We start from the raw sequence: 53,088 nt of genomic DNA, 5'->3' as shown, positions 1-53,088 counted from the left end.
ACCATTAGTATGGCAACTGGTTCTCGTCGCCCGGGTTCCACTCGTGAACGGCCGGATTATCTTGAGCGCAAGGGCAGAATGACTTTTGGGGGCGTCGCGGCTGCGCGCCGAGCAATCCTCGCCTTCGCCCCTCCGGAGGGCTGCGGGAGGCCTGATGACCGCGCGAGCCACTCTCGCGTCTCTTGCAACCGCCGGCCATTTGCCAAGTTGACGGCTTGGAAATTGCGCGACATATCACAATTTGCGTGAATGAAGCGCAAACTCGGAGGTCCTCGCGAGAGAGGGCCGGGGCCAAGTAAGGAGCACATCGGATGGCGGTCAAAGTCGCGATCAATGGATTTGGTCGAATCGGACGCAACGTACTGCGGGCGATCGCCGAGTCCGGACGCACGGACATAAAGGTCGTCGCAATCAACGATCTGGGTCCGGTCGAGACGAACGCCCATCTCCTTCGCTTCGACTCGGTTCATGGCAGGTTCCCAGGCGAGGTCAAGGTCAGCGGCGACACGATCGATCTCGGCGGCGGCCCGATCAAGGTCACGGCGGTCAGAGATCCGGCCGAACTGCCGCATAAAGACCTCGGCGTCGATATTGCGCTCGAATGCACGGGCATTTTCACCTCGCGTGATAAGGCCGCCGCCCATCTCAAGGCCGGGGCGAAGCGCGTGCTGATCTCGGCGCCCGGCGACAAGGCCGACCTTACCGTCGTCTTCGGCGTCAATCATTTGAAGCTGACCCCTGAACATCTCGTCGTCTCCAATGCGTCCTGCACGACGAACTGCCTCGCCCCGATCGCCAAAGTGCTGAACGACGCCATCGGCATCGAGAGGGGCTTCATGACGACGATCCATTCCTATACCGGCGACCAGCCGACGCTCGACACGCTGCATAAGGATCTTTATCGCGCGAGGGCCGCGGCGCTCTCCATGATCCCGACATCGACCGGCGCCGCCAAGGCGGTCGGCCTCGTTCTGCCCGAACTCAACGGCAAGCTCGACGGGTCGTCGATCCGCGTGCCGACGCCGAACGTCTCCGTGGTCGATTTCAAATTCAACGCCAGCCGGCCGACCAGCGCGGCGGAAATCACCGAGGCGGTGAAACGAGCGGCGGGTGCGGAGCTGAAGGGCATCCTCGGCTATACCGAAAGCCCCAATGTATCGGCCGATTTCAACCATGATTCACATTCGTCGATCTTCCATGTCGACCAGACCCGCGTCATCGACGGAACCTTCGTTCGCGTGCTGTCCTGGTACGACAATGAGTGGGGTTTCTCGAACAGGATGATCGACACCGCGGTCGCAATGGGGAAACTCCTATGACGAGATCAGGCTCTTCTTCGCCCTTTCCAACTCTCGACGACGCTGTTCTGGCGAGTAAGAGGGTACTCGTGCGCGTCGATCTCAACGTGCCGATGGAAAACGGCCGGATCACCGATCTGACCCGCATCGACCGCGTCCTGTCGAACATCCGCGAAATTTCGGAAAAGGGCGGCAAGGTCATCATTCTCTCGCATCTTGGCCGCCCGAAGGATGGGCCGGAGGCGGAAACGTCGCTGAAATCGGTCGCGGTGGCGCTCGAACACGAACTCCGCCACATGGTGTTCTTCGCCTCCGATTGCGTTGGCCCCGTCGCCAAGAGCGCCGTCGCGGCCTTGCGCAACGGCGACATTCTGCTGCTCGAGAACACCCGTTTCCATGCCGGCGAAACCAAAAACGATCCGGCCTTTGTCGAGCAGCTCGCCGAACTCGGCGATCTTTACGTCAACGACGCCTTCTCGACCTCGCATCGCGCGCACGCCTCGACCGAAGGCATCGCCCATAAATTGCCGGCCTACGCCGGGCGCACGATGCAGCGCGAACTCGAAATGCTGACCGGAATGCTGGCGCATCCGGAGCGTCCGATGGCGGCAATCGTCGGCGGCGCCAAGGTCTCGACCAAACTCGAACTTCTCGGCAATCTGATGCGCCGGGTCGAATTTCTGTTCATCGGCGGCGGCATGGCCAACACCTTCCTTTCCGCCAGCGGCAAGAACGTCGGCAAGTCGATCTGCGAGACGCAGCTTGCCGAAACGGCGCGGAAAATCATCGCCGACGCGGACGCCGCCAATTGTCAGCTCGTGCTGCCGGTCGACGCCATCGTCTCGACGAGGTTTGAAGCCAATGCGCAAACTCGCGCCGTCGATATCGACCAGATCGGCGAAAACGACATGATTCTCGATATCGGCCCGCGCACCATTTCAAAGGTCGTCGGCATCCTCGCAGCCGCCAGGACCGTCGTCTGGAACGGCCCGCTCGGCGCTTTCGAGACCCCGCCCTTCGAGGTGGGGACCGTGGCGATCGCAAAGGTCGCCGCGGAACTGACGCGGACCCATTCGCTGCAAACCATCGCCGGCGGCGGCGACACGATCGCGGCCCTCAATATGGCCCATGCATTCAACGACTTCACTTATGTGTCGACGGCCGGGGGCGCCTTCCTCGAATGGCTGGAAGGCAAGCTGCTGCCCGGCGTCGAGGCTTTGCGCGGGCAAAAAGCGAACGCCTGATCTTCGGCCAAAGAGACTCGCGCCGCGCCATCCCGCCTTTTATTCGAGCGCGACGCGGAAATGCTGCGCCGCGTGCTCAAGGCACAGCCTGAACCCGGACAGGTCCGTGAAACGCTCATCTGGCGCGGTCCGGCGCTGCGTCAGGCGCCGCCCCTGCTCGGTGAGACAGCCGCCAAGCATCAGATTATCGGCATGCCCGAAATCTTCGATCGTCATGCCGAGAGCGTCGCGCCAGCGTCCTGTTGCGGCGTCGAAAGTTGCGCCCATGTCGCGTTTCATGCGGTCGAGCAGCGCGCCGTCCTCGTTGCTATAGGCGAAAACCGGCTTGCCGAGACCGGCGCAAAGCCCCAGTTCGAAGACCGTTCCCGCGTCCGCGCTCGGTCCGCGAAAAGGCGTCAGATTGAAGATTGCGCCATCGGCGGCCAAAATCATCCCGCGATTTGCGCGATAGATCGAGAGGCTCCTCTCGACGCCATCGTCGAGAGCCTCGCTTTCAAGAGGAAACAACCCTTCAAAGCCGTATTGCGCGCAAAGCGCCGTCTTGCGCTCGCCGGCTGCTTTCGCATCCGGCAGAAAGACCTCAGGGCCGGCAAGATAAATCCGCAAGCGCCGCGTCATGCCGAGCTCTCTTGTAAGCCGTGGGCCTAGCCGCGCATCACGCCGCCCGAAAGGGTCGTCATGAGCAAGGCGAGGCCAAAGACGAGCACCGCCAGCGCGGCCGCCGCCTCAAACAGGCGCCCTGCCATCATCGCCCGCCATGAATCAGCGCCGACGAAGCGCGCAGCCGCCTTTTTGGCGAAGACAGCCGATGTGGCAAGCGCGCCGGTCGTGATCGCAACGCCTAGCGACATCGCCAGCACCGCGCCGCAGCCGGCAAGAAAAATATCCTGCGCGGAGGCGAAGACAAGGACGAGAATGGCGCCCGAACAGGGCCGTGATCCGGCCGCCGCGACGGTGAGCAAAGCCTTCTTCCAGGAAAATCCCGCGTCGAGCGTTGCCGGATCGGCCGCATGAAAATGGCCGCAATCCGGCCCATGCATATGCGCCGCGCTGCAATCATCGGCGAAGAAGCGCGCGCTCATGCCTCCGGCCGCGAGCGCCGGACCAAAGGCGCCCGCGAGCTCAGGCGCGAGCTTCCGTGCGGGCGCCTGCCGCCAAAGGGCGACGACCGCGGCGCCTTTGGCGGCAAGCAGCATCGCGCCGAGGATGATGACGCCCGCATAGCTCGCAATCTCGATCACATTGGCGGCGGCCGTCATATGTTTGGCCGTGGTCCCCAGCATGAGAAAGGCGACGCCGACCAGCGCCACGGCCACGAAACCTTGCAGCAGCGCCGCAGCGAGGCAAATCACTAGCCCGCGGCGTAAAACCCGTTCGTTGGCGACCATGTAGGAGGCGATCACCGCCTTGCCGTGACCGGGCCCCGCCGCATGAAAAACGCCGTAGCCGAAGCTGAGCCCGGCGAGGGTCCAGCCGGCGGAGGCGCTCTCCCGCGCGGCGCGGATCGCGCCCGTCAACAGACGATAAAAGCCGCTCTCCTGAGCCAGAAGCCAGCCACTGAAGCCCGTGGCGCTCGCCGCGCCCTCATTGACGCCGACGGCGAAGGGATGATGCGCGCCTTGCGCAAGGCTTTGCGTAGCGAAAGCCGCCGCGAGGAAGAGCGCGCAGACGGCCAGAGGCGAGAAACGGAAAGAAGGTTTCAAAGTTGCCCTCCAACAGCCCGTCAAGGACAGGCGACGATGACAGCCGAGGCGAGTTTGACGCCGAAATCCGACCCCGGCGATAGCCCGCTGAAGAAGGATTCGGTGAGCTTCTTCGATTCTTCCGCCGCCAGCGGCTTTGCTCCCGACACATTGGTCGAACAGCCCTTTGGCGCGTTGACGAAGCTGACAGGCGTCTGCTTGTCGAGTTCGAAGGCGACGAAATAGGTCGGATCGTAAACCTGAAAGGAAAAGAGTTTTGCCGAGACCGGCGTTTTCAGCGGCATGGTGAAGCGCAGCACCACGAGCTTGTCCGGCCTCTCCTCGAGCGAATAATCGGTCGGTTCGCCAAACTCGACCTTGACGCTATGAATCTTGGCGTGGGTAAAATAGTCGAATTCGGCGAGATCCTCGACATTGCTTTTGGCGAGCGGGGCGAGGTCCGCCTTGGTCAGAAGCTGACCTTTCTTGCCGACGCCCTCGGTGACGAAGGCCGAGTACATTTCGTCGAAAATCCAGGCGTGCCGGATCGCCACGATGTCGCCGTTCGGCCCGAAAATCACCTGCTCCTGCCCCGTGATCCAGACATGGGGATGCGCCATAGCTATGTGTGCGAACCCGATGATGAAAGCCGCCATCAGGCCGAGCCTCAACCGGTAGAGCCTACGCATAAACACCCAAAAAAATCGTGAAGCGGCGCCGCCAGGGCGTCTCAAGCCATCCATTGAGCGCAGAAGTCTGGCTAAACCGAGGCGAGGCTTTTCCCGCCGCGTCACGCCGAGATCGCGAGCCGGGGGTTGATCGCGAACGGAAGATGAGGCATACACATTCGGAATTCATTTGAACCGGCCATCGCGGCCGGTTGTTTTTTTCTGGGAACAACTCCGATGAAAGTCCGTAACTCATTGAAATCGCTGCGCGGGCGTCATCGCGACAACCAGCTCGTGCGCCGCAAGGGCCGTGTCTACATCATCAACAAGACGCAAAAGCGCTACAAGGCCCGCCAGGGCTGAGGCGGCGCGCAGGCGCGGCAATACAAGGGCTTTGACCTTTTGAGCAAGCCTTATTAGGCTCAACGCCATGCTCAGAAGACTTCCTGGTTCAGCGTGGCTGCCGACATTTCAGGTCCTCGCCGTTATCGGCGCGGCCTTTCTGGCTCCCGCCGCGGCGCAAAATACGCCCGGCGCGGACAAGCGTGGATGGCCAGGCGGCCTGCCCAACGGCTGGCGCATGCTCGGCGATGACGAGGGTCCGGCGCCGCCAACCGACGCGCCGCCGCCTCCTTTCGATTTCGGGCGCGACGGACAATTTCTTCCTCCGCGTGGCCAATCGGCAAACCCACTATCGAAGAATGGTCAAAATGGCGCAGCGAAACAGGCGGCGCCCGACGATCAAGCGGCCAAAGCCGCCAGGGTCAAGGCCCGCGCAGACCAATTAAAAAAGGCGCTCGCGCCGAAGCCAGAGCCGGCCATCCTGCGTCAACAGGCGCTCGACGAATTGTTCAAGCATCTCAGCGCCGCTAGCGATCCCGACGAGGCAAAGGGCTATGCCGAGGCGATCAAACACATCTGGATGCAGTCGCAATCCGATACCGCCCGCCTCATCATGCAGCGCGCGACGCAGGCCGCCGCCGCCAAAAACTATCCTCTCTCCCTGAGCCTGCTCGACAGGCTGGTGGCGCTCGAGCCGGATTGGGCCGAGGCCTGGAATCAGCGCGCGGCGGTCAAGTTCCTGATGCAGGACAGTGACGGCGCCATGGCCGACATCGACATGGTTATGAAGCTGGAGCCGCGCCATTTTGGCGCGCTCATGGGGATGGGAGTGATCCTGCAGCGCGCGGGCCTCGACAAGCGCGCCCTGCAGGTGTTCAACAAGGCGCTGGAGATCTATCCAGCGCAGCCCAGTCTCAAGGATAGCGTCGAGAAGCTGTCCCTCGACGTGAACGGCCGCGACATCTAAACTTGATTGAGACGCTTACCGCGGCCACGATTGCCACGACTGAGGCTGCTGCGTGACCGGATCGATGACGCGGCGATGCCTTGAAAGCACGGCGCTGCGCGGCGGCGCATAGGCCAGCCCATCCGGCGCTTCCTCTGACCACCCCTGATAATCATCTTCAAAAAGACGCGGGCGTTGACGCCGCGCCACGCCCCTCTCGCGCCGCCATCGGTGCATTGCATAGGCGCGCGGCGGGGAGCCGGAAATCCTGATGTCCGCCCCCTGCTCCTTGACCAGGCCGTAAAGGAAGGCGGCATTATCCGGTGAAAGGCGAATGCAGCCATGCGAGGCCGGCCGGCCAAGGTCAGCCGTTGAATAGGTGCCGTGAATGGCGTAGCCGCCATTGAAGAAGATCGAATGAGGCATCGGAGACATATGATATTTGCGCGAATAATGCATTCGCTCCAAATGCCTCGACCGGTAGTAACCCCGTGGCGTCGCATAGCCTGAGCGCGCCGTTGAGACGGACCAAAGATAATCCGAGCCGTCGGCGCTGACATGCATGGTTTGCGAGCTGAGATCAATGTCGATCCGAACCCTCGCCTGAGCCGCCGCTACACAGCCGAGACTACACAGGAACGCGCACACGCCAAGGATCCGCCGCATTGACCGCCCTCCCGCGCCACCGGCGGAGCCGATAGTCGATCGTCGCACTTCACCGTATTAATACAATGACAAATTGTTGATTAAGCGTTGTCGGAATTCGATCAGGATTATTTTAAAGTGATTAAATCGCGCCTTTGTCGCGCTGAACGCCGCCGTCGAGGCGCTGCACACGGCGACTGACGCCGGGATGTCCTTTGCCTTCAGCTAATTCGGCGGCGGTCTACAGCCATGTGACTATGCTGCTACATGAATAGCCAGGTAATGGCGGCAAAGAGCGGCAGAAGAATTGCTCCCGACCACAGCATGTAGCGAAAGAATCCTGGCATCTTCACGCCGGCGTCGCGGGCGATGGCGTAAACCATGAAATTTGGCGCGTTGCCGATATAGCTGTTCGCGCCCATGAACACCGCGCCGAGTGAGATCGCCGCCAATGTATCGGCGAGCGGGCCCATCAGCTTCGCCGCCTCGCCGCCGGCGAGTTCGAAAAATACAAGGTAGGTCGGCGCATTATCGAGAAATGAGGAAAGCAGGCCCGTCGTCCAGAAATAGACCGGATTGTTCGGCGATCCGTCGGCGTGCTCGAGCAGGCCGATGACGAAAGCAAACGGGCCGTCCTTGCCAGCCTTGAGCATCGCCATGACCGGAATGATGCAGGTGAAAATCCCGGCGAAGAGGTAAGCGACCTCGCGGATCGGCTCCCAGTCGAAGCCGTTTTCCGCACGGGAGGCCCTGTTCGTCAGCGCAAGCGAGGCAAGCGCGACGCCGATCATCACGGCCTCCCGAACCAGATTCTGCAGCTCGATCTTCGTCCCGTAGAGATCGAAACTGACGTCCGGTCGCCAAAGACCGCTGGCGGCGATCGAAGCGACGACGACCCCGATCAGCGCGACGTTGACAAGACCCTTTACGCGCAGAGGAATGATCGGGCCGGATGCGCCGCTCCGCCCTTCCCGCTTGAAATAATAGGCGTCAATCAGAAGGAACAGGGCGAGAAGAACGGCGACGGCGAACAATGTCTCCGGCCATAGCTTTTGCGTCGTCCAGAAGAAGTCGACGCCGTGGAGAAATCCAAGAAACAGCGGCGGATCGCCAAGCGGCGACAACGCTCCGCCGATGTTTGAAACGAGGAAGATGAAGAACACCACGACATGCGCGTTGAAGCGCCGCGAAGCATTTGCGCGAATGAGCGGCCTGATCAGGATCATCGAGGCGCCGGTCGTCCCGATGACGCTGGCGATCCCCGCGCCGAAGGCGAGTATCGCGCCATTCACGAGAGGCGTGGCGTTCAGCGAACCGGTTATGGCGATGCCGCCCGCCGCCGTGAACAGCGCGAGGAGCATGAGGATGAAGGGCGCATATTCGAGCGCCATATTGTGGACGAAGGCGGCGGCCGTCGCGTCGAAGCCTTTGACGGCGACAAGGCCCGCGAGCGCTAAAAAGGCCCAAAAAGCAGCGGCTTTGGCGTAGTGAACATGCCACCACTCCTTAACGAAAAGCGGACCGAGCGCAATCGACATCAATATGCCGACGAAAGGCAGCCCGAGTAGCCAGGGCAGCTTCGCGCCGTCGAGGACCTCCGCCGCGGCGGCGGGCGAGCTTGATGCGAGGATCGCGGCAAAGGCCGCGCAGCCGCCAAGCGCCACAATGGCCGCACGCTTCCAATCGGTCATATCTCCTCCACATGTCGCACTACGTGAGCCGGATACGCGGCGGTGACGGCCACATAGCCAAGTTCAAGGACGGTCTTACGTGCGGGCGCCCCGCGCGGCAAGGCCAACAGGTTTCGCAGCTTTGAGGCGCCAGCTTGATCGAAGCCGCCGGTATGCTACTCAGGACGCCAAGGAGTCAGGGATCGCGGTCGCGAGGCTTGGCCTGCGGATCAGCTGAGGCGCCAATAAATACAAGATGGATCGGGAAGGATCGGCCCATGACGCAGGAATGGACCCTTTTCATAAGCACCTTCACGACTCTGCTGGCCATCATCAATCCGCTGGAGGCGCTGCCAATCTTCCTGCTGCTTCTTGAAGGCAAGAATCTCGCCGAACACCGAAAAGTTGCGGCGCAATCCAGCCTCTATGCAACCTTGCTGCTGCTTTTCTTTCTATTCTTCGGCTCATTGATCCTCCGGCTTTTCGGCGTGCCCTTGAGCATGGTGCGCATAGTCGGCGGCATCATCCTCACCAAAATCGGCTTTGAACTCTTCTCCGGCTCTTCGGGTTCGGGATCGGTCGTTCCCGAAGGCGGCGCAGGCAAGGACGCCAACATCGCATTCGTGCCGCTCGCCCTGCCGATCATGTGCGGTCCCGGCGCCATCGCAACCGTTCTCGGCATGACGGCGCAGGTGCAAAGATGGGAATTTGGCTCCTTCGCTCCGATCGTCGCCGCCGTTCTCGCCACCATGTTCGTGACATATCTGTGCCTTGCCTATGCCGGCAAACTGGTCGATCGCCTTGGTCCCATGGGCATCGACGCCATCACCCGCATCGTCGGCTTCTTCGTCTCCGCGATGGGCGTCGGGCTGATCTTTAACGGCGTCATCGAAGGGCTGCAAAACCACGGGCTGAATATGCTGCACTGATGGCGGCGCGATCGGCTCCGCTCGCATGAAGCGCGATTTGCCGATAGTCTTGCCGCGTCGGCGGGACGGCGCCCTTTACCTCCCGGTCAACCATCCAGGATCGCCGCCGCATGAGCCCCGACCCCAACATCGACGTCGCGGAAGACGCCAAGGATCTCGCCAATCGCGTCGCCGCCTGGCTCGTTTCGCGCATCGCCAGCGCATCTAAACCATTTGCGCTCAGCCTCTCGGGCGGATCGACGCCGAAGCAAGTGTATCAGTTGCTCGGCGCCGAGCCGTTGCGCGATGAGGTTGACTGGCGCAAGGTGGAGCTGTTCTGGGGCGACGAACGCTTCGTCCCTTTTGACCACGAAAACAGTAACTTCCGCATGACGTCCGAAGCTTTGCTTCGCTATGTTGCGCTGGCTCCGGCGCAAATTCATCGCGTGCCGACAGACGCTGGATCGCCAGCGCAAGCGGCGGCGCTCTATCAGCGCGCCCTTCAGAATTTTTACGGAGCAAAGACGCTCGACCCGGACCGTCCTCTGTTCGACGTGACCTTGCTTGGTCTTGGCGCCGACGGCCACACAGCTTCGCTGTTTCCGGATACGCCGGCCCTCGAAGAGCGAGACGCCTGGGCGACATTCATCATAGGGGCGACGCCCGAACCGCGGATTTCGCTAACCTATCCCGCCCTGGAATCCAGCGCCGAAATCGCTTTCCTCGTGTCCGGTGCCGAGAAGAGAGGCATATTGGCCCGCGTGCTGGCCAATGATCGCACGCTTCCGGCGGCCCGCCTCGCAACGCGCGGCCTGATCCACATTTTCGCTGATCGCGCAGCCCTCTCCCCATAACCCTGTCGGCCGCGCGGCCCAAATTCCCCGGCGCCGCGATGTGCGCAAGCAAACATACGCGCGGGCCGGGGCCGGCCATTCGGACAATAGCGAATTTTAATCGAAGCCTGAGCGAACATGCCGTCGCCGCGGCGCCCTTGGATTTTTGGAGCATCAATGCGACAGACGGCAAAAGCTTTTCTGACGGCCTGCGCCTTTTTCGCCGCGGGTCTGTTCGCCGGCGGGGCGGAAAGTTCAGATTTCGACCAAGCGCTGTTTAGCGTGTTCCGTTGGCCGGCGGAGTTTCAGCCTCCGGCGTCCCCCCTACCGGTCAGGCGCCCCAAAAAGCCGCCCTTACATAAATCGTGGGGAAATCCGGAACTCCCAGCCCAGCCTCCGCGTTCAAACTGTGAAGCCTTGGCGTGCCCTGGCTTTATAATCCTCGGAGTAGGTTTTTAATTAAATGAGAGCTTAGCTCCGTTCGCAATCGCAAAATATTTAACGCGACTGCAAACAATTTAGCGCGGTGCAGCATACAGAATTTTTATTTGTAACGTGAACTTGAAGAATTTTTCGAAACCTTTGCCGCTGCCAGACATTACATAAAACAGGTAAGCGAACTCAGAGAGAGCACAGCAATGAGCGCAGTGGAGACCACCAAGAAATCGGCGACGTCGACCCGAGGCTTCGCTTCAATGGATCCGGAAAAGCAGAGAGCAATCGCGCGCAAGGGGGGCGAAAGCGTTCCCCATGAGAAGCGCAGCTTCTCGCAGAACCCGGGGCTTGCAGCCGAGGCGGGCCGTAAGGGCGGGCAGAGCGTCAATCCCAATAAACGCAGTTTTTCGCGCAACCATACTCTTGCGTCTGAAGCCGGCCGCAAAGGCGGCCACGCTTCGCACGGCGGACCAAAGAAAGCGATCATAGACTGATCGAAGGTCCGCAATAGCAACAAAAAGACGCGGCAGCCGCGGTTTTGGGGCCGCGCCTTTTGTGTGTTGGATTGTGCAGGATTACGGGCGCTCCAGCTTTCATCGCTGGAGGGTGATGCTTTGGCTGGGATTTTCGCGCTTTTGGGGTCCAGCGTCGCGCGGCGCCTTTAGTTGATTTTCGCCCTATCCACAGCGGACGCCAGAGGATATTCCGATCAGGTCGGTTCGATTCGGTCACAAGAATATGCTCAAGCTTTTCAAGCTGAAGCGATTTCTGATCGGTCGAACGGCGCCATTCGATCACAAGGCGCTGTAAGTGTGAGGCGGTCGCTTTTGGGAAAGCAAATTCTCTTTCGGGCGACGGCTTAAGCATGAGCGCGCTCGATGATTTGTTCAGCGCCGCCTTTGAAGCGCGGCGCAATGCTTACGCGCCCTATTCCAACTTCGCGGTGGGGGCGGCGATCCGCACCACGTCCGGAGCCGTCTTCAGCGGAGCTAACGTCGAAAACGCCTCATATCCGCTCGGCTCCTGCGCCGAAGCCAACGCGATCGCCGCAATGGCCGTTGCGGGCGAGAGGCAAATTTCCGAAATTCTGATTATCGGCGAGGGCGAGGCGCTTTTGACCCCCTGCGGGGCGTGCCGCCAACGCATTTTTGAATTCGCCGGCGCTGGCGCTCGCATTCATGTCGCGGGACCTGAGGGCGTGCGGGCGACATTCTCGTCAGCAGAAATGCTTCCCTACGCTTTTGGCCCGAGCATCACCGAGCGGCGTTAGGGCATAATGCCGAAAAGTTGCAGGCTTTTCGGGCCGATTCATGCAGTAAAACAAAGGCTTAAGGCGCGGAATGCCATTCCGCCCAAATGCCTTCTGCTCTCGTTAACGGCTCCTGATGCTTTCGCTGTCAGGAACTCGCCGGAACAAGGCCCGCTCGCGATAAAAAAGCCCCGGCTTGGCCGCCAGGGCTTCGTCTCGAGGGGAGGTTGTGCCTCAGGCGGCGCGAAGATTGCCGGCCGAAGATTTGCCAGTCCGCTTGTCGGCGATCACTTCATAGTTGATCTTCTGGCCTTCCTGGAGGTGGCGCAGCCCTGATTGTTCCACAGCGCTGATGTGGACGAAAACGTCCTTGCCGCCATCGTCTGGCTGTATGAAGCCGTATCCTTTGTCCGGATTAAACCACTTCACAGTTCCCGTAGTCATATAGTGCATCCTTAGAATCGTAAGTAAGCGAGCGTCAATCGATGACGCCGGTGTCGCATCGTCGTTTTAAGAAGGAGGTCGTCAGCGGACGCAAAACTGCGAGGCCAAGTCGTCGGTAAAAAACACGACACGCTTCAACATACGGCGATGCTGACCGGAAGACAAGGGGGCCTGCGTCATTTTGACAGAGGGCGCGAATCCCAGACCCACGAGCAGAATCTTCGCAATTGCCCGCTGGAGCGCGGCGCCAATTTCAAGCCTCCCGCAAGTTCGGTCCCGGCGCCCCCTTCCGCGCAAGCCCCGCCGGTGGTATTCGACCAGTTCTTTCAACGACAACAGGGCGAAACATGAGCGAGATCTGGCTGCGCGCCGGCGAGGCGACGGTTCTGGCGGCAGAGGGGCAATTCACCGACGCGATGCCCGAGGTCATGATCGGGCACGTCAAAGGACCTGTCGGTCATGCCTTCGCCGCCATGGCGGGGCAGGTCGCGGGCCATCCGCGCATGTTCGTCATTCGCGACCTTAATCAGATGGTTCGCCCGCCGACCATGATGACGACCAAGGTGACGGTCAACTCGACGGCCTATGTGGAATTGCTTGGCGGCGTTGTGCAGGCGGCGACGGGCGACGCCATTGTCGACTGCCTCAAGGAAGGCGTTTTGCCGAAGAAGCACGTCGACGATCTCTGCATGATCATCATGGTCTGGCTCGACCGCCGCTGCGCGACCGATCCGAACCTCGACAGGCGCGACCTCTACCGCACCAATTATGAGGCGACCAAGCTCGCGATTTCCCGTGCGATGAATGGAGAGCCGACTGTCGAGCAATTGATCGAGAATCGCAAGACCGTCAGCCACTACGCGCTCGAGGGCGTTTTCGAGGGTTGAACGGGCGCGCAATCGCCGCGCGCCGCAGCGTCGGCTTGAGCGAAGCTGGCTGGATGCGCGCTCCAGCATAGCCGCCAGCTTCTCTCAGCCATGAGGCCCACGCCGCGTAAATACATCCGCGAGCCTTGCGCCGTCACTTTCCCGCGCGATCTCAAACCAGTGCGCCAGAACATGGTCCTCCTTGCGCTGGCTGAGCAGCCGTAACACGATGCGCTCGCCCGGCTCGATATTGCCGTGATAGATGATGTCGCGGTCAATCGTCATATAATCGACGAGCGAGGCGTCCTCCAACAGCTCCCATTCGGCGCGGTCGACGAAAGACTGGAAGGCGGCGAAGTAAAGAAACCCGGCGCCGTTGAAATCCTGCGAAGGGCAAGGCCTGATGCGAAGCTGCGCCTCACACCGTCCTTTCGCTCTTTCAAATCCGAAATACGCGGTCCAGCGATCAGATCTGATCATGGCCGCGACGCCGGCGGCGCGATCGAACCTCTCGCTCTTCCTGATAGGAGGAAGGCCTTCGAGCGAAACCCGCGCGATCGAGCGATTCTTGCCCCGCTCCCGCCGTTTGACGAAAACAGAGACGAGTTCAACCTCGCCGACCAGGCGCCCATCACAGCTCAGCCGGTGGAGGCTGACAAATTGCGCGCCTGAAATCCGCGCGAGATCGGACGAAAAAGCGAGTTCGTCATTCTCGCCCATGACGCCGAATTTTGCGTTCCGGATCGTCGCGGCGCAAAAGGCGGCATAGACAGGCTCACCATCCGCGTCACGAAAATCGGGAAGGGCGCGCCCTGCTGCGGCGGCGATCATCAGCCAATGGCGATGCCCGCATTCTTTCAGCAGCCATGTTTCCGATAGGCCCTTTAAGCTCAGATGCGGCATTCCGAGCAGCATCGTCGCTGGGGCTTCGATCGCCGCCGTTTCAAAAACGTCAAACGGCGCCGATCGCGCAGACAGGATGTAGTTCACCGGCGTCTTCTCCGTCGGGTTAATTTGAGCGAATTCAACACGCCGCCCGCAGCCGGGGCTTAATGGCGAGCAGATGCTCATCAATGCGATGCGACAAAAATTCAGCGTCGCGTCCAACCCCGACAAATCGGCCAGAGCCCCATGTGTAGAGCCACGGCAGCCCGATGATGAAAAGACCATCCTCCTTCGTGACGCCTCGCCGATGCTCCAGATAGCCTGCTGCATCGAGAATCGGCAGATCTATCCATGACCAGTTCGATCGAAATCCGGTCGCCCAGACGATGCTCGCTACGCCTTCCGCCACCGGGTCCAATTCAGTCAGAGCTTTGCTCGGGCGCCACACAGCTTCATAGTGACGGCCGGGGGGAGCATCAATGCCCTTTTCGGCGATGTGCTTGTCGATGAGGCCGCAGATTCCATTGTAGACAGCGTCGGCGCCATCGAGGTTCTTGGCAAGATCATCTTCGAACAACAACCGGCCGGAGTCGATGTCCTTGAGGCGGCCATAGAGCGACATGCCTTCCTTTGCAAACCGCCGCAGATCAATGTCCCGTCCGCCATCGCGCCCAGTGAGATAGTGGTTCGCCTTTTTGCGCACGCCTTCCTTCAAAGGATGATCGTCGACCGGCAAATCATATTGTCCAAGATCAGCCAGCCAATCGACGCAATCGCGGCCGCGGTAGACGCGCGGACAACGCGGAGCGCTTCCGACGACAAGATGCACCTTGCGCCCGGCAAGATGCAGATCTTCCGCGATCTGACAGCCGGACTGGCCTGAGCCGACGACCAACACGTCGCCTTCTGGCAATTGGCCGGCGTTCTTGTAGGCGGAGGAATGGATCTGCCTGATCGCTGGATCAACGCGCTCGGCGCTGCGCGGAATGCTTGGCGTATGATAACCACTGACCGCGAGGACCACCGCGTCCGCCGTCATCCCTCCCTCGCTGGTTTCCACCACAAAGCCGCCGCGCGCATCGCGCCCAAGCCGCGTCACTGCGACGCCTTCCTCGACCGGCGCCTCGATCCTCCTCGCGTAATCCTCGACATAGGCAACGATCTCTTCGCGCTTCATAAAGCCATGCGGCTCCCCGCCGGCGTAAGGGCGCCCCGGAAGCTGACACTGCCAATTAGGGGTCACGAGGCAAAAGCTGTCCCACCGTTGCGTGCGCCATGAATGCGCGATGCGGTTCTTTTCGAGAATGACATGATCGACGCCATGCTGTTTCAAAAAGTAGCTGACCGACAGGCCGGCCTGGCCGCCGCCGATGACGACGACGGAACGATGGGAGGGCAGTCTGGAACTCATTGGAGTAACTCCTTGATTGATCAGTTCGTTCGATCTTTGAGAAATCTTCACTCTTCGAATGCTTCGATGACGACGCGCGCGTCCCGAATCGTCGCGAACTGGGCGCCCTGCTTTTCGATACGGGCGAGCTGACCAAGCGCGCGCGAGCAGGGCGCGCCATATTTTGCCTGCACGCGATCGCTCGCGATGCGTAGCGCGATGCGGCTCCGGTCAAGAAAGTCATCGAGAGAATACCGCCTGCCGACCTCGAAATGGTCCTTGATTACGAGCGAGGGCGAATAGCAGCGTTCTGTCGCGCCATCCGGCCAGTGGATGCGAAAATACATCTCAGGCATAGGATTCCTCAGTCAGTCTTTCATAGGCGGCAAGATGAGCGCGCGCCATATGTCGCCAATCATGTTTTGGCGCGATTTCGAGGCCCGCGGCGATGAGGCGACCGCGCAAAGGCTCGCAAAGAGCGGCGAGGATGGCGCGTGCGATCGAAGCGGTGTCGTGCGGATCGCACCAGGCGACGTCACCAGCACGAAGATATTCGGTGAAGGGCGCAATTTGTGAAACAATGACAGGAACGCCGCTCGCCATCGCTTCAATCACGACCAGGCCGAAGCCTTCCTTCAGCGAAGGAAACGCCAGCACATCCGCGATGCGGTAGAGAGCTGGCATGTCATCTTGCGCTAACGGGCCCGTGTGAATGACAGCGTCGGCCGCCAGGCCGCTCGACGCCATCGCGTCGGCGAAGCCTTGTTGATAGGCGCCGTGATCGAGCAATGATGCGCCGCCCGCGATGATGAGCTTCGCATCCGGATGAACGCGACGAACCTCTTGGAAAGATTCAAGACTCGCAATCGTGTTCTTGCGGGCTTCGATCCCGCCAATACAAAGAACCACGGGACCGCGCCCAAGGCCGAGTCGTTTGCGCAGCACGCGATCGCGATCATCAGGCCTCGGATGAAACCGGGTCATGTCGACGCCATTGCCGATGATTTTCGCATCGACGCCGAACCGCTCTGCGAGCCAGTCGCGCCATTTCCGGCTGACGGCGAAATGCATGTCCGCGGCGCGGATCGCGCGCGCCTGCAGATCCATCAGGGCGGCGGATTCGAAATGATCGACATGATGGACGGTGCGCGCGATTCTTTGGATCAGGCCGCGCTCTTTCAAAGTAACAAGCGCATTGCCGGAAATGCCGTCCTGGGCATGGAAGACATCAAATTGCCGATGGTCTTTATTTTCAAAATGACGCACGTAATCTCCAATGCGCGCCTGGACCATCTCTGTGGTGTCAGCGCCCACAGGCGAAGCGGGAACGCAGACCGTCCCGCACGCTGTCCGTCTGAAGAACCCTTTGCCCTTAGAGTCTGGCGCATGGACGACCGCTTCATGTCCGAGAGCGACCAACGCATCGGCGAGCTCCAGCGCGTGGACGACGCCGCCGCGCGGATTGGTCGAATGCGCCAATATGGCGATGCGGAGGGAAGAGGCGCGGCTCATGCCAACGCCTCCTCGATCGCGCAGCCGATCAATGGCCGCTCGGTGAAATCCCAGATCGTTTGCGTCGACGTTCCGTCGGCGATTCTCAGCTGCCGCTCCGCCGTCACGACACCAATGTCGGCGGCGGCGATCCCTCGCGCGGCGAAGGCGGCGAGGACCACTTCAAGGTTGCAAGGCGTAACAGAGAGGAGATAGCCAAAGCTCGGGAAACTGGTGAGCCAGCGCTCCAGAGGAACGCCCGAAGGCCTCGGGACCGAGAAGACGTCGATCACGGCGCCGACGCCGGAGCATTCCGCCAGCATGGCCGCCGTCCCAACGACCCCACCCTGGCTGATGTCCTTTGCGGATTTGGCAAGCCCCCCCTCCGCGATGGCGGGGAGGATTTCGAGGTCGCCGCGCAACCGCTCATGCGGCGCGCCGAGCGCCGCCTGCCAATTGGAAAAAGGCTCACGATAGGCTCCGCGCAGATCTATCGCAGCGACGAGACGATCGCCCGGCCTTGCGTCGAAACTGGTCAGAAGGCGTTTGGCTCGGCCAAGGATTGCGACCGATAATTGCCCGCGATCCGTGTTGATATTGGTGTGGCCGCCAACGATCGGCACGCCATAAGCCTCAGACGCCGCGCGAAGCCCGGCGAGCACCGGATCGGCCTCGTTCTCGCCATTGGCCCAAAGCGCGTCGACGACGGCGATCGGGCGGCCGCCCATGGCGATAACGTCGGACACGTTGACCATGACGCCACACCAACCCGCGAACCACGGGTCGCGCGCGACAAATTCATTCATGAAGCCTTCGATCGCGAGCAGCAGAAAGCCATCAGCGTCTGGGATCGCAGCGCAATCGTCGCCGACCGCAATCATAGAGCCGCCGTTGACGCCAAGCTTTGTGGCGACCATGCCTATGTCCTGTTTGGCTTTGAGACCGGCGCCGGCGCGCAGCGTCGCGGCGAGCGCGGCGAGATCGAAGCGCTCCATCATGCAGCCTTTCTCGCCAGAGAATGAAAGCCCGTTTCGGCGTCGACGAAGGGCGGATAGAAGGAGAGATCGGCCTCCATGCGATGATGCGGCCTTCCGTGCAGAACGACTTCCTCGACTGTGCGCCAATGCATGCGGCGAAAGAGCAGGACGTTCTGGCTTTGGACGTCTGCAAGAAAGCGCACGCATCCGCGCGCATGGGCTGATGAGACGGCAAGCTTGATGAGCGAACCGCCGAGCATTCCGACACGGCGGTAATCGACTGCGACCGCAAGCCGAGAGCCGACCCATAGGCCGGCTTGCTTTTCGTGTATCCGCACCGTTCCAACCACCGCGTCGGCTGCGACCCCAAGCAGGGAGATCGCAACGATCGGGATTGCGGTCTCGTCGATCGCGTCGAGGTCGTCGCCTTCAAAGATCCCCTGCTCTTCACAAAAGACAGCGCGACGCAACGCATGCGCGCCCCGCTTCTCCCAAGGCCGGATTGCGAATTTGATTTGAAAGGCGCTGGCGACAAAGGGAGCGAAGGGTTCGAAAATCATGCCGAAATCCCTCGCTCATAGGCTGAAAGAGCAGAGCATGCGCCGCATTTGGAGCAGCCCGCCTTGACCTTCTCCGATTGCATGCCGGCGGCGACGAGCATCGCGGCGAGCGGGCGTAAAATCTCATGCATGAACTGAGGGTCAGGCGTCGGGTGGCTCTCGAGCGGCGTGCCGGAAATCGGCACGAAAGGCGCGACGAAAGGGTAGACGCCGATGGCGACAAGCCTTTCGCAGATCGCAAGGATCGCCTCCTTTGTATCGCCGAGGCCGGCGAGGATGTAGGTTGAGACTTGGCCACGGCCGAACACCGGGACAGCGGCCTGAAACGCCGAGAAGTAGCGATCGAGCGGGACCTGCGCCTTTCCTGGCATGATCCTCGCCCGGACTTCGGGCGTCACGGCTTCGAGGTGCATGCCGAGCGCATCTACGCCGGCCTCCTTCATGCGCGCGAACCACACATCGTCATCCGGCGGCTCGCATTGCGCCTGAATCGGCAAAGCGACGGCGGCTTTGACGGCCGCGGCGCTCTCGGCGAGAATCGCAGCGCCGCGATCGGGAGTCGCCGGCGTTCCGGTCGTCATCACCATATGTTTGACGCCGTCGAGTTCAACCGCCGCCTTGGCGACCTCTGCGAGTTGAGCCGGACTCTTTCGCTCGATCGTCCGGCCGGCCGCGAGCGACTGGCCGATGGCGCAGAACTGGCAGGTTTTCGTGCGGCTCTGATAGCGAATGCAGCTTTGCAGAACCGTCGTCGCCAGCACGTCGCGTCCGTGCAGTACGGCGATCTTTGAATAGGGTATGCCATCGGCGGTCTGCAACGCGTAGAATCGCGGCTGCGAGGGGAATGACGCTTCAGCGATGGCGAACCCATCGCGCAGGATGCGGCTGACGCCGAAGGCGTCGGGCTTTTCGACGAGGTAGGGGCTCTCGAACGCCGGCGCGGTATGCACCGGCGCCATCACCGTTACGCCGCCGATGGTCAGCGCCTTGTGATCGGAAGGGCCTGCGCCCCCACGACGGCTGTCGGCGCCCGCCTTGGGATCAACGAGACGCACCCCGCAGGACTGCAACTCGTTGATCAACTGCTCCGTCGAGATCGCGGCTGCAATTATCTGCTCCATCGAATTCACTCCCGGTTGCGCAAGGGTTTTCGAACGATGTCGTGGTCTCCACCGGCGCCGCCGGGCGGTTGTCGAGTTTGAGGCTCAGCAGTTCGGGGCGCGCGTAATGGCCAACGCTATCCATCATGCGTTTGCGCTTGACGATGAGGCTCATATCGAGATCGGCGACGAGAATGCCTTCCCCCGAAGTCAGAGGAGGAACGACATGCGCGCCTTCAGGAGAGATGATTGCCGTCATGCAACCACCGCGGAGACCACGCCGCATCTTTTCATCAGGCGATATTTTTGCGATCTGCTCCTCGCTCAGCCAACCCGTCGCGTTGACGACGAAACAACCGCTTTCGAGCGCATGATGACGGATGGTGACTTCGATCTGATCGGCGAAGACCTGCCCGACCAGTGAGCCCGGAAACTGCGCGACGTGAATCTCTTCATGCTGCGCCATCAACGCATAGCGGGCGAGCGGGTTGTAATGTTCCCAGCAGGCGAGAGCGCCAACCCTGCCGACCGCCGTATCGACGACCTTGAGCCCCGCGCCATCGCCCTGACCCCAAATCATCCGCTCATGGAAAGTTGGGGTGATCTTGCGCCGCTTGAGCAGCAGCGTTCCGTCGGCGTCGAAAATCAATTGCGCATTATAGAGCGATCCATGGTCGCGCTCATTGATTCCGAGCGCGACGACGACGCCGCAGCGCCGCGCCATCGCGGCGACCGCCTCCGTCACGGGGCCGGGAACGGCAACGGCGTTCTCATAGAGCCGCACATGTTCGGCTCCAGTCAGCATCGGCGGGAAGACGAACGAAAAGTAAGGATACCAGGGCACAAAGGTTTCGGGGAAGACCACGAGCTTTGCGCCTTTTTCCGCCGCCTCGTTGATCGCCGCCAGGACGCGGTCCAGCGTCCCGGTCGGCGTCTCGAGGTCCGGCGCGATCTGAACGGCCGCGACGCGGACCAGTTTCTTCTCGGCCATCGCTGTTTCTCCTCTGCTCAAGCGCTCGCCCGTCACAGCGTCCAGGTGTCGAGAATGAAAGCGTTGTCGCGACGGTGCAGAAGCACGAGGTCCAGCACGTCAAGCGGATTGATCGGCCTGATGCCGGGGATAAGAGAGGGCTCGCCATGGCCGTAAAGGGCCTGCAGGGCGAAGCGGCAGGCGTAGACCTTGCCGCCCTCGGCGATGAATTTCGTGATCTGGTTGTTGAAGTTCTGATGGCCGGGAAAAGCTTCGTCGCCGATTTTGGGGAAGCCCCGCTGCACGCCGAGCGTCACTCCCGGACCATAAAGGAGGATCGATGTGTCAAAGCCCTTGCGCTTGAGGCGCGTCGCCTGCAGCAGATTGACGAAGCCGATTGATCCTTCGAATGCGACGGTATGAAAAGTGACGAGAGCTTTTTCGCCGGGCTGTGCCTGAACGTCTTCAAAAACCTTCTCTTCATAATCGACAAAGACATCGCCTTTTTGATGGGCGGGCAGGGTGACTGCTGGCATTGCGAACTCCTACGGGGTATATTGACTGGATTGTTAGCGCCAACCTCCGGGCTGCTTACGAGAATATGATAGCAACTGATGTGCCAATTGAATGGCTTGCTCAAAAGTGCATAAAAATAGTCATTTTACATTCAATTATGCAGTCAATTGCTTTTTTGCGTTTACAGCTGGCGATGCGAATTGAGCACAATGCCTCTGTTTTAGGAGGTGGCGCCTAAATATTTCCCGCGAGGCGGTTGGCTGAAATGAATGGATAGACCGGAAGCACATAAAAATCTGATGCGCGACGATCCTTAGCGATATACAGTCAATCTTGCGGATTGAATCAATTCCTCGCCCAAGAGTAAGAAAGATGTGGCAGCATGCCTGACTGGACGCCTGATCTGAGCGGCAGCGATAAGCCGCTTTACCTCGCGATCGCGGACGTCATCGCGAACGATCTCAAAACCGGTCGGCTCGCCGTCGGCGACCGGCTGCCGCCTCAACGTAAGCTGGCGAGCCGCCTCGCCGTCGATTTCACCACCGTGGCCCGCGGCTATGTCGAAGCGCAAAAGCGCGGGTTGATCGAGTCGCGGGTCGGCCAAGGCACCTTCGTCAGCGCCAGGGCGAAGCCGCAACGATCCGCCGGGCCGGCGCGGCAAGACCTCGTCGATCTCTCCATGAATCTGCCTCCCGAACCCGACGACCCCGATCTCATCCAGCGCATGCGCGCAGGCGTCGAGGCCGTCTCGCAGGATCTTGTCCCGCTGCTGCGCTATCAGGGATTTGGCGGTTCGCCCGCCGATAAGGACGCAGCCTCGAACTGGCTCGGGCGGCGCGCGCTGGTGCCGTCACATGAGCGCCTTTTCGTGACGCCCGGCGCCCATCCCGCGCTGCTCGCAATCTTTGGCATCCTCGCCAAGCCCGGCGAAACAATCCTCTCGGAGGCGATCACCTATCCGGGCGCGCGTTCGATCGCCGCGCAACTGGGCGTCAATCTGCACGGCCTCGCGATGGATGAGGACGGCGTCGATCCGGACGCCTTCGCGCAGGCCTGCGCGCGGCTGAAGCCAAAGGCGCTCTACCTCAATCCGACGCTGCAAAACCCGACGACGCTGACGATTCCGGAAGCGCGCCGCACCGCCATCGCCGCCGTCGCCCGGCGGTTCGGCGTGCCGATTGTCGAGGACGACGCCTATGGCTTCATTCCGTTGCGCGGCCCTGCCCCCTTCGCGGCGATCGCGCCGGACCTCACCTGGCACGTCGCCGGCCTGTCGAAGTGCATTGGCGCCGGTCTTCGCGCGGCCTATGTCCTGACCCCCGACGCGCGCTCTGGATGGCCCTTCGCCGCGTCGGTGCGCGCCTCCTGCGTTATGGCCTCGCCTCTCACAGTCGCGCTGGTCACGCGCTGGATCGAAGACGGCGCGGCCGACGCCATCTTGCGCTTCATCCGCACGGAGACAGCGGCGCGCCAGGCCCTTGCGACCGAGCTGCTGCCAAAAGGCGCGTTTCGCGCCGACCCGATGAGTTTCAACCTGTGGCTGACACTGCCGAAGCCATGGACGAGATCGGCCTTCGCCGAGCATATGCGATCAACGCGCATCGGCATTGTCGCGAGCGACGCCTTTACGGCCGATGGGGCGCCGCCGGAAGCTGTGCGGGTCTGCCTCGGCGGCCCGACCCGGCGCGCCGACGTCCGCAACGCGCTCGAATTCATGGCGCATGCGCTGCAAGAATCCCCTGCGCTCGCCTCGACATTTCTTTAGGAGCGCACACGGCGTCAGAGGTTGCGCCACCTTGTGGTAATCGCATCGACGTCCGGGCGTTTGCGATCCGCCGGTTTTTCTTTCGCCGTTCCTATGAAAATGACGCCTGCGATTTTTTCGTCTTCCGCGGCGCCGAGGACCTTGCGGGCGCGAGGACTCGAGGCCGCAAAGCCTGTCACCCAATTGGCCGCGAACCCCATCGCATGCGCCGCGGTGAGAAGATTCATGCAGACCGCTCCGGCGGACAATTCCTGTTCAAAGACGGGAATTTTCGCGGTCCCGTCGGTCCGGCTCACGACGATCACCACGACCGGTGACGATGTGAAGACGCGCGCCATGATGGCGGCGAATTTCTGCAGCTTGCCAGGCTCCATCGCCGCATTCTCGGCCAGGTAGCATTCAGCCAGCTTTTCGCTCGCTTGCGCCCGGGCGTCGCCCTCAATGACGATGAAGCGCCAGGGTTCGAGCACGCCATGATCCGGCGCGCGAGCGGCGATCGTCAGCAGGCGGCGAAGCTGGCCCTCGTTTGGCCCCGGCTCCCCGATCAGGCCGCCACCCGCCGAGCGGCGGCTTTCGAGCAGGGCGAGCAGGCCTTCCTCCGCACGAGCTTCGATCGTCATGACGCGCTTTCCCCGACCTTCCTCTATGATCGCAACTTGTTGTTTTTGAATTGGATCCAGACCAAGCCAGTTGCATTGTCTGATATCGCATTATTTTATCCGAAGACCAGCATCCGGTTTTGGGAAATGATGGTTGGGTGAAGAGAGCCTCGCTCGCCCGCAACTGCGCCCCGGAGACCATTCTATGCCCAATCCTTATTACGAAGGTCCGGCTTCAGATCATTTCGACGGCGAACGCTTCTTCAATCCGGGCCGGCGCCGCGAGACGCCGCCTCTGCGCGCGCTGCTGCGGTGGCGGCTGAACGGCCAGAAAGCGAAATGGCCGCAAGGCGTGCCGAGTCCTTACAAGGATCGCCCGCCGGAGCGGGTCGAAACATTGCGCATCGCCTTGGTCGGTCACGCGTCTTTTCTGATCCAGGCCGCCGGCTGCAATATCCTCGTCGATCCGCATTGGTCGGAGCGCGCGAGCCCCTTCTCCTTCGCCGGGCCGAGGCGCTTTAACGCTCCAGGCATCGCCTTCGACGATCTGCCGCCGATCGATGTCGTGCTGGTGACGCACAATCACTATGACCATCTGGATGTCGCGACCCTGATTCGGCTTTGGCGCGCGCATCGCCCGCTCATCGTGGCGCCGCTCGGCAATGATCGCGTGATCAGGGCGGCCTATCCCGCGATCGCGGTGACGACCGGCGACTGGGGCGAACGCTTCGTTCTGTCGCCTCATGTGGCGGCGACGATCACGCCCGCCGACCACTGGTCCGCCCGCGGCCTGCGCGATCGCCGCATGGCGCTCTGGGGCGGCTTCGCGCTCGAGGCGCCGGCCGGCCTCGTCTATATCGCGGGCGACACTGGCTATGGCGATGGCTCCATCTTTCGTGGCGTGCGCAAGAGATTCGGCTCGCCCGCGGTAGCGCTCATCCCCATCGGGGCCTATGAGCCGCGCTGGTTGATGGCGCCGCAGCACGTCGATCCGGCGGAGGCCGTGAAGATCATGCGCGATTGCGGCGCGCGTCAGGCGCTCGGCGTGCATTGGGGAACCTTCTGTCTTAGTGACGAAGACCATGACGCCCCTGAAAAAGCGCTGGCCGAGGCCCTTGAGGCCTATGCCATCGCGCCGCGGCGCTTCATCGCCCTGCGTCCGGGGCAGGTGTGGGAAAACACGGCCGGCTGACTTGCCGCCGACATGTGGGATCGCCCACACGCGGGGCCGCGAATTTGCGCTTCTATCCTTTCAGAACCGCCGCGAGCGGCGAGATGTTCCGTGAAAGGAGACAGCGCCATGACCCCAGTTGAATATAAAGACGTTCCATCCCTCAACCTTTGGATGCGCGATTCCAACGTGACTTTCGCGGTCAGGAAGCAGGACATTATCCTCATGCGGATCGATCAGCTGGTCGAAGACTATCACACGGCCGGATTGGATCTCCCCCGCCAAAGCCTCATCCTTTGCGACCTTTTTCTCACCATCGACTTTTGGGTAAAGAGCCTCCACTCCGGCAACAAGAAATGCGAGAAGGGGCGATATCCCGCGATGATGAATCTGTTCGCGGCGATCGTGAAGCTGCTCAAGCTGGCCTTCGTCGTTCAGACCGACGTCGAGCTTTCCAATGCGCTGAAGGAGTTCGTTGGCCTTGGCATGAGCGCAGGCGGCCACGTCACCGATCAGAGCGCGCCGATGAAGCCTTTCAGCGATGATGAGCGCGCAAGATACCGCGTCTGGTTCAAGGACACGCTCGCCTACCAGGTTCCGTGGTGGGAAAACTCCAGGAGCCTCAAGAGGGAGCTCGCCTGGTCCTATCGCGGCTATGTCGAGATGAAGAGAGGAATGGAGATGGGAGGCCAAACCCCGAGCTACTCCGGCTTCATCATGACGCTCGACCGCGAACTCTATATGACGAAACAGGACAAGGCCGAGTTCAGATTTCATTCATCATATACCTCCGGCGCGCGGGTTATGATGGCCGGCACGATCCTTATCAGAAGCGGCCGCATCCTCGGAATTCGGACCGACAGCGGGCACTACAAGCCGGGGCAACACAACATGACTGCATTTTTGTGGGCGCTTTTGATGTTCGGCGTTCCGTTGAGCCCCATAGCGATCCTCAACCACGAAGAAAAGTTCATAACGACCGCCGACAAATTTCTTAGCGACCACAATAAATGGAGCAAGTTTCTCGAGGGACACGAGCAGGAAATTGAGAAACTGCGCGACGCGAAGGGCGCGAGCGGATTCCAGAACCGCGACATGTTCCGCAAGGGCGATGATCTTCAGGGAACGCCGATGAAGCCCATGATCGACAACCCCTACGACGAGACGGCGGCCGCGTCATGAGCGGCGCCGCCCTGTGGGTCAGCACTCGGTGAAATTGACCGCAAGGCCCCCTTGCGAGGTTTCCTTGTACTTCGTCTGCATGTCGGCGCCGGTCTGATACATGGTTGCGATGACCTGATCGAGCGACACCCGATGGACGCCATCGCCATTCAGCGCCAGCGAGGCCGCGTTGACCGCCTTCACCGCGCCGAAGGCGTTGCGCTCAATGCACGGAATCTGGACGAGGCCCCCAATCGGATCGCAGGTCATGCCCAAATGATGCTCCATGCCGATCTCGGCGGCGTTCTCGATCTTTTCATTGCTGCCGCCAAGCGCTGCGGCAAGACCCGCCGCCGCCATCGAGCAGGCGACGCCGACCTCTCCCTGGCAACCGACTTCGGCGCCGGAGATCGAGGCGTTCATCTTGAAGAGCGCGCCCACCGCCGCGGCCGTCAACAGGAAGGCGCGCATCCCCGCCTCCGAGGCGCCGGGGCAATAGTCGCGATAGTAGCGCAGCACCGCGGGCACGACCCCTGCCGCGCCATTCGTCGGCGCCGTGACGACCCGGCCGCCCGCGGCGTTTTCCTCATTGACGGCGATCGCAAAGAGGCTGATCCGATCCATGATTTCATGGGGCGGGCGCTGATTGTTGAGGCGGTCCGCCTCAAAGCGGGCAAGCAGCATCTTGGCGCGACGCCGCACGCGAAGACCGCCAGGCAATTCGCCATCGAATCTGAGGCCGCGATCGATGCAATTCATCATGGCCTCGATGATCGCGGCAAGATTCCGTTCGACCTCTTGCCGCGGCCGCAAGGCGCATTCATTGGCCTCGACGATCTCTGCGATGGCAAGGCCGGTCGCAGCGCCGATATCGAGAAGCTCCGCCGCGTCGGCGAAGGGATAGGGGACTTTGACCGTCTGGATCGGCGGCGTCTCCATATCCTCTTCGCGAACGACGAAACCGCCGCCGATCGAACACCATCGCTCATCCGCCAGCGGCTTGTCTTCCGCGTCGAAAGCCCTGAAGCGTAGCGTATTCGGATGATGCGGCGTTTCGCTCATCCGGTCGAAAACAATGTCGCGTGTCGCGTCGAAGGCGACCGACCTTACGCCGCCGAGCGGCAGCCCGTGGGTTTTCGCGACGGTGGCGACCAGTTCGTCGCCGCGATCGGGATCGATGGTTTCGGGCCTCTCCCCGGCAAGGCCGAGAATGACGGCCTTGTCCGTCGCATGTCCCCTGCCGGTCCAGGCGAGCGATCCATAAAGATCAACCCGCACGCGAGCGGCGGCGTTGAGATCGCCGGCTTCGGCGAGAGACTGGACAAAGGCGCCCGCCGCCTTCATCGGCCCCATGGTATGCGAAGACGAAGGCCCGATGCCTATCTTGAACAATTCGAAAATGCTGATCATGCCGCCAATCCATCAGCGCCGCCGCTGAGCCGGACGCCGCGGTCTTGGGATATAGATAATGGAAACCAGGGAAATCGCCATGTTTTGAGGCAGGCGCCGCTGAAAGCGGGCGCCCTCAAAGCGGGGCGGAGATCGCGCGGGGACGCCCGATTTCCCCGGGCCCGCATTCAAGCGAAGCGCGATCCCATGCGGCGCCAACGGCGGCCGCATCATAAGTGCTCTGTAGAAATTGCAGCAAAGCCTCGTCCGGCGCAGGCGCCGTTCGCACGCAGTCGTAAGGCAGGATGAACTCCTGCAAGTCTGTGCTGAAAAACGCCCGTTGCGGACGCAGGACAGCCGAGGAAAAGCCGGGCGGCGCCGGATAGGCATAGGAATAGAACGCTGGATAATCGATTCCGCCGCCGCCCGGCCAGAAGCCAGCGCTGCTCACCTCATGCGAATAGGCCTCGCGCACGACGCTGTCGGGAAGATAGGGAACGCCGCCCGGATGCAGCGGCGCGCGCCGCCCGGAGAAGCGTGTCACGGCGAGATCGAAACTGCCCCAGAAGAAATGCACAGGGCTGCATTTGCCGAGAAAACCGGTGCGAAACAGCTTAAAGACACGATCAATGCGCAGCAACGCTTCCCAGAAGCGATGCGCCTGATCTGGATCATAGTGGCCGTGCAGCCTGTCTTCGCTGAAGCGGATCGGGTCCGGGAGTTCGTTCGGCGTTTCATTGATCGCCAATCGGACGCCCAAGCCGGCGAGCCCCGCCATGAGCGTCGCATAAAGATCGGCGATGGTCGAAGACCGGAGCGGCATATGCCACCTTTGGCCATCGCTCGTCTCGACGATCAGCCGGTGCGCGATAAAGTCGAAGCAGATCTCGAACGTGCCTTCGCCGTAGGGGATTGGCGAAGTCGTCAACCCTCGCGCGCAGACATAAAGCGTCACATGCCAGGAGTGATTGAGCCAGGGCGTTCGCGACAGCCGGATCTTGCCGACGATCTGCGTCAACAGATGCAGCGTCTCATAGGTCTCCCGGCCGGCCGCGTAGTCAAGCTCGGGCCATGCGTTCGAAGCGTCCAAAACGTCTCCAGGCTGCGCCATAAAACCTCAATCGACGACCGCTGCGCGACCGTCCGTTCAAAAGCTGCAGATGACAAGGGCCGCCATTCCCGCAAGGGCCGATCGCTTGACCCTAGAGCGCTTTCCGATCGAATGGAGTCATTCGATCGATCAGAAATCGCTCCAGTTTCAAAAACTAGAGCATATCCTTGTCGATCAGATCGAACCGATCGGATCGGAATATGCTCTAGGCGAGAGCGATGACGTCGCCAAGAGCGATATCGGCGCCCTCTTTCATTTCGACATAGATGCCCATGTCCGGATGATTGAAGGCGCGAACAAGGGCCGCGGGCAGATTGCGGTCACGCTCCGCCGTCGCTGGATTGACGTTGGTCGCGCCACAGCGCTTCGTGCGCAAAACGCCGACGGCGCCGGCGGGACCGATGCGAACCTCCTTGCCGATCCAGTCGAATTCCTCCCAGGGGTTGTCGCCTTCGAAATAGATATTGGCGCGAAAGCGCAACGGATCGACCGGCGCGCCGACAGCCTCTTCAAGAACGCGCACAGACTTCAGATTGATCAGCGAGACCGCCCGCATCATGGCTTCGCTCGTCACCGCCACATCAGTGAACTGGCGCCCTTCGATACGCAGCAGTTTCGGCTGTCCCGACACCTTGCCGTTCATAAAAGCCGCGATGAATTGCTCAAGACGCTCAACGTCCTCGGCCTGGGTCAGCGAACCGCTGAACAACGGCTTGCCGCCCATTGAGAGCGACAGGCGATCATCATCGCCATCATCGAATTTTGCATCAAGCTTCGCCAATTGTTCATGCAGCAGCAGCATCAGAAAATCGGTTTTCGGACGGGGCGCGGCCTCATAATCGCTCGGCTGAAGCGTGCCCTTGCTGAAGGCGTAAAACCGGTCTTTTGGAAATCCGGCCGCCGGCATGACGGCCACTTCCGTCAGCGGCTGCGCTGTAAAGCCCTTGACCGGATATCGATAAAGACCCGAAACCTTTCCCATTCCCATGCGCTCCATAGCCTTCGGCGGCGCGACGCCAAACGTCGGGCCTCAATCAGCCGGCGCTCAGTTACTTGCATGAGCGGCGCCACCAAATGGGGGGCCTCGCTTGACGCCAGCTCACATTATGAGAAATTCTAAATTTTCTCTGGAATATAAATCAATTCTTACAGAGAGAGTGATCGGCTCATATCTTGCTTCGGGCTCAAATGAGCGGCCGCGCAGCAAGGCTCGCGGCCTATAACGACGAACGGAGGGAGGGCGACCATTTTATTCAAAAAATCACTGGCGCGCGCGGCTTTCAACCTCGAGCAGAGCGGATCCGCGACCTTCAAACAAGACTCTAGAGTCTGCGAACAAGACTTCAGAATCTTAAGCTGCTTCTGAGGATTTATGATGCGTATTTTGGTGTTTCAACATCTCGCTGTCGAGCATCCCGGTATCTTCCGCACGTTGTGGACCGAAGCCGGACATGACTGGGAAACGGTCGAACTCGACGCCGGAGAGACGATCCCGGCTCTCGACGGCTTCGACCTTCTCGCCGTCATGGGCGGACCGATGGACGTGTGGCAGGAGAGAACCCATCCGTGGCTCGTCCGCGAAAAGGCTGTGATCCGTCATTGGGTGCGGGTTTTGGGGCGCCCCTACCTCGGCATCTGTCTCGGCCACCAGCTTCTTGCCGCCGCGCTTGGCGGGAAGGTCAGCCTCATGGCGCGGCCCGAAGTCGGCCTCGCGCAGGTAGACCTGACGCCAAACGGCCAGGACGATCCGCTGTTTCAAGGGTTCGCCCCGGGCTTTGAGACCTTTCAGTGGCATGGCGCGGAGGTATCCCGCCTTCCTGAAGGAGCGACGATCCTCGCCGGAAATTCGGCCTGCCCGGCGCAGGCCATCCGCTGGGGGCGGCACGCCTATGGCCTGCAGTTTCACACTGAGGTGGAAGCAAGCGCCGTCGGCGAATGGGAACAGATTCCGGAGTATAAAGAGAGCCTTGAGAAGGCGATCGGCGCGCAAAACGCCGCCGCCCTTGGGGAAACGATAGCGCCTAAATTGGCGGCGTTCAGCGCGTCCGCGCGTCTCATCAGCGAGAATCTCGGCAATATCGTCGCCGGGGCGCCGCAGCGGCAGCGCGTCTGACTTTCCAGGGCGGATGCGGGTGAGGCGACGGCTTTCCCCGCAAGCCACGCATCGCCGCTTGTGCGTCGGCCGATCCGCGGCGTCGGCGCTGGACTGGATCATGCATGAGGTTGACCGCCAAAACGGCATGATCGCCTCCGGGTGCCCCCGCTATGGACAATTTCTCTCCTTCGACCGAGGCGATTGACGCGGCCGACGACGCGCGGCCGACAATCTCGCTGATCCTTTGCGATAGCGCCGGAAATGCGCAGCCGATCGAGGGATTTGCGGGCGAACGCCTGCTCGACGCCCTGATGCGGGCGCGGGCAGACGTCATGCCCGTTTGCAATGGACGGGCTTGTTGCGGCGGCTGCAGAGTGAGAATCGACAAAGGCGGGCGCGATCGCGTCACGCCATCGGGCCGGGGCGAACGAAGCGTGCTGCGCTATATCGACGACCCGCATGAAGACGATCGGCTATCGTGCCAGATCGCCTTGACGGCCGCGATCGGCGGTCTCGAAATCCGCACGCTCGAAAGGCCGCAACGGCCCAAATCGGAAACGGACTAGCGCATATTCCGATCAGACCGGTCGATCTGATCGACGAGAATATGCTCAAGCTTTTGAATCTGGAGCGATTTCTGATCGATCGAATGACTCCTTCGATCGGAAAGCGCTCTAGCGGCGGAAGGTGACGACGAGCACATCCCGATAAGCCGGACGCGAAGGATCGAGAGGCTCGACCGGCGTGACGCCGTGATAGACCCTCGAATCATCGACGAAGGCCGCGTCCATCGGCTGCGTCAGAGTGAAATTGCCGATATTTTGTTTCAGAAGATCGTGGATCGAGGTCATGCCGCTGGCGACGTTTTCGCGCGCAACCAGCAAAACGAGCACCCAGTCGACGCCATCCCGGTGCAATCCCTCGGGCGTTGGCAGTCCGTGCTCGCCGGCGCGCGCTTCGATCCGGAATTGATGGATTTCGACGTGCCATGCCGCGGGCTTCGCGTCGGCCGGCGTCAAACCGTCGAAGAGATCGAAACAGGCGCGCAGGATCGCCCGCATGGCCGGATGGGCGCCGATTGCGCTCGTCACCGGCGCAAACCAGCGCTCAAGGCCTCCATTCAAGGGATTATAATCCCGGCTCTGATAATGGGGCTGGTGCGGCTTGCGCGTGATTTCGCCCTGCGCGGCGGCGAAAGCGGCGTAGCGGCGGCGGCGATAGCGCCCTCCATCGGCCATGTAACCATCGATGCCGAGATCGTTCCAGCTTTGCGCAAAGCTGTCCCAATCGGTGAGGCCAGCCTCGCGCAGCGCAGCGTCCATCTGTTTGGCTTGCGCGAATGCGAAGCCGTCGAGCTTGAGAGATTCGGCGATGAGTTGAAGATTTGCGTTCATCAGGCAGGTTTTTCTTTAAATGGGAGCAAGAAAGCGCTTCGCTCATTCAATCAGCCGTTGCAATCAGCTATTTAACGGTCGAAGCCCCTCTGACCAAGTTATGCTTTGGCGGAATTGCGAAATTCGGCGACAGCGGCGATTGTTTCAGCAAAACTGAATTGAAAGATACGAAAGCTCCTTTCCTGATTCGAGCAAGCCATGCAGACCCTCGCGCGCCTACCATTTTTCAAGGATGTCGCCGACCTCGACTTCGAGCGTTTTGATCGGCTCTGTCTGTGGCGCCGGTTCGACGATGGCGAACTCGTCGTCGATTACGAAGACGAATCATCCGACGTTTATTTCATCGTCGCCGGTGAAGTGCGGGTCCTGATCCGCACCGTCGCCGGCAAGGAGATTATCCTCGGAGAAAGCCGCGCCGGCCAGTTCTTCGGCGAAATGACGGCGATCGACGGCGCTAAACGCTCGGCCAATGTGACGGCCTTGACGAAGTCGGAACTCTGCATCATGCCGGCCCATGTGTTCCGCGAGGTCATTTTCGCCTCGCAGACGGCTTGCGACCGCATCTTGCGGCTGCTGACCGGCCGCATTCGCGAGCTGAACGCAAGGCTCGCCGAACATTCGATCTTCGATCTGAAGCATCGTCTCTATTCCGAACTGTTGCGCATGGCGCATCCGCGCCCCGGCAGGCCGACGGAACGAGCAGTGACGCCGCCGCCTTTCCATCACGTTCTGGCGGCGCGCATCGGTTGCCGGCGCGAGCAGGTCACGCGCGAACTCTCGGCTCTGGCTCAGGAAGGCCTCATAGAGAAAACCCGCGGCGCCCTCGTTCTCGTCCGGCCTGGCGTCCTGGAAGCGCGTCTAGCCGAAGCGATGCGCGAAGGCGGCTGACCCGTGCAGCCTTGGGTCAATGCGCCTCAACTGAGGATGTCGGTTTGACGCCGTCGGGAGCGCTGGAAAACAGGGGCGCCGCCGCGCCAGACTGCCGGATCAAGCTTCGCGCGTCCGGAATGAGAGCGAGATCGTCAAACGAGCCCGCGAGGTCGAAGGAAAATTTCGGTCGTTCGGCGCCAGGCTTAACCTCGCCGCCGGCGGTCGTGGCGGTCGCATGGACATTGAGCGCGCGCTCGCCAATGTCGATGGAGCCGCCGAAGCCGAGGGCAAGGTTCCGGCCGCGCATCCGCCCATCCTCGATTTCAGCGACGCCCTTGGCGATGCGAAGGCTGAGACCGAGTTCATCGAAGCCAGTGCCGCCATAGCGTATATCATCGGCAAGGCCCAGCGGCCTCGTGTCGATCCAGCGTAAAGCCTGATCGAGATTGATCCCCCCAATTTGGCCGCGCTCCAGCGCGATCTGCGCATGGCCGTTGAGATTGCGCATCAATTCGCTCATATTGGCGCCCGTGCTCTCGACATTGCCCGCGGCGGTCAGCGCGCCCTCAACTTTCCACGATTCGATGGAGTTCGGCCACACCCCGGCGGCGTCGACGCCAGAGAAAACCGCGCTGCCGTGCATGGCGAGCCCGGCGCCGGTCTTGGCGAAAGACGCGCGTCCCTTGACGCTCCCCTGATAGGCCCTGGCCTCGATCAAGGCGATGTCGAGACGCTGTTTCTGGTTCATCAGGGAAAATGCGGCGTCCTCCAGTTCGATCCCTGGCAGCGCGAGGCGGGCCGCGGAGACCCGCAGGTCCACGTCGGCGAAATTCTCTTCATCGAGATCAAAAGCGTCATGGCTCCATTGCCCGTCGCGTCCGAGCGCCGGAGACAGATTGGCAAGGAAGGGCCGCAAGGACAAATCGCTCGTCGCCAGCGTGCCGGAAAGAATCGGCTTATCCTGCCCCATCATGACCGCGAGAGCGCCCTCATAGGCATTGCCGTCGAGCTGAAGGCGCAGATTTGAAAAACTGGCGCCTGACGCGCCGATGCTGGCGTCCGAGGTCAGGGCGAAATCCTGGAAAGGAGCCGGCAGCTCGACAAAATATCCCCCCGTTTCGACCAGTTGGCGCAGCGACGGAGCAGAGGCGAAAATGCGCCCGGTGAATTGCGCCTTCGGCGCGCTTGCAAGATTGCCTTCGGCTGAGAGCGACAACGCCGGCCCGTTGACCTTGAGGCTCAGCGCGGACTGTTCGCCGCGCATCAAATCCGTCGGACGATCGACGATGGCGGCGATATCGGCGCTTTGTCCGCGAAAACGCACCGTCCCGGTGAGATTCGCGGCGGCGCCCAATTTGCGCCAGTCGAGGGTCACATTGATCGCGTCGATCCAAAGGTCGCCATCGCCAAGGCTCGTCGTCAGCCGGGCGCTGCCATCAACCAATGACACCACTCCAAGCCGCGCCTCATCGGCGGATGTTGCCTGCGGGCTTGATGATTTTGCATTCGCGGCGCGCCCGATCGCGCTGTCGGAAGGCATCGGACGACCGTCGAGATTGATCACCATCTCAGGTTCGCCAAGGGTCGCCGACGCGATCTCGAGCCGCCCCTGCAGAAGCGCCGCGACGCGCAGATAGCCCTTGAGATAAGCAGCGTCGATGCGCAGTGCGCCGGACGGGTCGGCGAAACGGATATTGTCGATGCTGATGTGGGGCTGCGGCAAAACGACGAAAACGGCGTGGCCTTGCGATATCGCAATGAGCCCGGTCATGCGCCGGATTTGCGCGATGATCTCATTGCGCAGCACATTCGTCGAAAACAGCCATGGAACGGCGGCGACCGTCATGCTGAGGAAAATGGCGAGAAAGCCGAAGGCCGCGATCCATCTCGTGACCTGCCTGCGCGGCGGTTGCGGGGAAATGGAAGCAGTCGTCGCCACTTCAGCCATGGCTTTCAGGCGCCCTCAAGCTCTCGTCCGGCCGGCTGCTTCGCCCGCACACCCCGCGAAAACAAGCTTGTGGCCTTCGACTATGTCACGAAGAAGGCAAAAAATACGCCCTCCTGGGCCTATCTTCAGCTCTCAGCAACCCGTTTTCGATCAAAGCGCCTGCTCGAAACTCGAATAACGGCGCGCGGGTTCCGAAAGCGCCGGACAAAGGTCTAGTGGCCAACAGCGCCAAACACTTTGTCCAGCATCGAGACAAGATCCGCGGTGCCAAAAGGCTTCTGCAAAATCGCTCTGTCCGCATAGGCGGCCGGGATGTCGGACAGTCCGAAGCCGGTGGTGAAAATGAACGGACACGACCGCTGCGCCAGCAAATCGGCCACAGGGTCGATCCGCTGCGACCCGATATTGATGTCGAGAAGCGCTCCGTCGATGTGTTCCCGGCCAATGAAGTCCATCGCGGCGGTGACGTCGCCGAAACAGCCCGCGACGTCAAAACCAAGCTCAGACAAAGCGTCGACAAGCGAGAGCGCGACGAAAGGCTCGTCCTCGACGATCAAAATCCTCTTGGATGGCGGATCGCCAGCGCACGCAAGCGTCATCTTGAGACCTAGTTTCTGCGAGGCTGACTTTGCCTTGAGCGATCCCTAATGTCCAGAGAATCGACAAATGGTCACGATTTGTTCATTTCTTGAGGGTTATTCAGGCAGCTTTTGACGCGAGAGCCGCCAGCGCGGCGACGGCGGACGATAGCCAGCCGAGGATCAGGGCCGAGCCTCCGATTGGCGCCGCCATGGGGAAAAGCCTGACGCCCAAAAGCGCGCGAAAGGCGAGATCACTGCAAAAGAGCATGCTGCCGAAAAGAAACAGCGCCGCCCCGCAAAGGAACCAGCCGCCGCGACGGGGCGCGGCTAAGGCGAGGGCCGCAAGCGCCAGCGTGGCGACGGCATGGATCAGCAGGAAGCTGGCGGCGGTCGTCAGCAGCGGGCTTGCCGACAGATGCGCGGAGACCGCCGACAGGATCACGCCGGCGGCGCCGGCCACGCCTGCGAGAGCGGCGGCGATCAAGGCGAGTTGTTGGATTTTCGGAGCCGTCACGGTGGGCCTTGGTTTACCAATCGACGAGCCCCTGCTTACGGAGACGGCGCGCCAAAATCAATCGCGCCGCCTTAGTCGAGTAACGTTGGGAGCGGGTCTTGCGCATCGCTCACAGCAATTGCGCAGCGCGCTGGAACCCGGATCCCTTCGGATGGCGCGCCGCGTGTGGCGTCCAAAATCTTCATCCGTCGCCCTTTCAAGGGGTTCGAGCCTGATGTCGCCGGATGCGCCTTTTTCGCTTTCCGGCGTCTGCGACCGCCAAATATTGGCTTGCCTCGGGCGCTGGCCTCCCTATAACTCCGATCCTCACATCGAGGCTGACCATGCGAAAGACCCTGATACTGGCGATAAGCGCGCTGCTTGGCTCCTGCGCCGCCGCAATCGCGGAACCGCGCGCAACAACAGCGCCTCCCGCCCCGGCGGCGCCTCCGGCCACCACGGCGACGACATTCGGCCAATGGACTTTGCGATGCGGCGTCGACCCCGGCAGCGGCGAACGCGCCTGCGAGGTCGATTCCGCGATTGTCCTGCCGGGACAGACCGGGCCGATCGCGCAGGTTGCGTTCGGACGCCTGGTGAAACAGGCTGAGAAACAAGCCAAGGACCAGCAAGCGCCCGACAAGACCGCGGACAAGGACAAGCCGGCGGACAAAGCGACGCCGGACAAGGACGCCAAGAGCGAAGAGAAAACAACGCGGCTCATCATTCTCGTGCCGGTTAATGTGACCATCGCGCCCGGCGTCGAGGTCGTCGCCGACGCCGCCAAGCCTCATCTCAATATTCCGTTCAAGACCTGCATCCAGGCCGCCTGTTTCGCCCAACTGGAGCTGACCGCCGAGCAGATGCAGGCGTTCCGCGGACAGACCAAGCCCGGCCAGATCACTTTCACCGATCCAAGCGGCAAGCCTGTGCCCATCGAGCTATCGTTCAAGGGGCTGGACCAGGCCCTCGATGCGTTGGCCAAACGTTAGCACCAGCGAACGCGCGTGATCGCTTCAATTTGAAGCGATCACGCCGTTGGCGTTCCGCTGTCCTCAAAAAAACCTTCGTGCCCCGATTTCAATATAAAATCGCGCGTCGATTCGGCCGAACCCGGACGAACCTTGTTGAAAGCGCCGGTTTATCGGGGAGCTTCAATGCGATCGCCTCTGCTTTTACTGGCCGCCCTTTGCGCGATCTGGCCGATGCGGGCGGCTCTGGCGCAGGACAGGGGTTCGCTCGAACCCGTCGCTCTTCCTCCCCTCGCCCATCCGAACGATCCGGCAACTCCAGCCAAGGAATTATTCGGACGCGAGACCACACCGGCGCCCCTCGCAGCGCGCACCATCGGTTTTTATTCGCGCGGCTGCCTCGCCGGAGGCCAGCCCCTGCCCGTCAATGGACCCGCCTGGCAGGTGATGCGGCTCTCGCGCAACCGCAACTGGGGCCATCCGGCCCTGCTCGCCTTTCTGGAGCGATTTGCCCGCAAGGTGCCGACCGTCAGCCATTGGCCTGGAATTCTCGTCGGCGACATGTCGCAGCCGCGCGGCGGCCCTATGCTCACGGGACATGCCTCGCATCAAGTCGGCCTCGACGCCGACGTCTGGCTCACGCCGATGCCGGCGCGCCAGCTGACGCGTTCTGAGCGGGAGGAGATGACGGCGATCAATGTGGTGCGGCCGGACCGACTCGACGTCGATCCTTCGAAATGGACGCAGGATGATCTTGAGGTCGTCAAGGCGGCCGCGCAAGACCGGCAAGTGCAGCGTATTTTCGTCAACGCGGCGATCAAGAAAGCGATTTGCCGGGAGGCGACTGGCGATCGCTCATGGCTGAATAAAGTGCGCCCCTATTACGGACACGACTACCATTTCCACATCCGCCTCGTCTGTCCGTCAGGAGAGCAGGCCTGCCGTGAGCAGGACCCCGTCCCCCCGGGCGACGGCTGCGACGCCTCGCTCGCCTACTGGTTCTCGGACGCCGTGTTGCATCCCTTGCCGAGGCCGCAACGGCCGAAGCCGCCAATCACATTGGCGCAGCTTCCGACCGAATGCAGAACGGTTCTCAACGCAAAATAGCGCGGTCAGTTATTTTCCGGCGCGATATCGCCTGCGAGGGGCGCTGCCGGCTTGACCATCAGGTGGTGCATCTTGGATTTGCGATGCATGGCGGCGCTGCGCCCCGAAACGATCGGGGCCTCATTCGCCGCGCCGTAGACCGCCGTCGTGACCACCCCCGTGCGATCAGCGACATCCGGTTTCGCAGAAATTGGATTGCCCATCGCCGCCCCCGCAACGCCAAGGCTGAGCATCGAGCCAATCGCAAGAACTTTAATAAAACGCATTGAACGCTCCAAAGGTCATCCGCGCGTCCCGCTGTCTAGACCCCAAATATTACGCGAATAGAACAACGCCGAACTTGCGCAACCGTTGCTTCGGCCTTGCATTAATCTCAAAATTTGGCTCCGACTGGGGGTCGCCCCAAGCCGATGGCTGCCACTCCGCGGTACGCAAAAGCAGACCGCGCGATCAGGCCGCGACGCCGACCCCGATCGGACACGAAACACCCGTGCCGCCCAAGCCGCAATATCCATTCGGATTTTTGGCGAGGTATTGCTGATGATAGCTCTCGGCATAGTAAAAAACCGGCCGATCGAGGATCTCCGTTGTGATCGGGCCAAAGCCCTTCTCCGCCAACGCCTTGCCATAGGCCGCCCTGCTCGATTCGGCGGCGGCGCGCTGATCGGCGCTGGCGACATAAACACCGGAGCGATATTGTGTTCCAACGTCATTGCCCTGGCGCATTCCCTGCGTCGGATCGTGGCTTTCCCAAAATGTTCTCAGGAGGGATTCGTAGGAGATTTTGGCCGGATCGAAAGCGACCAGCACCACCTCATTGTGGCCGGTAAGGCCTGAGCAAACCTCTTCATATGTCGGGTTTGGGGTCAGGCCGCCGGCATAACCGACCGCTGTCGCGTAGATCCCGTCTCCCAGCTGCCAGAATTTGCGCTCCGCGCCCCAGAAGCATCCCAGCCCGAATAAGGCCGTCTCGACGCCGGCAGGAAACGGGGGCGCCAAACGACCTCCGGTGAGGAAGTGCGTTTCAGCGGTCTTGATTGGGTCCGGACGACCAGGCAGGGCGTTCGCCGCCGTCGGCAAAGTCAGCGGTTTCCGAAACGCGAACATCTCCGCTCCTTTCTGCGAGAAACAGCCGGCGATAGACTGGACATCGGGGGATTAACCCTCACCGGGATTCTGTGTAGCTCAAATGGGGTCTCAACTGCGCCGAGACAACGGCTCAGACGCCGGCAAAGTTTCCGAGTTTCGTTAATTTTGCGCCAATACGGGGTCCGAATGGCTTACCGGCTGGAGTAGCCGATCTTTGGCTGCGGCTTGCGCGCCAGCCAGAACATGAGCGCCCCGATCAGGCCGAGCCCGAGAAAAGTGGGCAGTTGCGCAACTTTCGTTAGAGATCTTTCGAGGAGCGCCGGCCAGTGCCCGTTGATCGCAACCCTCAACGCCTCCGCCTTGTTCGGCGCTAGCGCGGCGGCCGTGTCGCCCAATTCCGTCAAGATCACGTGTCCGGCCGCGAAGGACCTGGAAGAATCGATGGCCAAGGCCGCGAAGGCGCTGGCCAGAATGAACAAGCCGATAAATTGCAAGGTCAAGCGAATCATGAAAGGCGGGGATCCCTTAACAGGAGCCTGTTTGGCCCGGTTTGATCATGATGGTCAGAGCCAAGGGCGATAGTCCAGCCCAGCCGCGGTTTTGGCTGGGCCATCTGGCGACACAAACATTTGCCTCGTGAAAAGGCAAACGCATTGCCTTCGGCCTCCGCGCTCCCTATAATGTAACTATTCCCGTCATGGCTGATTGATTAAGCCTTGTCTCGTGAGCATCGTCTCGTGGGCCTCGCCCCTGCGCGGCGGCGGGCGCTCCGGACAGCGCGTCGGCGCTGCTTGCTGGAATTCTTAAGTTTCCGAGCGCAAAGGAGAAGTAAAACATGAACAATGCGCCGCTCATGCCTAAGGCCACGGCTGTATGGCTCGTCGAAAATACGTCTTTGACTTTCGATCAGATCGCCAATTTCTGCAAACTTCACCCGCTCGAAGTGAAAGGCATCGCGGACGGCGAAGTCGCGACCGGGATCAAGGGCCATGATCCGATCACTTCGGGACAATTGACCCGCGAAGAAATCGCCGCGGCGGAGAAAGACTCCAATCGCCAGCTGCAACTGGCGGTTTCCAAGGTGCGGCTGCCGGAGCCGGCGCGCAAACGCGGCGCCCGCTACACGCCGCTCTCGCGCCGCCAGGATCGCCCGAACGCCATTTTGTGGCTGGTGCGCAATCATCCCGAGCTGAAGGATGCGCAGATCATGCGCCTCGCCGGCACTACGAAAACGACATTGCAGGCCATTCGCAATCGGACGCACTGGAATTCAGCCGCGTTGACGCCGGCCGACCCCGTCACGCTTGGCCTCTGTTCGCAGATTGATCTCGATTTCGAAGTCAATCGCGCTGCAAAAGATCGGCCGCATGTCGAAGAAGATCACAGCCAGACCCTGATGTCCGCCGAAACGACCACGCGCCCGCCGCATGAAGAGCGTCGCACCGAAGCCGAGGTGTTCGGCGTTGCGCCGGCCAAGCAGCACGAGGTTGAAGAAGACATCGATGTGCATTCGGTCTTCGCGAGTCTGAAAGGCCTAAAGGTAAAAGAATAACCTATAATTGTAATTTTCTCTTTTTGGTTGTGTTTTCGGTGTTTCTCCGCGTAGAATGGAACTAAGATCAAAAGGCGAATCAGGCCTCGATTCGCCGGTCATGATCTTGAATGCCGCGTTCTTGCGCTGGAGAAACATTGATGAGCATCTTGGCCGCCGGCGCGTCCGGCGCTCAATCGCTAAGGCCCGCGAAGAAGTGGGCCTATGGCTTAGTGCTGCTATCGGCCCTCGGCGCGCCGGGCGCCGCGGCGGCCGACCTTGGATATGGGCCGCGCAGCTATGCTCCGCCTCCGCCGCCAGCGCCGCCCCCTTACGCCTTCGCAACTGACCCCCGTTGCAGCGTCGTTCCCATGCCACAGTTGGACCTTGTCGGCGACACCGCGCGATTTCGCGCGACCGCCGTTTGCCAGTCGCGCGGCCTTTATGCCGACTCGGTGATCTTTCCGGAGCCGCCCGTGCTGTATCGCGGCTATAATTACGGCCGCGAAAGATAGGCGCCCAGATTTCGCGGGCTCAGGGGCGCGGCATCCTCGCGGCAACCTGCATTTGCCTGCGGCGCCTTTGGGCGCGCGCCTTGCGGCTGCCCTCGCAGACCGCCCCATCTCACCGGACAGAGCAGCGGCGACCGGTCTTTATCCGGAATCCGCCGCAATCACGTCCAATTTATTCATTTTTTCACGATCTAGCATATTTGGGTCAAGCGGAAGAGCGCCAAAAACGCTAGCCCTGCGAGGCGAGGTTTCGATGCCTTCGCGGACTTCGGACAGTCCGCGTCCTGCTTCTGATCGAGCATTGGCGCGCCTTGTCTGGCCGGCCGTTCCGTTCGCTTTGGGACGGCCGGATTTTCTTTCGCCTTGCCGCTGTCCCTCTAAGAAGGCTCAGGAGTAGCGAGGTCCGCGCCGCGCCTCGGCAAGGGCGCGCGACAGGGCGCTGGCAAAATCCGCTTTTTCGCCCGGCCCAAGGAACGCCGCGACTTCGAGGCTCTTGCCGCGCGAGACGAGCGCCAGCCGCAAAGTTCCGAACTCCTCGTGCTCCTCCCGCTCCAAGCGCACAAAGGCTGGATTGAAACGCCATTCGTCCCGCCGCCCTTTGGCGCTGACCTTGGCGACGAGAAGTTCAAAAGGCGTCACATGGACGTCCTCATAGGCGCGGGCGGCGCGGTAATTCGCTTTGAAGGCGAAATAGAAAAGCGCGACGTCGAGCCCGAAGAACCCCGCGACGGGCCATGCGCCAAGAAAAATAAACGGCAGGCTCGAGACGATATTGGCCCCCAGAAATGCCATCAACAGAAACTGAAAGTTCCGCCGCCCCAGCGAGCGATGTGGTTTCAGCCGCGCGGCGAAAAGCGCGGGATCTTCCATTTCACCGATGATGATTTTCGCAGCTGACATCCGAGAGGCCCTTCTCTCCCGCCCTATCGAAAACTATAACGCGTCCATGGTCAAAAGAATTATTGCAAATGCTACCGTCGCCAAGGGCGCCGCGCGCGCGATCGCCGGAAGCGTGAAGCCCGCCGCTCGAAAGCAAGGCGGGACGACGGCTCCGAAACCGGCGAACGCGCGCCGCGAATCTCCGGATGCAGCGCGCATCGAGGAAATTTTTCGCCGATTCGCCGCCGCAGCGCCAAATCCCAAGGGCGAACTTGACTATGTGAACCCTTTCACCCTGCTGGTCGCGGTGGTGCTGTCGGCGCAGGCGACGGACAGCGGCGTCAACAAGGCGACAAAGGCGCTGTTCGCGATTGCCGATACGCCGCAAAAAATGTTGGCGCTCGGCGAAGACAGACTCCGCGAGATGATCAAGACGATCGGCCTCTACCGGACCAAGGCGAAGCATGTCATCGCCCTATCGCAGCAGCTCGTCGACAATTTAGGCGGGATCGTTCCGAATGATCGGGAGGCGCTTGAACGGCTCCCGGGCGTTGGCCGCAAGACCGCCAATGTCGTGCTGAACATCGCCTTCGGCGCGCCGACGATCGCGGTCGACACCCATATTTTCAGGGTCTCTAACCGCATTCCGCTCGCCCCCGGCAAGACGCCCCTCGACGTCGAGCGCGGCCTCGAACGGATTATTCCGGACACGCATAAGTTGCACGCGCATCATTGGCTCATTCTGCATGGCCGCTATGTCTGCAAGGCGCGCCGGCCGGAGTGCGAGCGCTGCCTGATCGTCGATCTCTGCGAATTTCCCGGCAAAACCGTCGTCAACTAAAACTTGATGATCAGACTCGCCGGGCGAGCAACGCGGATTCAGCCGCGCGGAGCGCAGAGCGCCATCTCCAAGGACTGAAATCCGCGATCGACCGCCACAGCCAGCAGCGCGACGATCAGGGCGCCCTGAATGACATATGCGGGATTTGACGCCGACAGCCCTTCGAGGATCGGCGAGCCTAGCGAAAGAGCGCCGACGCTGGAGCCGATCGTCGCCGTCCCAATGTTGATGATGACAGCGTTGCGCAGACCCGCAAGGATAAAAGGCAGAGCCAGCGGCAGCTCAATCCACCAGAGGAGCCCAAGGGGAGCAAAGCCCATGCCTTCGGCCGCCTGCCGCGCGGCGGCGGGCACATTGTGCAAGCCCGTCAGGGCGCCGTCGAGAATGGGCAAAATGGCGTAAAGGCTCAAAGCGGCAAGCGCCGGCGCCGCGCCATAGCCGAGGATCGGAACGGCCAGGGCGAGAACGGCGACCGGCGGAAACGTCTGGCCAACGGCGGCGATGGCGCTGATCATGGCCGCGAATTCGCGCCCGCAATCGCGCGTGGCGAAGACGGCGAGGCCGATCCCGACAACCGCCGCGAGAAGGCTCGATATCGCGGCGAGTTCGCAATGCGCCAGCGTCAATTCAAAGAAGCTTGCGCGCGAATAGAGGGGGCGCGGATCGCCCGGAAACAGCGCGGCGAATAAAGGCGCGCTCCATCGCATCGATCCGATCGCGCCGACGAGCAGCAGCGCGAGCCAGAACGCCGGCTGACGCGCGACCACACGAACCGCCGCCATGATGCTAACCCGCATCGCCAGCTCCAAGAACATCGGCGACGGCGATTTCGCCCATCAGTTCGCCGCGCTCATTTTCAACGGCAAGCCGATCGCGATGACGCTCGAGCATGAGGGTCAGCGCCTGCCGCAGACTCGCCGTGTCCCTGATCGCAATCGGCTCGTCCGCTGAACCGGCGGCGGTCGTGGCAGGCCGCGTGCGCTCCCCGACAGTCGCAAGATCAAGTAGCCTCAAAGGCAAATCCTCACGTCCGAGAAAGCCCTCGACGAATGCATCGCGCGGCCTCAGCAGGATGTCAGCGGGCGCGCCCGCCTGGATCACGCGGCCCTTGTCCATCACAATAATATGGGTCGCGAGGCGCAAGGCTTCGTTCATGTCATGCGTGACAAAGACAATCGTTTTTCCGCTCTCTTTGTGCAGGCGCCGCAACTCGCCCTGCAAAGCGGCGCGGCTGACAGGATCGAGCGCGGCGAAAGGCTCGTCCATCAACAAAATGTCCGGGTCGGCGGCGAGAGCGCGGGCGACGCCGACGCGCTGCTGCTGGCCGCCCGACAACTGGCGCGGATAGCGAGGCAGCAACGCCGGGTCGATCTGCAGCGCGGCGGCGATATGTTCGACGCGCTCGGCGATTTTGACCTTGTCCCAGCCCATCAGGCGAGGCACGGTTGCAATGTTCGCGGCGACAGTCCAATGCGGAAAGAGCCCGACCGATTGTATGACGTAGCCAATGCTGCGCCTCAGCTCAATGGGATCGAGCTCGCTGATGTTTTGTCCGCGCACTCTAACAACGCCCAGATCCGGCGCGATCATCGCGTTGATCATGCGCAGAACCGTCGACTTACCGCAGCCGGAGGGACCTACCAGCACGCAAAACGCACCGGCCTCAATGGACAGCACGAGATTTTCGATGGCGGATGTCGCGCCAAAGGATTTCGACACGCTTTGCAGTTCAATAATGGGCGACAGGCTCATGCTCGCCTCCTCGCCGCCGCCAGCAGCATCTGAAAGATGAGATCGGCGGCGAGCGCCAGGAGAATGATCGGGATCGCGCCAAGCAGAACAAGATCCAGCGCATATTGTCCGATGCCCTGAAAAACGAAGACGCCAAGTCCGCCGGCGCCGATTAAAGCTGCAACGGCGGCAAGGCCGATGGCTTGAATGACGACGACGCGCAGCCCCGAAATCAAGGCCGGCAGCGCCAGCGGCAATTCAACCGAAAGGAACAGACGGCGCCGATCAAAGCCGAGGCCGATCGCCGCATCTTTCACCTCCGAGGCGACTGCATTGAAGCCCGTAACAAATATGCGCACCAGCGGCGGCAGCGAGTAGAGTGTCAGCGCGATGATCGCAGGCGTTGGGCCAACGCCGGCGACGCCGAGCTCGCGCAGCGCCGGAAACCGTGCGCTGAGGGCGGAGAGCGGCGCGATCAACGCGCCAAAAAGCGCAATCGATGGAATCGTCTGCACGACTCCGAGCGTCGCGAAAAGCCATCCGCGCGCGCCTGCGTGACGCAAAGCCAGCGCGGTCAGCGGGACGCTGATGATCAATGCAAAAGCCGCGGCGGCGCCGACGAGGCCAACATGGCGGGCGAGCTGTTGCAGGAATTCCACGTGGCGCCCCATGAACTCCCTGGTGAGCGCGAGGCTGGTGAAAACGCCGCAGCGCGCCATAAGCGCAAAGCCCAGCGCGACAGCCGCGCCTGCGGCCACGCGCAGCCAGAGGGAAAGCGCGCCGCGCTGCATCGCGTTCAACATGGCGAGGAGAGCGACCGCGCCAAGGATCCAGAAGGCGGCCCCAAGCGATATGCGCGCCGCCGGCGGCGCCGTCGCGGCGAGGACATGGGCGAATGCTCCCGCGCCGGCAAGGCAAGCAAAGAACAACGCCGCCGCCGCAAGCAGCGCGGCATATGCGCGGAGCTTTTCTTGCGCGACAAACGACAGGCCGGCGAGCGCGGCAAAGCTTGATATGATGGCGCCAAGATCCGCCGAGGGAGCCTGCCACACGGATAAGGGCGCTCCGTCAGCCAGGCGATTCCCGGCGTAATTGACGAACGCGGTTGAAGCCGCAGCGAGCGCGCCAATACAACACAGCGTCAATAAAACGCGATCGTGAATTTTGAGCGCGCGCAGGATTTTCATAACAGATTTTGCGCCGTCATATAATTGCGCGCAACGAAGGTCGTCTCTTCGCCTTCGACCGCCACCCGCTCATTGAGCGCCCGCAAGGTTGTAAGATCAAGGCCAGCGAAGACTGGCGCCAATGCCTGTCTTATCTGCGGATATTCCGCCAATGTCGCGGCGCGAATGACGGGCGCCGGCGCATAGACAGGCTCCGCATGGCGCGGATCGTCAAGCGGCAAAAGATCAAGCGCGTTGAGCGCGCCATCGGAACCATAGGCCATCGCCGCATTGACGCCCGAAATTCCGTCCGAGGCGGCCTTCATCGTCGCCGTCGTCTCGCCGCCGGACAGCACCAGAAGTTGCGAGGCCTGCAGATTGAACCCATAGGCCGTTTCAAACGCCGGAAGCCCGGCCTCGCTTTCGACGAATTCGGCCGAAGCCGCCAATCTGATCCTGTTTCCGGCCCGGACGAAGGCGGCGAAATCGTCCAACGTGCGCAGGCTTTTCTCTGCCGCAAGCGCCTTCGGAATGGCGATGATCCAGCTATTATCGGCAGGCGCCGGCTGCAGCCAGACGAGGCGATTTTGAGCATAGTCCAACTCTGCGACGCGCAAAAAGCCCTGCCGCGCGTCGCGCCACACCGGATCAGATTCCTGGTGAAAGAAAAAGGCGCCATTGCCGGTATATTCGACGCAAAGATCGACCGCGCCTGAGATCAAGCCCTGACGCAAAATCGCCGTTGGCCCGATCTGCAGCTCGTTTATTGTCGGAACGCCGGCGCGGGCCAGAGCCAGGAGCATCATCTGCCCGAGAAGGGCGCCCTCCAGATCAAGTTTCGAGCTCACGACGACCGGCGCGGCCGCCACAGTTTTCCTCACGCCAAGCGCCAGCGCGCCGAAAAGAACGCCGCGGCGGGAGAGCTGCGGCGAGATCTTCATATGACAACCGTCAGTCTTTCCGCCGCGCGCGTGATGCCGGTATAGAGCCATCGGTTGCGGTGTTCCCGGAAGGCGCCGCTTTCATCGAACAGCACGACGGAATTCCATTGCGAGCCCTGCGCCTTGTGCACGGTAAGCGCGTAGCCATAATCGAATTCATCCGATTCGCGGCGCGCTTTCGGCGTAAGGCTGTCTTCGGCGCCGGAGAAAAATTCCGGCAGTACGCCTATGCGCAGCGTCTTGCGGGTCGGATCGTCTTCGGGCGCCACATTCAGCGCCAGCTTCTTCTTGCGGGTTGTTCCGGTCGTCTTGACGATCCATATGCCGCCGTTGAGGAGGCCTTTCGTGTTGTCGTTCTTAAGGCAGACGAGCTTGTCGCCGGCTTCTGGAAATTCCGATTGATAGCCGAATAATTCGCGCATTCTGCGATTGTAGGAGCGCCGGGTGCGGTTCAAGCCGACGAGAAGCTGGTCACTCGCCGTCACGGCCGCCGAATCGATTTCTCTGCGTCCGATGACGCGGCTCTCGCCATAGGCGCCGGGGTCGAGCCGGCGGCCTTCGCGCACCAGCATGGACATTTTGATGATCGGGTTATCCGCCGCCTGACGGTGCACCTCCGTGAGCATCACGTCCGGCTCCCCTTCCGTGAAAAAGCCGCCGCCGCGCACCGGCGGCAGTTGCGCCGGATCGCCGAGCACCAGCACCGGCTTGCCGAAGGATAGAAGATCACGGCCGAGGTCAGCGTCGACCATCGAACATTCGTCAATGATGACGAGGCTCGCCTTGGCGACCGCGCTGTCTTCATTCAGGACAAAGGTCGGCTCGTCGACGTCGGCTTCGCGCGGGCGGTAAATCAGGCTGTGGATCGTGCGCGCGCCTTTGCAGCCTTTGGAGCGCAGCACCAGCGCCGCCTTGCCGGTGAAGGCGGCGAAGGCGACGTCTCCGTCGACGTCTTCGGCGAGCTGTTTGGCGAGCGTCGTCTTGCCGGCGCCGGCATAGCCGAACAGGCGAAAAACCTGCGGCTCGCCGCGCTTCATCCAGGCGGAGACGGCGGAAAGCGCGCCATCCTGCTGCGGCGACCAGCTCATGCCGGCGCCCGGCGCTGGCCGACCGGTCCAAAAGGGTCCCGCGGCGTCATTTTGCGGCTCGTTCGTCTGAAGAAATCATGGGCCCTGTCTGTGGCTGGCGTCACCGGCGCGCCTCGGCTAGCTTCCTTGTCGCCGCGACTTGGCGGCGAGGGGGGAATCAACATGAAGCGAATCGCTGTCGCGCTTTGGAGCTTTGCCTTTATCAATCTCGCGCAGCAAGCGTCGGCGCAGGATGCGCTAAGCCCGCCCTCCGGGTCAAACCTGTTGCTCGCGGCAGAGGCCAGCGGCGTACAGGTCTATGTCTGCACGGCAAAGGAAAAAGGCTTCGTCTGGATTTTCGACGGCCCGGCGGCGTCGCTTTTCAATCATAGCGGCCGGGAAATCGGCACGCATGGCAAAGGGCCTATGTGGACGCTCGCCGACGGCTCGGCGATCACCGGCGATCTTTTGGCGAAGAGCGACGCGCCAGAGGCCGGCTCAGTGCCCTGGCTTCTGCTCAAGGTCAAGACGCATCTGGGGACATTCGGCACGCTCTCGAGCGTCAATTACATTCGCCGCATCGATACGAAAGGCGGCGTCGAGCCGCCGGACGGCTGCGACGCGGCGCATCTTGGCGATATCGCCCGCATCCGCTATTCCGCCGTCTATCAATTCTACGCGCAGTGATGCGAGAGGCGGCTCAGACAAAGAGCCGCTCCTTTTCGAGGCCGACATAGAGGCCGGCGACGAATTCGCCATAACCGTTGAAGATCTGCGTCGGACGGCGCTCCTGCGTTCCAAGCACCTCCTCGCTCGCCTGGCTCCAGCGCGGGTGCGGAACGGCGGGGTTCACATTGGCCCAGAAACCATATTCGGACGCCTGCAGGCTCTCCCAAAAAGTCTTTGGCCGCTCGGCGACAAAAGAGATGCGCGTGATCGACTTGATCGATTTGAACCCATATTTCCAGGGCGTCGCCAGCCGCAGCGGCGCGCCGAAGCTCTTGCCGAGCGGCTTGCCATAGGCGCCGGTGACGAGAAAGCTCAGATCATTGGCGGCTTCCGCCATGGTGAGGCCCTCGACATAGGGCCAAGGATACCAGGCCTGCCGCTGGCCAGGCGCCATGGCGCGATCGAGAAAGGTCTCCATCCGCACATATTTCGCGGCAGAGAGCGGCTTTGCGGCCTCAACCAGCGCGCGCAGCGGAAAGCCGGTCCAGGGCGCGGCCATCGCCCAGGCCTCGACGCAGCGGTGGCGATAGAGCCTTTCCTCCAGCGGCATCGACTTGATGAGATCATCGATGCCGATGTCGAAGGGTTTTTCCACCAGCCCGTCGATCTTGATCGTCCACGGCCTTGTCTTGAGAGACTGGGCGGCGTCGAAAATATCCTTCGTCGAGCCGAATTCGTAAAAATTATTGTAATGGGAATTGATCTCTTCCGGCGTCACGGCTCGGTCGAGCTTGAATATCTCATTGCGCTTGGCCGGATAAAGCGCGTCGGCGGGATCGTCTGCGGCGAAAGCGGGAGCGGCGAGCCATGAGGCCGCGGCCGCCGCCGCGCCGCCTTTGAGCAATGAGCGGCGCGCGAAAAACAAATGTTCCGGCGTCGCTTCGCTTTCGCGAATTTCCCAACCTTTGCGGCGATGAACAAACATGCGGCTCTCCCTGCGCGTGCGCCTCAGAGGCAAGATACGGCGTCCAAGGCGGATTTGTTACGCGGGAATGCGGGATTTAACGCTGAAACCCCGGGATGAATGGACAACTCACAGCGCTCGCCCGTGACGCCAGTCACGATGATTTGCTCTGCTTTGAATTTGTCGTCACGGACCGCCCGCCATCGCGGACGCGCCTACCGCCACGCCGGCTTCAAGATAAAGGGCGGCGCTTCACATAGGGAGCGCATTATTCTCTGCTCGCTGGAGCGGACGGCGCCGTAACGCCGAGACGTTTTGCCACCCGGCGAGCCGTCTCCTCCCTTTGTGCCGTTATGGCGCGGACGGCGCGCCGCGCTTCGTCCAAAACGGCGGCCGGAGCGGTTTCGGGCGCTCCGCTGTTGAAGGGCGGCTCCGGCGCATAGGCCATGTAGAGCTGGATGCTCTGGGCGGCCTCGTCGCCGCGCAGTTCCGCCGCAACGCGCAAGGCGCCGTCAATGCCCGCCGTCACGCCCGCGGCAAACACCCAGTTCCCATCGATCACGACGCGTTCGTTCACAGGGATCGCGCCGAAATAGGGCAGGAGGTGAAACGACGCCCAGTGCGTCGTCGCCCGCCGCCCCTCGATCAGCCCGGCCGCGCCGCAGATGAGAGCGCCCGTGCACACGGAAAACACACATCGCGCCCCCGCCGCCTGCCACCGCATCCAGGCAAGGATTTCCTCGTCGTCCATCAGCGCTTCCTGGCCGAATCCGCCGGGGATATGAAGGACGTCGAGCCGCGGCGCTTCGGTCAGGTCGCCATCCGGCGTCAGCCACAAACCGCGCATGTCCCGCATAGGCTCGCTCGTCTTGGCGAAGATGCGGTAGGTCGAGTTTGGGATACGCGACAACACCTCGAATGGGCCGGTGAGATCTATCTGGTCCACCCCATCGAAAAGGAGGGAGCCGATCTGAAGATGGGTGTCGAGTGGAATCATGGAGCGACTCCTCATTACGCGGTTCTGCGCAACTGCCGGTAAAGCGCATAAAGCTCTGCAGCGCCCGTTCCGCGGAAACATTGCGCCGCAGCTTCCTGCGCCCGCTGGTCGCCGCGCTGCAGGAATATCAGGGCGGATTTAACTCGTAAAGCGGCTTTGCGCCGGAGGGCGACGGCCCAAAATAGACGATCAATCTGAATGCTGAACACCATCGCAGCCACTTGCGCTGACGTCTCGCCGCGTTAAAACTGCGCCGCTTGAAAGGCGGGGCAAATGGCCAAAGCGATCATAGGCATTATCGGCGGATCAGGCGTCTATCACCTGCCGGGCCTCGAAGACATCCGCGAGGAGCGCGTCACAACGCCCTGGGGCGAGCCGTCGGATGCGCTGCATTTTGGCCGGATCGGCGCGACGGAGGCGGTTTTTTTGCCCCGCCACGGGCGCGGCCATGTCCTGTCGCCCTCCGGCATCAATTACCGCGCCAATATCGACGCGTTGAAACGCGCCGGCGTCACCGACATTGTTTCCGTATCGGCCTGCGGCTCTTTCAAGGAGGAGCTTTATCCCGGCCTGTTCGTCCTTATCGACCAGTTCGTCGACCGGACCTTTGCGCGGCAAAGCTCGTTCTTCGGCAATGGCTGCGTCGCTCATGTCTCAATGGCGCATCCCATCGCGCCGGCGCTGCAGGCGCGCATCGCCCTGGCCGCGCAGGCTGAGGCCATCCCCTGCCTCACCGGCGGAACCTATGTCTGCATGGAGGGGCCGCAGTTTTCCTCGCTCGCCGAATCGCGAAGCTATAAGGCGGCGGGCTATGACGTCATCGGCATGACGGCGATGCCGGAGGCAAAACTCGCGCGCGAGGCCGAAATATCCTATGCGACAGTCGCGATGGTCACCGATTATGATTGCTGGCACCCGGACCACGACGACGTCGACGTCGCCTCAGTGATCAAAATCGTCAACGCCAACTCGGGCAATGCCGCGCGCCTTCTGGCTCGCATGTTGCATGATTTTCCGGCCGAGCATGAGGCCTGCCCGGTCGGCTCGGACCGCGCCCTCGATAATGCGATTCTGACTGCGCCATCGGCGCGCGACCCTGTTCTCATGAAGAAACTAGAGGCGATCATGCGGCGGATCCATCAGTCATGACCTTGAACGACAAGACATACGACCTCAAGGCCGCGATCCGCACCATTCCCGACTATCCAAAGCCCGGCATTCTGTTTCGCGACATCACGACGCTGCTTGGCGACGCGCGCGCTTTTCGTCGCGCCATCGACGAATTGGTGCAGCCCTGGTCAGGCGCCAAAATCGACAAGGTCGCAGGGATGGAAGCGCGCGGCTTCATCCTCGGCGGCGCTGTCGCACATCAGCTTTCAGCCGGCTTCGTGCCGATCCGCAAGAAGGGAAAGCTGCCGCATACCAAGGTCTCGATCGCCTATTCGCTGGAATATGGGCTGGACGAGATGGAAATCCATGATGACGCCGTGGTCGCCGGGGAGCGCGTCATTCTCGTTGACGACCTCATCGCTACGGGGGGCACGGCGACGGGCGCGGTCGGCCTCCTGAAGAAGATCGGCGCCGACGTCGTCGCCGCCTGTTTCGTGATCGATCTGCCGGACCTTGGCGGAGCCGACAAGATCAGGGCGCTCGGCGTGCCGGTGCGGACCTTGATGAGTTTTGAAGGGCATTGAGCCGATCGCCTAACGCCATTGCCGCTCCGCGCAGGATCATGTATATGATCATGTCTAACATTGGAGGCGGCAATGAGTCTGGCCAGTCAGCGGCTGATCGTTCCCATCACGGCGCGGGACAAGGAGCTCGTCGAACGCAAGGCCGCAAAGGCCGGCAAGATTTCGACGGCGGAATTCGTCCGCCGCGCGGCGCTGGCCTATGAGCCCGCCGACGAAGAGGCGCTGGCGGAGCTGCGCGCCCTTGCCGACGGCTTCGCCGACATTCACGCCGCGACGCTGGCGCAGCTTGACCGCACCGACGCCGCTCTCGACGCGGCGCTGGCGTATTTTGGACGCGCGGCGAAGTGAGCGCCGTTGGCGATGCGCTGAAGGCCCTCAAAACGGCGATGCTGCTCGAGGAGCGCATCAGCGGCCAAGCCAAGAAGGTCGAGCAACTCGCCCTCAGCGTCGTCGAGATCGACAAAAGGCTGGCGGCGCTCGAAGGCCGCATGGAGGGCTTTATGGCGGCGGCTTCCGCTTTCGGCGGGCGCGCGCGGCCAACGAAAGTGATCGAGGCGCCGCGCGATCAACAAAATCTGCCGCCGCGGAAGGGGTGACGCGCCCGCCCCCCTCACTTCGAGCAGTCGACCAGATCCTTGTCCTCGACAGAAAACACCTGCCCCGCCTCGACCGGCAGGTTTTTGGCGGCGCAAACGCGCCCGTCCGGAAAGCCGATCCGGGCGTCATACTGGCCCGTCCCGACACCCGTGACCTTCAGCCGCTCGTCATGCTCGACCTCGGCGTCCTTATCGTTCAGACACTGGTTTTCGCCAAACTCCTGCGTGCCAGCGGGCGCGAGGCGCAACTCCGTCACGGTCGATGAGGTAAGGTTCCAAAACCGCGTCGGCTTGCCGGCGGCGCGCGCGGGCGCGTCTGCGAACGCCGCAGCGAAGACCAGCAGCGACGCGGCTGCAAGCGTGAGACGGCGCATTTTCGCTCCTTTGAGGTTCCCTGCCTGCCCTTTTTAGCCTCCAATACAGCCGCGCGGATAAATTGAACAGAGGTCCCACCCGCCGCAGTTGCGCATTTGTGGACGACCCACTAGAGATGCGCCTCACTCAAAAGAGGGTTTTTGATGCGTCCGTCTCAACGCGCCGCCGACGAATTGCGGCCAGTCACGATCGAACGCAATGTCGCGCGCTATGCCGAAGGCTCCTGCCTGATCAAATTCGGCTCGACGCATGTGCTCTGCAC

The 53,088-nt window shown here is 61.7% G+C and carries 61 protein-coding genes (1 of these 61 cut by a window edge); 26 read left to right on the top strand and 35 right to left on the bottom strand.

Annotated elements, in window-relative coordinates:
• Window positions 1-311: 311 nt before the first annotated feature.
• A complete protein-coding gene (gene gap / locus MPC4_RS19020; protein WP_174513905.1) occupies window positions 312-1,319 on the top strand; it encodes a type I glyceraldehyde-3-phosphate dehydrogenase in 1,008 nt (335 codons plus the stop codon).
• The gene (locus tag MPC4_RS19015; protein WP_134491433.1) at window positions 1,316-2,542 is read left to right on the top strand and encodes a phosphoglycerate kinase; all 1,227 of its coding nucleotides are present in this window, start codon (window positions 1,316-1,318) and stop codon (window positions 2,540-2,542) included. The genes gap and MPC4_RS19015 overlap by 4 nt, the downstream gene beginning before the upstream one ends.
• A 39-nt stretch (window positions 2,543-2,581) precedes the next feature.
• On the opposite strand, the gene MPC4_RS19010 is transcribed toward MPC4_RS19015, so the two are convergent.
• From MPC4_RS19010 to MPC4_RS19000, 3 genes are read right to left on the bottom strand one after another with little or no spacing between them, the layout of a single operon-like run.
• Window positions 2,582-3,160: a nucleoside 2-deoxyribosyltransferase gene (locus tag MPC4_RS19010; protein ID WP_174513904.1), complete on the bottom strand. Its 579-nt coding sequence runs from the start codon at window positions 3,158-3,160 to the stop codon at window positions 2,582-2,584.
• Between the two features lie 26 nt (window positions 3,161-3,186).
• A complete protein-coding gene (locus MPC4_RS19005) occupies window positions 3,187-4,245 on the bottom strand; it encodes a nickel/cobalt transporter (protein WP_174513903.1) in 1,059 nt (352 codons plus the stop codon).
• A gap of 20 nt (window positions 4,246-4,265) precedes the next feature.
• Complete coding sequence (locus MPC4_RS19000) at window positions 4,266-4,913, bottom strand: DUF1007 family protein (protein ID WP_342343644.1); 648 nt, start codon at window positions 4,911-4,913, stop codon at window positions 4,266-4,268.
• Window positions 4,914-5,129: 216 nt separating this feature from the next.
• On the opposite strand from MPC4_RS19000, the gene ykgO reads away from it, so the two are divergent.
• Together ykgO and MPC4_RS18990 are read left to right on the top strand one after the other, a co-directional pair.
• On the top strand, window positions 5,130-5,255 hold the full coding sequence (gene ykgO / locus MPC4_RS18995; RefSeq protein WP_012590802.1) for a type B 50S ribosomal protein L36: 126 nt from the start codon (window positions 5,130-5,132) through the stop codon (window positions 5,253-5,255).
• Window positions 5,256-5,322: 67 nt separating this feature from the next.
• Window positions 5,323-6,201, top strand: a complete 879-nt coding sequence (locus MPC4_RS18990) for a tetratricopeptide repeat protein (protein ID WP_174513902.1) — start codon at window positions 5,323-5,325, stop codon at window positions 6,199-6,201.
• Window positions 6,202-6,216: 15 nt separating this feature from the next.
• On the opposite strand, the gene MPC4_RS18985 is transcribed toward MPC4_RS18990, so the two are convergent.
• Window positions 6,217-6,846: a L,D-transpeptidase gene (locus MPC4_RS18985; RefSeq protein WP_174513901.1), complete on the bottom strand. Its 630-nt coding sequence runs from the start codon at window positions 6,844-6,846 to the stop codon at window positions 6,217-6,219.
• Between the two features lie 242 nt (window positions 6,847-7,088).
• The gene (locus tag MPC4_RS18980) at window positions 7,089-8,516 is read right to left on the bottom strand and encodes a sodium:proton antiporter (protein WP_174513900.1); all 1,428 of its coding nucleotides are present in this window, start codon (window positions 8,514-8,516) and stop codon (window positions 7,089-7,091) included.
• 257 nt (window positions 8,517-8,773) lie between these two features.
• On the opposite strand from MPC4_RS18980, the gene MPC4_RS18975 reads away from it, so the two are divergent.
• From MPC4_RS18975 to MPC4_RS18960, 4 genes are all read left to right on the top strand, one after another.
• Window positions 8,774-9,424 carry a MarC family protein gene (locus MPC4_RS18975; protein WP_134491421.1) on the top strand — a complete coding sequence of 217 codons (651 nt, stop codon included), beginning with the start codon at window positions 8,774-8,776 and terminating at the stop codon, window positions 9,422-9,424.
• 110 nt (window positions 9,425-9,534) lie between these two features.
• On the top strand, window positions 9,535-10,257 hold the full coding sequence (gene pgl, locus MPC4_RS18970; protein ID WP_174513899.1) for a 6-phosphogluconolactonase: 723 nt from the start codon (window positions 9,535-9,537) through the stop codon (window positions 10,255-10,257).
• A 617-nt stretch (window positions 10,258-10,874) separates the two neighbouring features.
• Window positions 10,875-11,165, top strand: coding sequence for a con-10 family general stress protein (locus MPC4_RS18965; RefSeq protein WP_134491417.1), 291 nt, complete (start codon window positions 10,875-10,877; stop codon window positions 11,163-11,165).
• Between the two features lie 371 nt (window positions 11,166-11,536).
• Window positions 11,537-11,941, top strand: a complete 405-nt coding sequence (locus MPC4_RS18960) for a cytidine deaminase (protein WP_134491415.1) — start codon at window positions 11,537-11,539, stop codon at window positions 11,939-11,941.
• Window positions 11,942-12,154: 213 nt separating this feature from the next.
• Here MPC4_RS18960 and MPC4_RS18955 read toward each other — a convergent pair whose 3' ends face one another.
• Window positions 12,155-12,364 carry a cold-shock protein gene (locus MPC4_RS18955; protein WP_012590813.1) on the bottom strand — a complete coding sequence of 70 codons (210 nt, stop codon included), beginning with the start codon at window positions 12,362-12,364 and terminating at the stop codon, window positions 12,155-12,157.
• Between the two features lie 347 nt (window positions 12,365-12,711).
• Between MPC4_RS18955 and MPC4_RS18950 the strand changes: the two genes are divergently transcribed.
• A complete protein-coding gene (locus MPC4_RS18950; RefSeq protein ID WP_134491413.1) occupies window positions 12,712-13,251 on the top strand; it encodes a formaldehyde-activating enzyme in 540 nt (179 codons plus the stop codon).
• An 84-nt stretch (window positions 13,252-13,335) separates the two neighbouring features.
• Here MPC4_RS18950 and MPC4_RS18945 read toward each other — a convergent pair whose 3' ends face one another.
• The 9 genes from MPC4_RS18945 to MPC4_RS18905 are packed head-to-tail and all read right to left on the bottom strand — an operon-like array spanning window position 13,336 to window position 21,139.
• Entirely contained in the window at window positions 13,336-14,220 is an 885-nt protein-coding gene (locus MPC4_RS18945) for a Pnap_2097 family protein (protein WP_244629116.1), read from the bottom strand.
• A 34-nt stretch (window positions 14,221-14,254) separates the two neighbouring features.
• Window positions 14,255-15,526, bottom strand: a complete 1,272-nt coding sequence (locus MPC4_RS18940) for an MSMEG_0569 family flavin-dependent oxidoreductase (RefSeq protein WP_174513897.1) — start codon at window positions 15,524-15,526, stop codon at window positions 14,255-14,257.
• 47 nt (window positions 15,527-15,573) lie between these two features.
• Window positions 15,574-15,861, bottom strand: a complete 288-nt coding sequence (locus tag MPC4_RS18935) for an MSMEG_0570 family nitrogen starvation response protein (protein ID WP_174513896.1) — start codon at window positions 15,859-15,861, stop codon at window positions 15,574-15,576.
• Window positions 15,854-17,017, bottom strand: coding sequence for an MSMEG_0565 family glycosyltransferase (locus MPC4_RS18930; RefSeq protein ID WP_174513895.1), 1,164 nt, complete (start codon window positions 17,015-17,017; stop codon window positions 15,854-15,856). The genes MPC4_RS18935 and MPC4_RS18930 overlap by 8 nt, the downstream gene beginning before the upstream one ends.
• Window positions 17,014-17,991, bottom strand: coding sequence for a sll0787 family AIR synthase-like protein (locus MPC4_RS18925; protein ID WP_174513930.1), 978 nt, complete (start codon window positions 17,989-17,991; stop codon window positions 17,014-17,016). Before MPC4_RS18925 ends, MPC4_RS18930 begins: the two co-directional genes overlap by 4 nt.
• Window positions 17,991-18,533 carry an MSMEG_0567/Sll0786 family nitrogen starvation N-acetyltransferase gene (locus tag MPC4_RS18920; protein WP_174513894.1) on the bottom strand — a complete coding sequence of 181 codons (543 nt, stop codon included), beginning with the start codon at window positions 18,531-18,533 and terminating at the stop codon, window positions 17,991-17,993. The genes MPC4_RS18925 and MPC4_RS18920 overlap by 1 nt, the downstream gene beginning before the upstream one ends.
• The gene (locus MPC4_RS18915) at window positions 18,530-19,654 is read right to left on the bottom strand and encodes an MSMEG_0568 family radical SAM protein (RefSeq protein ID WP_174513893.1); all 1,125 of its coding nucleotides are present in this window, start codon (window positions 19,652-19,654) and stop codon (window positions 18,530-18,532) included. Before MPC4_RS18915 ends, MPC4_RS18920 begins: the two co-directional genes overlap by 4 nt.
• Window positions 19,575-20,624: a Nit6803 family nitrilase gene (locus MPC4_RS18910; protein ID WP_174513892.1), complete on the bottom strand. Its 1,050-nt coding sequence runs from the start codon at window positions 20,622-20,624 to the stop codon at window positions 19,575-19,577. The genes MPC4_RS18915 and MPC4_RS18910 overlap by 80 nt, the downstream gene beginning before the upstream one ends.
• A 32-nt stretch (window positions 20,625-20,656) precedes the next feature.
• Window positions 20,657-21,139: an MSMEG_0572/Sll0783 family nitrogen starvation response protein gene (locus tag MPC4_RS18905; RefSeq protein WP_134491397.1), complete on the bottom strand. Its 483-nt coding sequence runs from the start codon at window positions 21,137-21,139 to the stop codon at window positions 20,657-20,659.
• Between the two features lie 362 nt (window positions 21,140-21,501).
• Here MPC4_RS18905 and MPC4_RS18900 point away from each other — a divergent pair, with 362 nt between their 5' ends.
• Complete coding sequence (locus MPC4_RS18900; RefSeq protein ID WP_174513891.1) at window positions 21,502-22,884, top strand: aminotransferase-like domain-containing protein; 1,383 nt, start codon at window positions 21,502-21,504, stop codon at window positions 22,882-22,884.
• A gap of 14 nt (window positions 22,885-22,898) precedes the next feature.
• Here MPC4_RS18900 and MPC4_RS18895 read toward each other — a convergent pair whose 3' ends face one another.
• On the bottom strand, window positions 22,899-23,504 hold the full coding sequence (locus tag MPC4_RS18895; protein WP_134491393.1) for a nitroreductase family protein: 606 nt from the start codon (window positions 23,502-23,504) through the stop codon (window positions 22,899-22,901).
• A gap of 184 nt (window positions 23,505-23,688) precedes the next feature.
• Here MPC4_RS18895 and MPC4_RS18890 point away from each other — a divergent pair, with 184 nt between their 5' ends.
• Entirely contained in the window at window positions 23,689-24,675 is a 987-nt protein-coding gene (locus MPC4_RS18890) for an MBL fold metallo-hydrolase (protein WP_174513890.1), read from the top strand.
• A gap of 108 nt (window positions 24,676-24,783) precedes the next feature.
• Window positions 24,784-25,836, top strand: a complete 1,053-nt coding sequence (locus tag MPC4_RS18885; RefSeq protein ID WP_174513889.1) for a hypothetical protein — start codon at window positions 24,784-24,786, stop codon at window positions 25,834-25,836.
• Window positions 25,837-25,854: 18 nt separating this feature from the next.
• On the opposite strand, the gene MPC4_RS18880 is transcribed toward MPC4_RS18885, so the two are convergent.
• The 3 genes from MPC4_RS18880 to MPC4_RS18870 form a co-directional block, all read right to left on the bottom strand.
• Window positions 25,855-27,225: an L-serine ammonia-lyase gene (locus tag MPC4_RS18880; RefSeq protein ID WP_174513888.1), complete on the bottom strand. Its 1,371-nt coding sequence runs from the start codon at window positions 27,223-27,225 to the stop codon at window positions 25,855-25,857.
• A gap of 115 nt (window positions 27,226-27,340) precedes the next feature.
• Entirely contained in the window at window positions 27,341-28,315 is a 975-nt protein-coding gene (locus tag MPC4_RS18875; RefSeq protein WP_174513887.1) for a DUF5996 family protein, read from the bottom strand.
• A gap of 205 nt (window positions 28,316-28,520) precedes the next feature.
• A complete protein-coding gene (locus MPC4_RS18870; protein ID WP_174513886.1) occupies window positions 28,521-29,297 on the bottom strand; it encodes an MOSC domain-containing protein in 777 nt (258 codons plus the stop codon).
• Window positions 29,298-29,690: 393 nt separating this feature from the next.
• Here MPC4_RS18870 and MPC4_RS18865 point away from each other — a divergent pair, with 393 nt between their 5' ends.
• Window positions 29,691-30,428: a type 1 glutamine amidotransferase gene (locus tag MPC4_RS18865; protein WP_174513929.1), complete on the top strand. Its 738-nt coding sequence runs from the start codon at window positions 29,691-29,693 to the stop codon at window positions 30,426-30,428.
• A gap of 152 nt (window positions 30,429-30,580) precedes the next feature.
• A complete protein-coding gene (locus MPC4_RS18860; RefSeq protein ID WP_174513885.1) occupies window positions 30,581-30,976 on the top strand; it encodes a 2Fe-2S iron-sulfur cluster-binding protein in 396 nt (131 codons plus the stop codon).
• A gap of 108 nt (window positions 30,977-31,084) precedes the next feature.
• Here MPC4_RS18860 and MPC4_RS18855 read toward each other — a convergent pair whose 3' ends face one another.
• Window positions 31,085-31,804, bottom strand: coding sequence for a 2OG-Fe dioxygenase family protein (locus tag MPC4_RS18855; RefSeq protein ID WP_174513884.1), 720 nt, complete (start codon window positions 31,802-31,804; stop codon window positions 31,085-31,087).
• Between the two features lie 198 nt (window positions 31,805-32,002).
• On the opposite strand from MPC4_RS18855, the gene MPC4_RS18850 reads away from it, so the two are divergent.
• Entirely contained in the window at window positions 32,003-32,692 is a 690-nt protein-coding gene (locus tag MPC4_RS18850; RefSeq protein WP_134491377.1) for a Crp/Fnr family transcriptional regulator, read from the top strand.
• Window positions 32,693-32,708: 16 nt separating this feature from the next.
• On the opposite strand, the gene MPC4_RS18845 is transcribed toward MPC4_RS18850, so the two are convergent.
• The 3 genes from MPC4_RS18845 to MPC4_RS18835 all read right to left on the bottom strand — a co-directional run bounded on the left by MPC4_RS18845 (window position 32,709) and on the right by MPC4_RS18835 (window position 35,717).
• Window positions 32,709-34,622 carry an AsmA family protein gene (locus MPC4_RS18845; RefSeq protein WP_174513883.1) on the bottom strand — a complete coding sequence of 638 codons (1,914 nt, stop codon included), beginning with the start codon at window positions 34,620-34,622 and terminating at the stop codon, window positions 32,709-32,711.
• 212 nt (window positions 34,623-34,834) lie between these two features.
• Window positions 34,835-35,221, bottom strand: coding sequence for a response regulator (locus MPC4_RS18840; RefSeq protein WP_174513882.1), 387 nt, complete (start codon window positions 35,219-35,221; stop codon window positions 34,835-34,837).
• Between the two features lie 100 nt (window positions 35,222-35,321).
• On the bottom strand, window positions 35,322-35,717 hold the full coding sequence (locus tag MPC4_RS18835; protein WP_244629115.1) for a DUF423 domain-containing protein: 396 nt from the start codon (window positions 35,715-35,717) through the stop codon (window positions 35,322-35,324).
• Between the two features lie 323 nt (window positions 35,718-36,040).
• Between MPC4_RS18835 and MPC4_RS18830 the strand changes: the two genes are divergently transcribed.
• Together MPC4_RS18830 and mepA are read left to right on the top strand one after the other, a co-directional pair.
• Window positions 36,041-36,688 (top strand): invasion associated locus B family protein, encoded by a 648-nt coding sequence (locus MPC4_RS18830; protein WP_174513881.1) that lies wholly within the window; start codon window positions 36,041-36,043, stop codon window positions 36,686-36,688.
• 165 nt (window positions 36,689-36,853) lie between these two features.
• Window positions 36,854-37,774: a penicillin-insensitive murein endopeptidase gene (mepA, locus tag MPC4_RS18825; RefSeq protein WP_134491369.1), complete on the top strand. Its 921-nt coding sequence runs from the start codon at window positions 36,854-36,856 to the stop codon at window positions 37,772-37,774.
• A 5-nt stretch (window positions 37,775-37,779) separates the two neighbouring features.
• On the opposite strand, the gene MPC4_RS18820 is transcribed toward mepA, so the two are convergent.
• From MPC4_RS18820 to MPC4_RS18810, 3 genes are all read right to left on the bottom strand, one after another.
• Complete coding sequence (locus MPC4_RS18820; RefSeq protein ID WP_174513880.1) at window positions 37,780-38,040, bottom strand: hypothetical protein; 261 nt, start codon at window positions 38,038-38,040, stop codon at window positions 37,780-37,782.
• A gap of 184 nt (window positions 38,041-38,224) precedes the next feature.
• On the bottom strand, window positions 38,225-38,881 hold the full coding sequence (gene msrA / locus MPC4_RS18815; protein WP_174513879.1) for a peptide-methionine (S)-S-oxide reductase MsrA: 657 nt from the start codon (window positions 38,879-38,881) through the stop codon (window positions 38,225-38,227).
• 173 nt (window positions 38,882-39,054) lie between these two features.
• A complete protein-coding gene (locus MPC4_RS18810; protein ID WP_174513878.1) occupies window positions 39,055-39,372 on the bottom strand; it encodes a hypothetical protein in 318 nt (105 codons plus the stop codon).
• Between the two features lie 326 nt (window positions 39,373-39,698).
• Between MPC4_RS18810 and MPC4_RS18805 the strand changes: the two genes are divergently transcribed.
• Together MPC4_RS18805 and MPC4_RS18800 are read left to right on the top strand one after the other, a co-directional pair.
• The gene (locus tag MPC4_RS18805) at window positions 39,699-40,415 is read left to right on the top strand and encodes a DUF1013 domain-containing protein (RefSeq protein ID WP_134491360.1); all 717 of its coding nucleotides are present in this window, start codon (window positions 39,699-39,701) and stop codon (window positions 40,413-40,415) included.
• 140 nt (window positions 40,416-40,555) lie between these two features.
• Window positions 40,556-40,909: a hypothetical protein gene (locus MPC4_RS18800; RefSeq protein WP_174513877.1), complete on the top strand. Its 354-nt coding sequence runs from the start codon at window positions 40,556-40,558 to the stop codon at window positions 40,907-40,909.
• Between the two features lie 384 nt (window positions 40,910-41,293).
• Here the strand turns inward: MPC4_RS18800 and MPC4_RS18795 are convergent, their stop codons facing one another.
• Complete coding sequence (locus MPC4_RS18795; RefSeq protein WP_244629114.1) at window positions 41,294-41,806, bottom strand: DUF2244 domain-containing protein; 513 nt, start codon at window positions 41,804-41,806, stop codon at window positions 41,294-41,296.
• 46 nt (window positions 41,807-41,852) lie between these two features.
• Here MPC4_RS18795 and nth point away from each other — a divergent pair, with 46 nt between their 5' ends.
• The gene (nth, locus tag MPC4_RS18790; protein WP_174513876.1) at window positions 41,853-42,626 is read left to right on the top strand and encodes an endonuclease III; all 774 of its coding nucleotides are present in this window, start codon (window positions 41,853-41,855) and stop codon (window positions 42,624-42,626) included.
• A 38-nt stretch (window positions 42,627-42,664) separates the two neighbouring features.
• On the opposite strand, the gene MPC4_RS18785 is transcribed toward nth, so the two are convergent.
• The 5 genes from MPC4_RS18785 to MPC4_RS18765 all read right to left on the bottom strand — a co-directional run bounded on the left by MPC4_RS18785 (window position 42,665) and on the right by MPC4_RS18765 (window position 47,552).
• Complete coding sequence (locus MPC4_RS18785; protein WP_244629113.1) at window positions 42,665-43,423, bottom strand: ABC transporter permease; 759 nt, start codon at window positions 43,421-43,423, stop codon at window positions 42,665-42,667.
• Window positions 43,413-44,378 (bottom strand): ABC transporter ATP-binding protein, encoded by a 966-nt coding sequence (locus MPC4_RS18780; RefSeq protein WP_244629112.1) that lies wholly within the window; start codon window positions 44,376-44,378, stop codon window positions 43,413-43,415. The genes MPC4_RS18785 and MPC4_RS18780 overlap by 11 nt, the downstream gene beginning before the upstream one ends.
• Window positions 44,375-45,409, bottom strand: a complete 1,035-nt coding sequence (locus tag MPC4_RS18775) for an ABC transporter permease (RefSeq protein WP_174513875.1) — start codon at window positions 45,407-45,409, stop codon at window positions 44,375-44,377. Before MPC4_RS18775 ends, MPC4_RS18780 begins: the two co-directional genes overlap by 4 nt.
• Window positions 45,410-45,540: 131 nt before the next feature.
• Entirely contained in the window at window positions 45,541-46,464 is a 924-nt protein-coding gene (locus MPC4_RS18770) for an ABC transporter substrate-binding protein (RefSeq protein ID WP_174513874.1), read from the bottom strand.
• The gene (locus MPC4_RS18765) at window positions 46,461-47,552 is read right to left on the bottom strand and encodes an ATP-dependent DNA helicase (protein WP_134491352.1); all 1,092 of its coding nucleotides are present in this window, start codon (window positions 47,550-47,552) and stop codon (window positions 46,461-46,463) included. The genes MPC4_RS18770 and MPC4_RS18765 overlap by 4 nt, the downstream gene beginning before the upstream one ends.
• 162 nt (window positions 47,553-47,714) lie before the next feature.
• Here MPC4_RS18765 and MPC4_RS18760 point away from each other — a divergent pair, with 162 nt between their 5' ends.
• Window positions 47,715-48,218 carry a DUF3455 domain-containing protein gene (locus MPC4_RS18760; protein WP_174513873.1) on the top strand — a complete coding sequence of 168 codons (504 nt, stop codon included), beginning with the start codon at window positions 47,715-47,717 and terminating at the stop codon, window positions 48,216-48,218.
• Window positions 48,219-48,231: 13 nt separating this feature from the next.
• On the opposite strand, the gene msrP is transcribed toward MPC4_RS18760, so the two are convergent.
• Both msrP and MPC4_RS18750 read right to left on the bottom strand, forming a co-directional pair.
• Window positions 48,232-49,185, bottom strand: coding sequence for a protein-methionine-sulfoxide reductase catalytic subunit MsrP (gene msrP, locus MPC4_RS18755; protein WP_174513872.1), 954 nt, complete (start codon window positions 49,183-49,185; stop codon window positions 48,232-48,234).
• 247 nt (window positions 49,186-49,432) lie between these two features.
• Window positions 49,433-50,161: a DJ-1/PfpI family protein gene (locus tag MPC4_RS18750; protein WP_174513871.1), complete on the bottom strand. Its 729-nt coding sequence runs from the start codon at window positions 50,159-50,161 to the stop codon at window positions 49,433-49,435.
• 273 nt (window positions 50,162-50,434) lie between these two features.
• On the opposite strand from MPC4_RS18750, the gene MPC4_RS18745 reads away from it, so the two are divergent.
• The 4 genes from MPC4_RS18745 to MPC4_RS18730 all read left to right on the top strand — a co-directional run bounded on the left by MPC4_RS18745 (window position 50,435) and on the right by MPC4_RS18730 (window position 52,451).
• Window positions 50,435-51,310, top strand: coding sequence for an S-methyl-5'-thioadenosine phosphorylase (locus MPC4_RS18745; RefSeq protein WP_134491346.1), 876 nt, complete (start codon window positions 50,435-50,437; stop codon window positions 51,308-51,310).
• Window positions 51,307-51,855, top strand: coding sequence for an adenine phosphoribosyltransferase (locus tag MPC4_RS18740; protein WP_174513870.1), 549 nt, complete (start codon window positions 51,307-51,309; stop codon window positions 51,853-51,855). Before MPC4_RS18745 ends, MPC4_RS18740 begins: the two co-directional genes overlap by 4 nt.
• 72 nt (window positions 51,856-51,927) lie before the next feature.
• Window positions 51,928-52,203, top strand: a complete 276-nt coding sequence (locus MPC4_RS18735) for a plasmid mobilization protein (RefSeq protein ID WP_174513869.1) — start codon at window positions 51,928-51,930, stop codon at window positions 52,201-52,203.
• Complete coding sequence (locus MPC4_RS18730; RefSeq protein ID WP_174513868.1) at window positions 52,200-52,451, top strand: hypothetical protein; 252 nt, start codon at window positions 52,200-52,202, stop codon at window positions 52,449-52,451. The genes MPC4_RS18735 and MPC4_RS18730 overlap by 4 nt, the downstream gene beginning before the upstream one ends.
• 14 nt (window positions 52,452-52,465) lie before the next feature.
• Here MPC4_RS18730 and MPC4_RS18725 read toward each other — a convergent pair whose 3' ends face one another.
• On the bottom strand, window positions 52,466-52,825 hold the full coding sequence (locus MPC4_RS18725; protein WP_174513867.1) for a hypothetical protein: 360 nt from the start codon (window positions 52,823-52,825) through the stop codon (window positions 52,466-52,468).
• 144 nt (window positions 52,826-52,969) lie between these two features.
• On the opposite strand from MPC4_RS18725, the gene rph reads away from it, so the two are divergent.
• A protein-coding gene (gene rph, locus MPC4_RS18720) for a ribonuclease PH (protein ID WP_174513866.1) crosses the window boundary here: on the top strand, window positions 52,970-53,088 show its 5' end (the start). Its footprint extends 595 nt past the window's final position; the window shows 119 of its 714 coding nt (coding positions 1-119); its start codon is at window positions 52,970-52,972; its stop codon lies off the right edge, out of view.

Source organism: Methylocella tundrae, assembly GCF_901905185.1.
Classification (GTDB): domain Bacteria; phylum Pseudomonadota; class Alphaproteobacteria; order Rhizobiales; family Beijerinckiaceae; genus Methylocapsa; species Methylocapsa tundrae.
The sequence above is the reverse complement of the archived record's forward strand: the minus strand, read 5'-3'. Positions and strand labels throughout refer to the sequence as shown.

What these genes read in the sequence shown, in the direction of transcription:
- MPC4_RS18955 (WP_012590813.1), bottom strand. Translation starts at nt 12,364, where the DNA reads ATGACTACGGGAACTGTGAAGTGGTTTAATCCGGACAAAGGATACGGC.
- MPC4_RS18855 (WP_174513884.1), bottom strand. Translation starts at nt 31,804, where the DNA reads ATGAACGCAAATCTTCAACTCATCGCCGAATCTCTCAAGCTCGACGGC.
- MPC4_RS18985 (WP_174513901.1), bottom strand. Translation starts at nt 6,846, where the DNA reads ATGCGGCGGATCCTTGGCGTGTGCGCGTTCCTGTGTAGTCTCGGCTGT.
- MPC4_RS18965 (WP_134491417.1), top strand. Translation starts at nt 10,875, where the DNA reads ATGAGCGCAGTGGAGACCACCAAGAAATCGGCGACGTCGACCCGAGGC.
- MPC4_RS18915 (WP_174513893.1), bottom strand. Translation starts at nt 19,654, where the DNA reads ATGGAGCAGATAATTGCAGCCGCGATCTCGACGGAGCAGTTGATCAAC.
- MPC4_RS18800 (WP_174513877.1), top strand. Translation starts at nt 40,556, where the DNA reads ATGAGCATCTTGGCCGCCGGCGCGTCCGGCGCTCAATCGCTAAGGCCC.
- MPC4_RS18725 (WP_174513867.1), bottom strand. Translation starts at nt 52,825, where the DNA reads ATGCGCCGTCTCACGCTTGCAGCCGCGTCGCTGCTGGTCTTCGCTGCG.
- MPC4_RS18875 (WP_174513887.1), bottom strand. Translation starts at nt 28,315, where the DNA reads ATGGCGCAGCCTGGAGACGTTTTGGACGCTTCGAACGCATGGCCCGAG.
- MPC4_RS18880 (WP_174513888.1), bottom strand. Translation starts at nt 27,225, where the DNA reads ATGATCAGCATTTTCGAATTGTTCAAGATAGGCATCGGGCCTTCGTCT.
- MPC4_RS19000 (WP_342343644.1), bottom strand. Translation starts at nt 4,913, where the DNA reads ATGCGTAGGCTCTACCGGTTGAGGCTCGGCCTGATGGCGGCTTTCATC.
- MPC4_RS18805 (WP_134491360.1), top strand. Translation starts at nt 39,699, where the DNA reads ATGAACAATGCGCCGCTCATGCCTAAGGCCACGGCTGTATGGCTCGTC.
- MPC4_RS18740 (WP_174513870.1), top strand. Translation starts at nt 51,307, where the DNA reads ATGACCTTGAACGACAAGACATACGACCTCAAGGCCGCGATCCGCACC.
- MPC4_RS18795 (WP_244629114.1), bottom strand. Translation starts at nt 41,806, where the DNA reads ATGTCAGCTGCGAAAATCATCATCGGTGAAATGGAAGATCCCGCGCTT.
- MPC4_RS18950 (WP_134491413.1), top strand. Translation starts at nt 12,712, where the DNA reads ATGAGCGAGATCTGGCTGCGCGCCGGCGAGGCGACGGTTCTGGCGGCA.
- MPC4_RS18935 (WP_174513896.1), bottom strand. Translation starts at nt 15,861, where the DNA reads ATGCCTGAGATGTATTTTCGCATCCACTGGCCGGATGGCGCGACAGAA.
- MPC4_RS18975 (WP_134491421.1), top strand. Translation starts at nt 8,774, where the DNA reads ATGACGCAGGAATGGACCCTTTTCATAAGCACCTTCACGACTCTGCTG.
- MPC4_RS18885 (WP_174513889.1), top strand. Translation starts at nt 24,784, where the DNA reads ATGACCCCAGTTGAATATAAAGACGTTCCATCCCTCAACCTTTGGATG.
- msrA (WP_174513879.1), bottom strand. Translation starts at nt 38,881, where the DNA reads ATGTTCGCGTTTCGGAAACCGCTGACTTTGCCGACGGCGGCGAACGCC.
- MPC4_RS18770 (WP_174513874.1), bottom strand. Translation starts at nt 46,464, where the DNA reads ATGAAGATCTCGCCGCAGCTCTCCCGCCGCGGCGTTCTTTTCGGCGCG.
- pgl (WP_174513899.1), top strand. Translation starts at nt 9,535, where the DNA reads ATGAGCCCCGACCCCAACATCGACGTCGCGGAAGACGCCAAGGATCTC.
- gap (WP_174513905.1), top strand. Translation starts at nt 312, where the DNA reads ATGGCGGTCAAAGTCGCGATCAATGGATTTGGTCGAATCGGACGCAAC.
- MPC4_RS18810 (WP_174513878.1), bottom strand. Translation starts at nt 39,372, where the DNA reads ATGATTCGCTTGACCTTGCAATTTATCGGCTTGTTCATTCTGGCCAGC.
- MPC4_RS18960 (WP_134491415.1), top strand. Translation starts at nt 11,537, where the DNA reads ATGAGCGCGCTCGATGATTTGTTCAGCGCCGCCTTTGAAGCGCGGCGC.
- MPC4_RS18990 (WP_174513902.1), top strand. Translation starts at nt 5,323, where the DNA reads ATGCTCAGAAGACTTCCTGGTTCAGCGTGGCTGCCGACATTTCAGGTC.
- MPC4_RS18920 (WP_174513894.1), bottom strand. Translation starts at nt 18,533, where the DNA reads ATGATTTTCGAACCCTTCGCTCCCTTTGTCGCCAGCGCCTTTCAAATC.
- MPC4_RS18980 (WP_174513900.1), bottom strand. Translation starts at nt 8,516, where the DNA reads ATGACCGATTGGAAGCGTGCGGCCATTGTGGCGCTTGGCGGCTGCGCG.
- MPC4_RS18820 (WP_174513880.1), bottom strand. Translation starts at nt 38,040, where the DNA reads ATGCGTTTTATTAAAGTTCTTGCGATTGGCTCGATGCTCAGCCTTGGC.
- MPC4_RS18890 (WP_174513890.1), top strand. Translation starts at nt 23,689, where the DNA reads ATGCCCAATCCTTATTACGAAGGTCCGGCTTCAGATCATTTCGACGGC.
- nth (WP_174513876.1), top strand. Translation starts at nt 41,853, where the DNA reads ATGGTCAAAAGAATTATTGCAAATGCTACCGTCGCCAAGGGCGCCGCG.
- MPC4_RS18830 (WP_174513881.1), top strand. Translation starts at nt 36,041, where the DNA reads ATGCGAAAGACCCTGATACTGGCGATAAGCGCGCTGCTTGGCTCCTGC.
- MPC4_RS18840 (WP_174513882.1), bottom strand. Translation starts at nt 35,221, where the DNA reads ATGACGCTTGCGTGCGCTGGCGATCCGCCATCCAAGAGGATTTTGATC.
- MPC4_RS18900 (WP_174513891.1), top strand. Translation starts at nt 21,502, where the DNA reads ATGCCTGACTGGACGCCTGATCTGAGCGGCAGCGATAAGCCGCTTTAC.
- MPC4_RS18905 (WP_134491397.1), bottom strand. Translation starts at nt 21,139, where the DNA reads ATGCCAGCAGTCACCCTGCCCGCCCATCAAAAAGGCGATGTCTTTGTC.
- MPC4_RS18860 (WP_174513885.1), top strand. Translation starts at nt 30,581, where the DNA reads ATGGACAATTTCTCTCCTTCGACCGAGGCGATTGACGCGGCCGACGAC.
- MPC4_RS18765 (WP_134491352.1), bottom strand. Translation starts at nt 47,552, where the DNA reads ATGAGCTGGTCGCCGCAGCAGGATGGCGCGCTTTCCGCCGTCTCCGCC.
- msrP (WP_174513872.1), bottom strand. Translation starts at nt 49,185, where the DNA reads ATGTTTGTTCATCGCCGCAAAGGTTGGGAAATTCGCGAAAGCGAAGCG.
- MPC4_RS18735 (WP_174513869.1), top strand. Translation starts at nt 51,928, where the DNA reads ATGAGTCTGGCCAGTCAGCGGCTGATCGTTCCCATCACGGCGCGGGAC.
- MPC4_RS18750 (WP_174513871.1), bottom strand. Translation starts at nt 50,161, where the DNA reads ATGATTCCACTCGACACCCATCTTCAGATCGGCTCCCTCCTTTTCGAT.
- MPC4_RS18760 (WP_174513873.1), top strand. Translation starts at nt 47,715, where the DNA reads ATGAAGCGAATCGCTGTCGCGCTTTGGAGCTTTGCCTTTATCAATCTC.
- ykgO (WP_012590802.1), top strand. Translation starts at nt 5,130, where the DNA reads ATGAAAGTCCGTAACTCATTGAAATCGCTGCGCGGGCGTCATCGCGAC.
- MPC4_RS18895 (WP_134491393.1), bottom strand. Translation starts at nt 23,504, where the DNA reads ATGACGATCGAAGCTCGTGCGGAGGAAGGCCTGCTCGCCCTGCTCGAA.
- MPC4_RS18940 (WP_174513897.1), bottom strand. Translation starts at nt 15,526, where the DNA reads ATGAGTTCCAGACTGCCCTCCCATCGTTCCGTCGTCGTCATCGGCGGC.
- MPC4_RS18850 (WP_134491377.1), top strand. Translation starts at nt 32,003, where the DNA reads ATGCAGACCCTCGCGCGCCTACCATTTTTCAAGGATGTCGCCGACCTC.
- MPC4_RS19015 (WP_134491433.1), top strand. Translation starts at nt 1,316, where the DNA reads ATGACGAGATCAGGCTCTTCTTCGCCCTTTCCAACTCTCGACGACGCT.
- MPC4_RS18785 (WP_244629113.1), bottom strand. Translation starts at nt 43,423, where the DNA reads ATGCGGGTTAGCATCATGGCGGCGGTTCGTGTGGTCGCGCGTCAGCCG.
- MPC4_RS18780 (WP_244629112.1), bottom strand. Translation starts at nt 44,378, where the DNA reads ATGAGCCTGTCGCCCATTATTGAACTGCAAAGCGTGTCGAAATCCTTT.
- MPC4_RS19010 (WP_174513904.1), bottom strand. Translation starts at nt 3,160, where the DNA reads ATGACGCGGCGCTTGCGGATTTATCTTGCCGGCCCTGAGGTCTTTCTG.
- MPC4_RS18925 (WP_174513930.1), bottom strand. Translation starts at nt 17,991, where the DNA reads ATGGAGCGCTTCGATCTCGCCGCGCTCGCCGCGACGCTGCGCGCCGGC.
- MPC4_RS18910 (WP_174513892.1), bottom strand. Translation starts at nt 20,624, where the DNA reads ATGGCCGAGAAGAAACTGGTCCGCGTCGCGGCCGTTCAGATCGCGCCG.
- mepA (WP_134491369.1), top strand. Translation starts at nt 36,854, where the DNA reads ATGCGATCGCCTCTGCTTTTACTGGCCGCCCTTTGCGCGATCTGGCCG.
- MPC4_RS18865 (WP_174513929.1), top strand. Translation starts at nt 29,691, where the DNA reads ATGCGTATTTTGGTGTTTCAACATCTCGCTGTCGAGCATCCCGGTATC.
- MPC4_RS18930 (WP_174513895.1), bottom strand. Translation starts at nt 17,017, where the DNA reads ATGAGCCGCGCCTCTTCCCTCCGCATCGCCATATTGGCGCATTCGACC.
- MPC4_RS18745 (WP_134491346.1), top strand. Translation starts at nt 50,435, where the DNA reads ATGGCCAAAGCGATCATAGGCATTATCGGCGGATCAGGCGTCTATCAC.
- MPC4_RS18870 (WP_174513886.1), bottom strand. Translation starts at nt 29,297, where the DNA reads ATGGGAAAGGTTTCGGGTCTTTATCGATATCCGGTCAAGGGCTTTACA.
- MPC4_RS18845 (WP_174513883.1), bottom strand. Translation starts at nt 34,622, where the DNA reads ATGGCTGAAGTGGCGACGACTGCTTCCATTTCCCCGCAACCGCCGCGC.